50 protein-coding genes (1 of these 50 only partly in view) are annotated in these 57,671 nt (G+C 60.0%); 25 read left to right on the top strand and 25 right to left on the bottom strand.

Features of this window, described 5'->3' with window-relative positions; translation table 11 throughout:
* Positions 1–409 precede the first annotated feature (409 nt).
* The 4 genes from ACDZ94_RS19070 (at position 410) to ACDZ94_RS19085 (ending at position 6,349) form a co-directional block, all read left to right on the top strand.
* Positions 410–709, top strand: coding sequence for a DUF6124 family protein (locus ACDZ94_RS19070; protein ID WP_432750593.1), 300 nt, complete (start codon positions 410–412; stop codon positions 707–709).
* Between the two features lie 173 nt (positions 710–882).
* Entirely contained in the window at positions 883–2,124 is a 1,242-nt protein-coding gene (locus ACDZ94_RS19075; RefSeq protein WP_262664957.1) for an exonuclease SbcCD subunit D C-terminal domain-containing protein, read from the top strand.
* Positions 2,121–5,759, top strand: coding sequence for an AAA family ATPase (locus ACDZ94_RS19080; protein WP_432750594.1), 3,639 nt, complete (start codon positions 2,121–2,123; stop codon positions 5,757–5,759). The genes ACDZ94_RS19075 and ACDZ94_RS19080 overlap by 4 nt, the downstream gene beginning before the upstream one ends.
* A complete protein-coding gene (locus tag ACDZ94_RS19085; RefSeq protein WP_064452698.1) occupies positions 5,756–6,349 on the top strand; it encodes a glutathione S-transferase in 594 nt (197 codons plus the stop codon). Before ACDZ94_RS19080 ends, ACDZ94_RS19085 begins: the two co-directional genes overlap by 4 nt.
* Positions 6,350–6,475: 126 nt before the next feature.
* Here ACDZ94_RS19085 and ACDZ94_RS19090 read toward each other — a convergent pair whose 3' ends face one another.
* The 5 genes from ACDZ94_RS19090 to ACDZ94_RS19110 all read right to left on the bottom strand — a co-directional run bounded on the left by ACDZ94_RS19090 (position 6,476) and on the right by ACDZ94_RS19110 (position 11,902).
* Entirely contained in the window at positions 6,476–6,655 is a 180-nt protein-coding gene (locus ACDZ94_RS19090) for a hypothetical protein (protein WP_064452699.1), read from the bottom strand.
* A 156-nt stretch (positions 6,656–6,811) separates the two neighbouring features.
* The gene (locus ACDZ94_RS19095; RefSeq protein ID WP_064452700.1) at positions 6,812–7,987 is read right to left on the bottom strand and encodes a lactonase family protein; all 1,176 of its coding nucleotides are present in this window, start codon (positions 7,985–7,987) and stop codon (positions 6,812–6,814) included.
* Positions 7,974–8,264 carry a DUF5629 family protein gene (locus ACDZ94_RS19100; protein WP_432750595.1) on the bottom strand — a complete coding sequence of 97 codons (291 nt, stop codon included), beginning with the start codon at positions 8,262–8,264 and terminating at the stop codon, positions 7,974–7,976. Before ACDZ94_RS19100 ends, ACDZ94_RS19095 begins: the two co-directional genes overlap by 14 nt.
* A gap of 212 nt (positions 8,265–8,476) precedes the next feature.
* Complete coding sequence (locus ACDZ94_RS19105; protein WP_221294947.1) at positions 8,477–10,852, bottom strand: efflux RND transporter permease subunit; 2,376 nt, start codon at positions 10,850–10,852, stop codon at positions 8,477–8,479.
* A 15-nt stretch (positions 10,853–10,867) separates the two neighbouring features.
* A complete protein-coding gene (locus ACDZ94_RS19110; RefSeq protein WP_432751522.1) occupies positions 10,868–11,902 on the bottom strand; it encodes a WD40/YVTN/BNR-like repeat-containing protein in 1,035 nt (344 codons plus the stop codon).
* A gap of 299 nt (positions 11,903–12,201) precedes the next feature.
* On the opposite strand from ACDZ94_RS19110, the gene ACDZ94_RS19115 reads away from it, so the two are divergent.
* Positions 12,202–13,317, top strand: a complete 1,116-nt coding sequence (locus ACDZ94_RS19115; RefSeq protein WP_262664964.1) for a Gfo/Idh/MocA family protein — start codon at positions 12,202–12,204, stop codon at positions 13,315–13,317.
* A gap of 35 nt (positions 13,318–13,352) precedes the next feature.
* Here the strand turns inward: ACDZ94_RS19115 and ACDZ94_RS19120 are convergent, their stop codons facing one another.
* Positions 13,353–14,978, bottom strand: a complete 1,626-nt coding sequence (locus tag ACDZ94_RS19120) for a methyl-accepting chemotaxis protein (RefSeq protein WP_432750596.1) — start codon at positions 14,976–14,978, stop codon at positions 13,353–13,355.
* Positions 14,979–15,214: 236 nt separating this feature from the next.
* Between ACDZ94_RS19120 and ACDZ94_RS19125 the strand changes: the two genes are divergently transcribed.
* From ACDZ94_RS19125 to ACDZ94_RS19135, 3 genes are read left to right on the top strand one after another with little or no spacing between them, the layout of a single operon-like run.
* On the top strand, positions 15,215–16,642 hold the full coding sequence (locus ACDZ94_RS19125) for a nucleobase:cation symporter-2 family protein (RefSeq protein ID WP_064452706.1): 1,428 nt from the start codon (positions 15,215–15,217) through the stop codon (positions 16,640–16,642).
* Positions 16,643–16,653: 11 nt separating this feature from the next.
* Positions 16,654–17,115, top strand: a complete 462-nt coding sequence (locus tag ACDZ94_RS19130; RefSeq protein WP_064452707.1) for an LEA type 2 family protein — start codon at positions 16,654–16,656, stop codon at positions 17,113–17,115.
* Positions 17,116–17,120: 5 nt separating this feature from the next.
* Positions 17,121–17,672, top strand: coding sequence for a GNAT family N-acetyltransferase (locus ACDZ94_RS19135; RefSeq protein WP_064452708.1), 552 nt, complete (start codon positions 17,121–17,123; stop codon positions 17,670–17,672).
* 110 nt (positions 17,673–17,782) lie between these two features.
* Here the strand turns inward: ACDZ94_RS19135 and ACDZ94_RS19140 are convergent, their stop codons facing one another.
* Positions 17,783–18,709 carry a carbon-nitrogen hydrolase family protein gene (locus ACDZ94_RS19140; protein WP_064452709.1) on the bottom strand — a complete coding sequence of 309 codons (927 nt, stop codon included), beginning with the start codon at positions 18,707–18,709 and terminating at the stop codon, positions 17,783–17,785.
* Positions 18,710–18,801: 92 nt separating this feature from the next.
* On the opposite strand from ACDZ94_RS19140, the gene ACDZ94_RS19145 reads away from it, so the two are divergent.
* On the top strand, positions 18,802–19,701 hold the full coding sequence (locus ACDZ94_RS19145; protein ID WP_432750597.1) for a LysR family transcriptional regulator: 900 nt from the start codon (positions 18,802–18,804) through the stop codon (positions 19,699–19,701).
* On the opposite strand, the gene ACDZ94_RS19150 is transcribed toward ACDZ94_RS19145, so the two are convergent.
* Positions 19,694–19,948 (bottom strand): hypothetical protein, encoded by a 255-nt coding sequence (locus ACDZ94_RS19150; RefSeq protein WP_003190904.1) that lies wholly within the window; start codon positions 19,946–19,948, stop codon positions 19,694–19,696. The two genes, ACDZ94_RS19145 and ACDZ94_RS19150, sit on opposite strands and share 8 nt — an antisense overlap.
* Before the next feature lie 164 nt (positions 19,949–20,112).
* Here ACDZ94_RS19150 and ACDZ94_RS19155 point away from each other — a divergent pair, with 164 nt between their 5' ends.
* The gene (locus ACDZ94_RS19155; RefSeq protein WP_064452711.1) at positions 20,113–20,433 is read left to right on the top strand and encodes a DUF883 family protein; all 321 of its coding nucleotides are present in this window, start codon (positions 20,113–20,115) and stop codon (positions 20,431–20,433) included.
* 35 nt (positions 20,434–20,468) lie between these two features.
* On the opposite strand, the gene ACDZ94_RS19160 is transcribed toward ACDZ94_RS19155, so the two are convergent.
* Complete coding sequence (locus tag ACDZ94_RS19160; protein WP_262664972.1) at positions 20,469–21,506, bottom strand: Ldh family oxidoreductase; 1,038 nt, start codon at positions 21,504–21,506, stop codon at positions 20,469–20,471.
* A gap of 170 nt (positions 21,507–21,676) precedes the next feature.
* Between ACDZ94_RS19160 and ACDZ94_RS19165 the strand changes: the two genes are divergently transcribed.
* Positions 21,677–26,821: a dermonecrotic toxin domain-containing protein gene (locus tag ACDZ94_RS19165; protein WP_432750598.1), complete on the top strand. Its 5,145-nt coding sequence runs from the start codon at positions 21,677–21,679 to the stop codon at positions 26,819–26,821.
* A 19-nt stretch (positions 26,822–26,840) separates the two neighbouring features.
* Here the strand turns inward: ACDZ94_RS19165 and ACDZ94_RS19170 are convergent, their stop codons facing one another.
* On the bottom strand, positions 26,841–27,110 hold the full coding sequence (locus tag ACDZ94_RS19170) for a PepSY domain-containing protein (RefSeq protein ID WP_064452714.1): 270 nt from the start codon (positions 27,108–27,110) through the stop codon (positions 26,841–26,843).
* Between the two features lie 152 nt (positions 27,111–27,262).
* Between ACDZ94_RS19170 and ACDZ94_RS19175 the strand changes: the two genes are divergently transcribed.
* The 7 genes from ACDZ94_RS19175 (at position 27,263) to ACDZ94_RS19205 (ending at position 33,241) form a co-directional block, all read left to right on the top strand.
* On the top strand, positions 27,263–28,258 hold the full coding sequence (locus tag ACDZ94_RS19175; protein ID WP_064452715.1) for a FecR family protein: 996 nt from the start codon (positions 27,263–27,265) through the stop codon (positions 28,256–28,258).
* A gap of 318 nt (positions 28,259–28,576) precedes the next feature.
* Positions 28,577–29,032: a hypothetical protein gene (locus ACDZ94_RS19180; protein WP_432750599.1), complete on the top strand. Its 456-nt coding sequence runs from the start codon at positions 28,577–28,579 to the stop codon at positions 29,030–29,032.
* Positions 29,029–29,592 carry an adhesin gene (locus ACDZ94_RS19185; RefSeq protein WP_432750600.1) on the top strand — a complete coding sequence of 188 codons (564 nt, stop codon included), beginning with the start codon at positions 29,029–29,031 and terminating at the stop codon, positions 29,590–29,592. Before ACDZ94_RS19180 ends, ACDZ94_RS19185 begins: the two co-directional genes overlap by 4 nt.
* 67 nt (positions 29,593–29,659) lie before the next feature.
* A complete protein-coding gene (locus ACDZ94_RS19190) occupies positions 29,660–30,355 on the top strand; it encodes a heme utilization protein (RefSeq protein WP_432750601.1) in 696 nt (231 codons plus the stop codon).
* A gap of 61 nt (positions 30,356–30,416) precedes the next feature.
* On the top strand, positions 30,417–31,094 hold the full coding sequence (locus ACDZ94_RS19195; protein WP_221294951.1) for a C39 family peptidase: 678 nt from the start codon (positions 30,417–30,419) through the stop codon (positions 31,092–31,094).
* 37 nt (positions 31,095–31,131) lie between these two features.
* Complete coding sequence (locus tag ACDZ94_RS19200) at positions 31,132–31,881, top strand: hypothetical protein (RefSeq protein WP_064452720.1); 750 nt, start codon at positions 31,132–31,134, stop codon at positions 31,879–31,881.
* A 49-nt stretch (positions 31,882–31,930) separates the two neighbouring features.
* A complete protein-coding gene (locus ACDZ94_RS19205) occupies positions 31,931–33,241 on the top strand; it encodes a transporter (protein WP_064452721.1) in 1,311 nt (436 codons plus the stop codon).
* Between the two features lie 62 nt (positions 33,242–33,303).
* Here ACDZ94_RS19205 and ACDZ94_RS19210 read toward each other — a convergent pair whose 3' ends face one another.
* The gene (locus ACDZ94_RS19210) at positions 33,304–34,629 is read right to left on the bottom strand and encodes a sigma 54-interacting transcriptional regulator (RefSeq protein WP_432750602.1); all 1,326 of its coding nucleotides are present in this window, start codon (positions 34,627–34,629) and stop codon (positions 33,304–33,306) included.
* A 344-nt stretch (positions 34,630–34,973) separates the two neighbouring features.
* On the opposite strand from ACDZ94_RS19210, the gene ACDZ94_RS19215 reads away from it, so the two are divergent.
* Positions 34,974–35,234 (top strand): hypothetical protein, encoded by a 261-nt coding sequence (locus tag ACDZ94_RS19215; RefSeq protein ID WP_064452723.1) that lies wholly within the window; start codon positions 34,974–34,976, stop codon positions 35,232–35,234.
* A 75-nt stretch (positions 35,235–35,309) separates the two neighbouring features.
* Here the strand turns inward: ACDZ94_RS19215 and ACDZ94_RS19220 are convergent, their stop codons facing one another.
* From ACDZ94_RS19220 to gnd, 3 genes are read right to left on the bottom strand one after another with little or no spacing between them, the layout of a single operon-like run.
* Positions 35,310–36,134 carry an HAD family hydrolase gene (locus ACDZ94_RS19220; protein WP_259762408.1) on the bottom strand — a complete coding sequence of 275 codons (825 nt, stop codon included), beginning with the start codon at positions 36,132–36,134 and terminating at the stop codon, positions 35,310–35,312.
* Positions 36,131–37,654, bottom strand: a complete 1,524-nt coding sequence (gene zwf, locus ACDZ94_RS19225; RefSeq protein ID WP_221294953.1) for a glucose-6-phosphate dehydrogenase — start codon at positions 37,652–37,654, stop codon at positions 36,131–36,133. Before zwf ends, ACDZ94_RS19220 begins: the two co-directional genes overlap by 4 nt.
* Complete coding sequence (gene gnd / locus ACDZ94_RS19230) at positions 37,651–38,634, bottom strand: phosphogluconate dehydrogenase (NAD(+)-dependent, decarboxylating) (RefSeq protein ID WP_262664981.1); 984 nt, start codon at positions 38,632–38,634, stop codon at positions 37,651–37,653. Before gnd ends, zwf begins: the two co-directional genes overlap by 4 nt.
* Before the next feature lie 284 nt (positions 38,635–38,918).
* On the opposite strand from gnd, the gene ACDZ94_RS19235 reads away from it, so the two are divergent.
* The 4 genes from ACDZ94_RS19235 to ACDZ94_RS19250 all read left to right on the top strand — a co-directional run bounded on the left by ACDZ94_RS19235 (position 38,919) and on the right by ACDZ94_RS19250 (position 43,706).
* Positions 38,919–39,080 carry a DUF6026 family protein gene (locus ACDZ94_RS19235; RefSeq protein ID WP_432751523.1) on the top strand — a complete coding sequence of 54 codons (162 nt, stop codon included), beginning with the start codon at positions 38,919–38,921 and terminating at the stop codon, positions 39,078–39,080.
* 164 nt (positions 39,081–39,244) lie between these two features.
* On the top strand, positions 39,245–40,987 hold the full coding sequence (locus ACDZ94_RS19240; RefSeq protein ID WP_432750603.1) for a phosphoethanolamine transferase CptA: 1,743 nt from the start codon (positions 39,245–39,247) through the stop codon (positions 40,985–40,987).
* A 126-nt stretch (positions 40,988–41,113) separates the two neighbouring features.
* Positions 41,114–43,342 (top strand): TonB-dependent siderophore receptor, encoded by a 2,229-nt coding sequence (locus ACDZ94_RS19245; RefSeq protein WP_432750604.1) that lies wholly within the window; start codon positions 41,114–41,116, stop codon positions 43,340–43,342.
* A gap of 142 nt (positions 43,343–43,484) precedes the next feature.
* Entirely contained in the window at positions 43,485–43,706 is a 222-nt protein-coding gene (locus ACDZ94_RS19250) for a hypothetical protein (protein ID WP_064452729.1), read from the top strand.
* A gap of 101 nt (positions 43,707–43,807) precedes the next feature.
* Here ACDZ94_RS19250 and ACDZ94_RS19255 read toward each other — a convergent pair whose 3' ends face one another.
* The 10 genes from ACDZ94_RS19255 to ACDZ94_RS19300 all read right to left on the bottom strand — a co-directional run bounded on the left by ACDZ94_RS19255 (position 43,808) and on the right by ACDZ94_RS19300 (position 53,590).
* The gene (locus ACDZ94_RS19255) at positions 43,808–44,299 is read right to left on the bottom strand and encodes a GNAT family N-acetyltransferase (RefSeq protein WP_432750605.1); all 492 of its coding nucleotides are present in this window, start codon (positions 44,297–44,299) and stop codon (positions 43,808–43,810) included.
* A gap of 162 nt (positions 44,300–44,461) precedes the next feature.
* Complete coding sequence (gene zapE / locus ACDZ94_RS19260) at positions 44,462–45,568, bottom strand: cell division protein ZapE (protein ID WP_064452731.1); 1,107 nt, start codon at positions 45,566–45,568, stop codon at positions 44,462–44,464.
* 15 nt (positions 45,569–45,583) lie between these two features.
* Positions 45,584–45,919: a nuclear transport factor 2 family protein gene (locus tag ACDZ94_RS19265; RefSeq protein ID WP_221294959.1), complete on the bottom strand. Its 336-nt coding sequence runs from the start codon at positions 45,917–45,919 to the stop codon at positions 45,584–45,586.
* Positions 45,920–45,971: 52 nt separating this feature from the next.
* Entirely contained in the window at positions 45,972–46,688 is a 717-nt protein-coding gene (locus ACDZ94_RS19270; RefSeq protein WP_432750606.1) for a helix-turn-helix transcriptional regulator, read from the bottom strand.
* 401 nt (positions 46,689–47,089) lie between these two features.
* The gene (gene pepN / locus ACDZ94_RS19275; protein ID WP_432750607.1) at positions 47,090–49,747 is read right to left on the bottom strand and encodes an aminopeptidase N; all 2,658 of its coding nucleotides are present in this window, start codon (positions 49,745–49,747) and stop codon (positions 47,090–47,092) included.
* A gap of 13 nt (positions 49,748–49,760) precedes the next feature.
* Positions 49,761–50,591, bottom strand: a complete 831-nt coding sequence (locus ACDZ94_RS19280) for a DUF2797 domain-containing protein (protein WP_064452735.1) — start codon at positions 50,589–50,591, stop codon at positions 49,761–49,763.
* Positions 50,588–50,848 carry a YeaC family protein gene (locus ACDZ94_RS19285; RefSeq protein WP_017138108.1) on the bottom strand — a complete coding sequence of 87 codons (261 nt, stop codon included), beginning with the start codon at positions 50,846–50,848 and terminating at the stop codon, positions 50,588–50,590. The genes ACDZ94_RS19280 and ACDZ94_RS19285 overlap by 4 nt, the downstream gene beginning before the upstream one ends.
* 14 nt (positions 50,849–50,862) lie before the next feature.
* Positions 50,863–51,732: a rhomboid family intramembrane serine protease gene (locus tag ACDZ94_RS19290; RefSeq protein ID WP_064452736.1), complete on the bottom strand. Its 870-nt coding sequence runs from the start codon at positions 51,730–51,732 to the stop codon at positions 50,863–50,865.
* Positions 51,729–52,703: a metallophosphoesterase gene (locus ACDZ94_RS19295; protein WP_432751524.1), complete on the bottom strand. Its 975-nt coding sequence runs from the start codon at positions 52,701–52,703 to the stop codon at positions 51,729–51,731. The genes ACDZ94_RS19290 and ACDZ94_RS19295 overlap by 4 nt, the downstream gene beginning before the upstream one ends.
* Positions 52,700–53,590, bottom strand: coding sequence for an NAD(+) kinase (locus ACDZ94_RS19300; protein ID WP_010210870.1), 891 nt, complete (start codon positions 53,588–53,590; stop codon positions 52,700–52,702). Before ACDZ94_RS19300 ends, ACDZ94_RS19295 begins: the two co-directional genes overlap by 4 nt.
* A 143-nt stretch (positions 53,591–53,733) precedes the next feature.
* Here ACDZ94_RS19300 and ACDZ94_RS19305 point away from each other — a divergent pair, with 143 nt between their 5' ends.
* Complete coding sequence (locus tag ACDZ94_RS19305; protein WP_432750608.1) at positions 53,734–54,681, top strand: DUF1853 family protein; 948 nt, start codon at positions 53,734–53,736, stop codon at positions 54,679–54,681.
* Here ACDZ94_RS19305 and ACDZ94_RS19310 read toward each other — a convergent pair.
* Entirely contained in the window at positions 54,674–56,293 is a 1,620-nt protein-coding gene (locus ACDZ94_RS19310) for a PvdJ/PvdD/PvdP-like protein (protein WP_432750609.1), read from the bottom strand. The genes ACDZ94_RS19305 and ACDZ94_RS19310 overlap by 8 nt on opposite strands.
* Before the next feature lie 142 nt (positions 56,294–56,435).
* Here ACDZ94_RS19310 and pvdM point away from each other — a divergent pair, with 142 nt between their 5' ends.
* Positions 56,436–57,671: the 5' portion of a pyoverdine-tailoring dipeptidase-like protein PvdM gene (gene pvdM / locus ACDZ94_RS19315; protein WP_432750610.1), read on the top strand. It continues 114 nt past the right edge of the window; 1,236 of the gene's 1,350 nt are visible here — the first part of the coding sequence; it begins with the start codon at positions 56,436–56,438; its stop codon lies off the right edge, out of view.

The following is a 57,671-nucleotide window of genomic DNA, read 5'->3' on the forward strand; positions in this document are numbered from 1 at the left end:
AAGTGACCCGCCGTAAGGGCGGAACCCTAAGCAGCCGTTACCGCAGCAACGGATATGTACTCATATCTACCTAAACGCCTGATCGACATGCATTGTTAAAGGCCAGCAATCCATATCCCTTTAATTTGCGGGAAGTTTCCTAGACAATCCTTCGGCCTTGCGCCTGCTCACTCCACTGGCTAGCCTTTGCTCCGTCGCTGCATATCAGCGATCAGGGGTGAGATCCTGTGATGTGATTAGGTACCAAGTGCCACAACCGCGAGCAACATGCTCTATGGCGGCTGTGTGCGGGCAGACTTCGGTCTGACCGGGTGTACCTGACCGGCAATCTCACCCCGCACATAGCTGCCACCTTTTGACGAGTGAGATCGGCAAGAGAATGGCTCCAGATCTTTCAGGAGATTCATTCATGCATAAAATCGTCCCAGACCCACCCCGCTTCACCCTCGACCGCGAAATCTTCGAGCGCGCCCTGAGCCACTACCTACAACCCGACTCACCGCCGTCCTTCACCGTGCACCACGACCTCAGCTTCGAAGACGCCCTCGCCCAAATCTGCGACTTGCTGCGCTGTGCAGCCGCCACCGCAGCCGTTTCCAGCCAAGGGTTGAGCGGCGATCAACGCCACATCGCCGGTGCCACCGAGCACCTGATCGACAGCGCCAGAGCCCTCGCCGACCGCGCGCTGGACTGCCTGCACGCCGCATGACCCCTGTTGGAGCTGGCTTGCCTGCGATACAGACACCTCGGTCTTTCTGTCACACCGAGGTGATGCCATCGCAGGCAAGCCAGCTCCCACAGTTGATCTGGGTCAGCCGCGGGCACGGTGTGGGCTTTTACAGGTAAACTCCCCTCCTTTTCATCTTCTCCACGGAGTTCGCCTTGCGTCTGTTCCACACCTCCGACTGGCACCTTGGCCAAAACCTGCATGGCCAGGAACGCGACTTCGAACACGCCTGTTTTCTCGAGTGGCTGCTGGGTCAATTAAAAGCCGAGCAGCCGGATGTGTTGCTGATCGCCGGGGACATCTTCGACACGGTCAACCCGCCGCTCAAGGCCCAGGAGCGTCTGTATGACTTCATCATCAGCGCCCACGAACAAAACCCGACACTGACGATTGTGATGATCGCCGGCAACCACGACTCCGGCTCGCGTATCGAGTTGCCGGCGCCGTTGATGCGCCGTTTGCGCACCCATGCCCTAGGGCGGGTGCTGTGGCTGGATGACGGCCAACTGGATGCCGACCGGTTGCTGATCCCGCTGCCTGACGCCAAAGGCAAGATCGCCGCCTGGTGCCTGGCGCTGCCATTTTTGCGCCCGGCGGAAGTCACCGGCGCGCACTTGGGCGACGACTACCTGCGCGGCATCGGCCAGGTACATGAATGGCTGATCGCCGCCGCCAATGCCAAACGCAAAAAAGGCCAGGCGCTGATTGCCATCAGCCACGCGCACATGGCGGGTGGTTCGGTGTCGGAAGACTCCGAGCGCAGCCTGATCATCGGCAATGCCGAGGCGCTGCCCGCCAGCCTGTTCGATGCCAGCGTGAGTTATGTGGCTCTCGGCCATTTGCACAAGCCGCAGCGGGTGAATGGCGAGGAGCGGATTCGCTACAGTGGCTCGCCGATCCCCTTGTCGTTTTCCGAAATCGGCTACAAGCACCAAATTCTCGATGTGACCTTTCAGGGCCAGTGCCTGGTGAGTGTCGAGCCGCGCCTGATTCCGCGTTCGGTCAACCTGCAACGCCTGGAAGCCGCGCCGCTGGCAGATATCCTCAAGCAGTTGGCGGATTTGCCCGACATCGACCTGCTCGCCGAAACCCAGCGCCACCCATGGCTGGAAGTGCGCGTGCGCCTCGATGAGCCGCAACCGGACCTGCGCCAGCAAATCGAAACCGCCCTGCAAGGCAAGGCCGTGCGCCTGGTGCGCATTGCCGCCGAATATGCCGGCAAACGCGGCAGTGACGAGACTGACGACGAACGCCTGATCGAACTCGACCAGCTCACGCCCCAGGAGCTGTTCAGCCGCGCGTGGCAGGACAGCTATGGCAGTGAAGTGGATGAGCAGACCTTGAAGGACTTCGCCGTGCTGCTCCAGGAAGTGCAACAGGAGGGCGAACAGCCATGAAGATCCTCGCCATCCGCCTGAAAAACCTCGCCTCACTGGCAGGCCCGTTTGAAATCGACTTTACCGCCGAGCCCTTGGCCAGCGCCGGGTTGTTCGCCATCACCGGGCCGACCGGCGCGGGCAAAAGTACCTTGCTGGATGCCTTGTGCCTGGCGCTGTTTGGCGCGGTGCCGCGCCTGGGCGATACCGGCCAGGCGAAAATGCCGGATGCCGACAGCGATATTTCCATCGGCGACCCGCGCACCCTGCTGCGTCGCGGCACCGGCGGTGGCTATGCCGAGGTGGATTTTGTCGGCGTCAGCGGCCGTCGCTACCGCGCGCGCTGGGAAGCCAACCGCGCCCGTGACAAGGCCAGCGGCAAGTTGCAGAACAGCCGACAAAGCCTGATCGACCTGGACAGCGACCAACTGCTGGCCAGCCAGAAGACTGAATACAAAACCCAGCTGGAACTGGCCCTGGGCCTGAATTTCGAACAGTTCACCCGCGCGGTGTTGCTGGCGCAAAGCGAATTCAGTGCCTTCCTCAAGGCCAACGACAACGAGCGCAGCGAGCTGCTGGAAAAGCTCACCGACACCGCGCTCTACACCCAGTTGGGCCGCCGCGCCTTCGACAAGGCCAAAGACGCCAAGGACGCGCATAAACAGCTGCAAGACCAGGCCACCGGCGTGGTGCCGTTGCCCGCCGAAGCCCGCGCCGAACTCGATCAACAGTTGACCGAGGCTCAGCAACAGCTCAAGACCCAACAGGCCCAGCTCAAGCAGTTGGAGCTGCAGCACACCTGGCTCAAGGAGCTGCGTGAGTGGCAGGAGCGCCAGCACCATGCAACAGAGCAACTGCAACGGGCGCAGGCGGATTGGGCAGGCCAGGGCCAGCAGCGCCAGGACCTGAGCCGCCTGGAACAATTGGCACCGCAACGCCATCAGTTTGCGCGCCAGGCTGAACTCGCTACGTTACTTGCACCGCTCGCCGCGCAGATTCAGCAGCACCTCGCGCAGCAAACCACGCTGCAGGCGCGTCAGGAGCAGGCGCAACAGCAGCAGTCTGCCGCCCAGGCAGCCTTGGCTGACGCCCTGAAACAGCAGGCCGACGCCGTGCCCTTGTTGCGTCAGGCGTTCGAAGCACAGAGCACCCTCGCCCACCTGACCCAAGACCTGGCCAAGCGCAGCGACGACAAACAGCAACAGGAAAGCGCCTGCCAAGAAGGCCAGGCCTTGCTCACCGGGTTGCTGGAGAAGCAAACCCAAGTCACCGAACGCCTGCAACGCCTGGCGGCCGAGCTGGAACGCAGTGCCACTCTGGCACCGCTGAGCGACGCCTGGAGCGCCTACCGCGACCGTCTGCAACAGCTGATGCTGATCGGCAACCGCCTCAACAAGGGCCAGAGTGAGCTGCCGCAACTCGAACAGCGCGCCACCGCCGCAGCCGACAAGTTCGCCCAACAACGCGACGCGCTGGACCTGCTGTATCAGGAAGCCGGTGCCGAGCCGCACGCGGTCGCCGAGCAGATTCAATTACTCGCCAGCCTGCTGCAAGACAACCGCAAGCAACAGCGCGCGTTCGAAGACCTCACGCGCCTGTGGGACAGCCAGCAACAGCTGGACCAACAGGCTGCTGCATTGACGCAAAAGCTCGCGGACGCCCAGCAGCAACGCGAACAACTGAACCAGACCGGCCTGCAGACCAAAGCCGAACTGACGGTGGCCGAACAAACCCTGACGGTGACCAAGCAACTGCTGGAACGCCAGCGCCTGGCCCGCAGTGCCAGCGTCGAGGAATTGCGCGAGCAGTTGCAGGACGACCAACCGTGCCCGGTGTGCGGCAGCCATGAGCATCCGTACCACCAGCCCGAAGCGTTGCTGCAAAGCCTTGGCCGTCATGATGAAAACGAAGAAGCGACGGCGCAGAAAGCGGTCGACACGCTCAAGGAAAAACTCACCGAGCTGCGTGGCGAAGTCGGCGGTTTGATCGCCCAGCAAAAGGAGTTCCTGCAGCAGCAGGAGCAACTGGCGACCCAGCAACAAGGCCTGACACCCAGCCTGCAAGCGCACCCATTGGCCGCCTCGTTGTTCAATCAGGACGCCGCCAAACGCAGCACTTGGCTGGCCCAGCAACTGGCGCAACTGACGCAAAGTATCAGCCAGGACGAACAACGCCAGGGCGCCCTGCTCAACCTTCAGCAAAATGCCGGGCGCTTGCAGCAACAACTGCAAGCCGCCCAGGACGCAAGCCAGCAAGCCCGCCAGTTGCTGGTGGACCAGCAGCGCGAGCTGTCCAACGACCGCGAGCGCCTCGACGAAGAACTCCATGCCTTCGCCAGCCTGTTGCCCGCCGAAACCCTCGAAGGTCTGCGCCGTGAACCGGCGGCGACGTTTATGCAGTTGGACCAGCACGTCAGCCAACGCCTTGAGCAACTGGGCCACCAGCGCGATGAACTGGCCGAGCAACACGAGCGCCAGCAGGCCATCGAGAAAGAGCACACCCATCAGCAGCATCGCCAGCAGCAACTGGACGCCTTGCTCCAGCAGGTCACCGAGCTGTCTGCACGGCAACAGGCCGCGCAGGCAACACTCAGCGCACTGCTCGGCGAGCACAGCAGTGCCGAACAGTGGCAACAGCAACTGGACCAGGCGGTGGCCCAGTCACGCCAAAGCGAGACCGATGCCAACCAACAGCTGCAAGAGATCCGCAACGCGCTGATTCAATTGGCCGCCGACCTCAAGGCGCAGCAGGATCGCCAACAGGCTTTGGCCGCCGAGCAGCACACCCTGGGCGAACGCCTGAGCGAATGGCGTGCCTTGCACCCCGACCTGCATGACGAAGGGCTCACGCGCTTGCTGGCCTTTGATGACAGCCACGTCAGCGCATTGCGCCAGCAGTTGCAGCACAGCGAAAAAGCCGTCGAACAAGCCAAGGTGCTGCTGCAGGAACGCGAACAACGCCTGGCTGAACACCAAGCGTTGCACAACGGCAACCTGGCAGCCGAACAACTGGACGCCGCCCTGGTTGCGCTCAATCAGCAATTGGCCGAAGGTGAAAAAACCTGCGCGGAACTGCGTGCGCGCCAGTCCGAAGACCAGCGCCGCCAGGACGCCAACCACGTGTTGGCCGAGCATATCGCCAAGGCGTATGACGAGTGGCAGCGCTGGGCACGCCTGAATGCGCTGATCGGCTCGGCCACCGGCGACACCTTCCGCAAGATCGCCCAGGCCTACAACCTCGACCTGTTGGTGCACCACGCCAACGTGCAACTGCGCCAGCTGGTGCGCCGCTACCGCCTCAAGCGTGGCGGCAGCATGCTCGGCTTGCTGGTGATGGATACGGAGATGGGCGACGAATTGCGCTCGGTGCATTCGTTGTCCGGTGGCGAAACATTCCTGGTGTCGCTGGCGCTGGCGTTGGGCCTGGCGTCGATGGCGTCGAGTACGTTGAAAATCGAGTCGCTGTTTATCGACGAAGGCTTTGGCAGCCTCGACCCGGAATCGCTGCAATTGGCGATGGACGCCTTGGACGGCCTGCAGGCACAAGGCCGCAAGGTGGCGGTGATCTCTCACGTGCAGGAAATGCACGAGCGCATCCCGGTGCAGATCCAGGTCAAGCGCCAGGGCAATGGCTTGAGCACCCTGGAGGTCAAGTGAGCGAAGCGCTGCTGTATTCGTTTCGGCGCTGCCCGTATGCGATGCGGGCGCGCCTCGCGTTGCGCTACTCGGGCGTGCCTGTGCAGATCATCGAGGTAAGCCTCAAGGCCAAGCCGGCCGAGATGCTCGCGCTGTCACCCAAGGGCACGGTGCCGGTGCTCAGCGTGGGTGGCCGGGTGATCGAGGAAAGCCTGGAAATCATGCAATGGGCGTTGGCGCAGCATGATCCGGATGACTGGTTGCTCCAAGGCGACCCGAGGGTGCTGGACCTGATTACCGAGAACGATCAGGTCTTCAAACATCACTTGAATCGATACAAGTACGCCGAACGCTACCCGGAGCAGCCGATGGAACATTACCGGGCCGAGGGCGAGGTGTTTTTGCAGACGCTGGAAGGTTTGTTGGCGGGAAATGACTATTTGCTGGCCGAGCATTTGAGCCTGGCCGATGTGGCACTGGCGCCGTTTGTGCGCCAGTTTGCCCATGTGGATCGCGAGTGGTTTGCCGGGACGCCATATCGCCAGTTACAAGCCTGGCTACAACGCTTTGTGGAATCGCCGCTGTTTATTGCGGTGATGGCAAAACCCTGAGCCCAACACAATCAAATGTGGGAGCTGGCTTGCCTGCGATGCCGACAACTCGGTCCAACTGATACACCGAGTTGATTTCATCGCAGGCAAGCCAGCTCCCACATTTGACCGTCGCTCAGCTCAAGCTCAGTGTTGAATCTTGTGATCCAGTGCGGCATAGAAGTTGGCGCTCTGTTGCAGGTATTTCTGGGTGTAGGCGCTGGTGCTGGATTTTTTGCCGGAGACTTCCACGCTGGCAGCGGCAGGCAATGCCACGGTGGCGGAAACAGCGGAAGCGGCGATAATCGAGAAGAGATTGAAGTTCATGTCGGTAACCCTTGTGTTCGTTTGATTGAGTGGCCGGGGAAGGCCTTGGAACCAAACTTACGCCCGAGGGCTAAACCTTAGAAATGCTTTGAAACAGTAGCCGCTATTAATAGAATTAATACACAGAGTCAGGCCCCGCACTGCGGGGCCTGTGGCTTATTGACGCACCAGGAACTTGAGGTCGCTGGGTGCATCGATCGGCAATTTCTGCACGGTTTTACCCAGCAGGCCGGTCTTGGGGTCACGTTCGACCACCACGATTTCATTGCTTTTCTGGTTGGCGATCAGCAGGAACTTGCCGCTCGGGTCCAGGCTGAACTCGCGAGGGTGATCACCTTCGACGGGACGGCGCTGCAGTTCCTTGAGGTGCGCGGTAGCCGGGTCGATGCTGAATACCAGCATCTGGTTGGCTGTGCCGCGGTTGCTGACGTAAAGGAATTTGCCGTCACTTGAGGCGTGCAGTGCTGCGCCCGCCTTGTCGGACACCGGCTGCCCGGCAGCGAAATCCACCAGTTGGGTTTGGCTGAGCGTGCCGTCCTTGTAATCGAACACCGCCACCTGAGCGCTCATCTCGGTGGTCAGCCAGGCATGCTTGCCATCGGCGCTGAACAGCAAGTGGCGTGGGCCGCTGCCCGGTGGCAATGGCACGGAGGCCGGGTTAGCCGCAGTGAGTGGCAGTTCATGGTTGGCCTTTGGGTCATAGTGGTAAACAAAAATCTTGTCTGCCCCCAAGTCCTGGACATACACGTACTTGCCATCCGGCGACGACACCACCGAATGCACATGGTTGGAGGCCTGGCGCTCAGGGTTGACGCGGCTCGCCGGGTGCGCGCTCAACTGCACCGGCGCCGACAGCTTGCCATTGGCATCGACCGGCAGCACCGCCAGGCTACCGCCCGGGTCTTCCAGCACTGAATAGTTGGCGACGAACAGGTAGCGCCCGTCAGCAGCCAGGCTGGAATGGGTCGGCTCGTTGCCCAGGCTCTGCACCTGGTTGATCAGGGTGAGCTGATGGCTCTGCGGGTCAATGCTGTAGCTGCTGACGCGCCCGACCGGGTCTTTCTGGCCCGGGCCGTTCTCGTTGACCACAAACAGGTGCTTCTGGTCTTTGGAAACCGTCAGCCACGAGGGGTTGGCCGCCTTGGCCGCCAGCACCGGCTTGCCACTGAACTGCCCGGTACGGCTATCAAACTGCAGGCGGTAGATGCCTTCGCTGGTGCCGGCCGTGTAGCTGCCCACCAGCAGTTCATACGTGTCGACCGGCGCGGCTTGCACCGACATCGCACCCACACTGCCCGCCATCAGCAGGGGCCAGAATTTACGCATCATCATCCGCTTCATCCTCGTCGTTATTGTTGCCGGTGACGCCGCTCATGCAGACCAGGCGATGCTCGCCCGAGTCACCGGTAAGGGTCCAGCTTTGCAGGGTTTGATCAAAAACCGCCGCCTTGACTTGCTCCAGGCTGAAACTCCAGCGTTTCTCGGCACGACCGTCCATGCAAATGATCAGCAATTTTTGGTCGTCCAGGCTGAAATCAAAGGCGTGCAGGCCATCGATTTCCAGCATGTCGCTGGTGGCGAGGATGGTAGTCAGGTTGTCAGCAGTCATGGCAGTCAATCATTTTGCGGGAAAGTGCCAATGATAGCCCACGCTGTAATCTATAGGTTGGACATAGAATCAAAGTGGCAGCGGCGGTGCGACTTGCTCGCGAATGCGGAGTATCAGTCACCCAATGCATAGACTGAACCACCGCATTCGCGAGCAAGTCGAATCGTCGCACCGCCGCTCCCACAGGTTGACCGAGCAAGGCCGTTAAACCATCAGTGGGCAAACAACGAATTGCCCTTCTGCCCCGCCAGTTTCTCGGGCTTGATCAGGAACCGCGCGAGCGCCGGCAACAGCCACAGCGCGCCGAACATGTTCCACAGCAGCATGAAGGTGAGCATCAAGCCCATGTCGGCCTGGAACTTGATGGCCGAGAAGATCCAGGTGCACACGCCGATTGCCAGGCACAGGCCGGTGAACAGCACGGCTTTGCCGGTGGACTTGAGCGTTTGGTAGTAAGCCTCTTGCAACGGCAAGCCGGCACGCAGGAAGCTTTCCAGACGGCTGTAGATGTAGATGCCGTAATCCACGCCAATCCCCACGCCCAGCGCCACCACCGGCAAGGTCGCGACCTTGACGCCGATGCCCATGAACGCCATCAGCGCGTTGCCCAGCACCGAGGTCAGTACCAGCGGCAACACGATGCACAGGGTGGCGGCCCACGAGCGGAAGGTGATCATGCACATGGTGGCCACGCACAGGTAGACCAGGATCAGAATGGTCAGCTCCGACTCCTTGATGACCTCGTTGGTGGCGGCTTCGATCCCGGCGTTACCGGCGGCGAGGATAAATTCCAGGCCGTCCTTGTTGTTCTCCTTGGCGAAGTCCTGCACGGCATGTACCGCACGGTCGAGGGTTTCGGCCTTGTGGTCGTTGAGGAACACCAGCACCGGCGCCAGCGAGCAATTGTTGTTGTACAGGCCATCGGCACGGGCAATCGAGTTGTTCAGTACGTCAGGGTTGCGCGACAAGGTTTCCCATTTGAGGTTGCCCTCGTTCATCCCCTTGATCATTTGCTTGGACACGGTCACCAGTGAGATCGCCGACTGCACGCCCTCGGTGTTCTGCATCTTCCACATCAGTTGGTCGATGGGCGCCATGGCTTCATAGCGCGAACAGCCTTCAGCACGGGTCTTGACCATCACCACCAGCACGTCGGAACTGGTGGAGTAGTTGCTGATGATGAAATTGTTGTCCTTGTTGTAGCGCGAGTCCGGGCGCAGTTCCGGTGCGCCCTGGTCCAGATCGCCAATCTTGAGGTTCTGGCTGTACCAGAGGCCGCCACCGAAGGCGATCAGCGCGAGCAAAACAGACACCGGCGCGACCTTGGGGCTGGCGAATTTGGACAGCAGGCGCCAGAACGGGTGTTCGCGGTGCGCGTCCTTTTTGCTCTTGGCGATGGCGCGCTGGCTGATGCCGACGTAGGAGATCGCCACTGGCAGCAGGATCAGGTTGGTGAACACGATCACCGCCACGCCGATGGAGGCGCCGATGGCCAGCTCGCGGATTACGCCGATATCGATGATCAGCAGCGTGATAAAGCCCACGGCGTCGGCGAGAATCGCGATCATCCCCGGCAGGAACAGTTGCCGGAACGTGCGTCGCGCCGCGGTCAGCGCGTTGTCAGCCTCACTGGATTGCAGCGCAATACCGTTGATCTTCTGCACGCCATGGGAAATACCGATGGCGAAAATCAGGAACGGCACCAGCATCGAATACGGATCGAGGCCGAAACCGAAAAAGTGCATCAGCCCGAGTTGCCAGACCACCGCCACCAATGTCGTGCTCAATACCGCGACGGTGCTACGCAGGCAGTTGGTGAACCACAGCAGCAGAATCAGGGTGATGACGAATGCGATGCCAAAGAACATCACCACCATGACCAGGCCATCAATCAGGTCGCCGACCTTCTTGGCAAAGCCGACGATGTGGATTTTGACGTTGGGGTTTTGCGCTTCAAACTTGTCGCGGATCTTGTCTTCGAGTTCATGGGAGAACGTGCGGTAGTCCAGGGCCAGCAATTTGCCCTGATCCTGCGGGTCCGGGTAGGACTCCAGTAGCGGGATGTCGACGATGCTTGACTTGAAGTCGTTGGCCACCAGGCGCCCGACCTGGCCGGACTTGAGCACGTTATTGCGCAACTGGTCGAGGCTTTGTGGCGAGCCGTTGTAGCTTTGCGGGATCACTTCACCGCCGGCAAAGCCTTCTTCGGTGACTTCGGTCCAGCGTACGCTGGGGCTCCACAGCGACTTGAGGCCCGAGCGGTCGACGCCCGAGATGTAGAACACCTCGTCGTTGATCTGGCGCAGGGTCTCCATGTACTCCTTGGTGAAAATGTCGCCATCCTTGGCCTCCACCGAGATGCGCACGGTGTTGCCCAGGTTGGCCAGGTCATTGCGGTGTTCCATCATCTTTTCGATGAAGGGATGCTTTAGAGGGATCATCTTTTCAAAGCTGGTGGACGGACGAATCAGCGTCGCCTGCCAGAACAGGAAAATACTCACCAGCAGGCAGATGACGATGACTGCCGGGCGATTGTTGAAGATCAGGCGCTCAAGCAAGGTCGCTTTATCGTTGTGATGACTGCTCATTCTTTACCCGCCTTCTTATTGTTTTTCGAGTTCAGCGCCGGCCGGCGTCGCAACGCGTACACCGCCCTGCCCGACCAGAATCAAGTTGCCATTGCCTGCCGCAGTGACCGCCGACAATGAAATGCGGTCCGGGCGGTTGAATACGCTGAAGGTCTGGCCGTCGTCGTGACTGACCACCACACTGCCGCCGTTGCCGACCACGACCAGCGAGCCGTCATCGAGCAAACTCGCCCCCGACAAACCGAACTCCAGGGCGCCACGCGCCGCATTCAATTGGACCTGCTCCCAGGTGGTGCCGAAATCCGTGGAGCGATACAGGTTGCCGCGCAGGCCATAGACCAACAGGGTTTGCGGTTGGGCGGTGCTGATCACACCGAACAGCGACCCCGCGTAGGGGCCTTCGAGCTTCTCCCATGTCTGGCCGTCGTCGCTGGAGCGGAACATGCTGCCCTGCTCGCCGACAATAAACAGCCCGGCGTCCTTGATGTAGGCGATGGCGTTGAGGTGGAACTGGTCTTCGTTGTCGAGACGGTCGCTGACGTCTTCCCAGCGTTTGCCACCATCGGTGGTTTCAATCAACGCACCGTAGGCGCCCACGGCGATACCGTGTTCGGCATCCTTGAACCACACGTCGAGCAACGGGGCTTCGCGCTTGAGGTCCTGGTATTGCTGGGCCCAGGTGGCGCCGCCGTCGGCGCTCGCCAGAATCTGCGCATCATGGCCGACCGCCCAACCGTGTTTATCGTCGACGAAATACACCGCCGTGAGCAGTTGCCGGGTAGGGACTTTGGCTTGGGTCCAGGTGCTGCCCTGGTCATCGGAATAGAGGATGTGCCCGCGATCACCGACCGCCACCAGACGCTTGCCGGCGTGGACCACATCGATCATCAGGCCTTTGGCGGCCTTGGGGGATTCAATCGCAAATACCGGCTGTGCACTGGTATCGCCGGCGGCGAACACGGGTGTCGATAACACCCCAAACAGCGAGAGCGCTGTGGCCAGCATCGCAACCTTGCGTGCGGCGCGCGGGCAGCAAACAGCCCAACCCATGACAGGCTCACTCATAGACCTTTCTCCCCATTTATTATTGTTAGGTGGTCTCGCCTTCCCGGGCTCTGAAACCTGCACTCTAGAGCGCCTGGAGGAAGCAGGGCCATCCTATCGGGCTTTCGAATCGTCTGACAATCGGCGCTACGTTATCTTTTGTTAACTGGCGGCGTTTGGCCGCGGCCTGAATATGACTGCATTACCCAGGCTGATTAATGAATATTTATTCCACCTATTGAATTTAGAGAATTTTTATTCCATTAATGGCGCTCTTGAAAACAATAATTCAAAGGACCACGGCTATGCGTGAACTCGGAATCGGCCTGATCGGCACGGGCTTCATGGGGCGCGCCCATGCGTTAGCGTTCAACAATGCGCGGGCGGTATTCGAACTGCCGGTACGCCTCAAGCTGGCCGCCCTGGCCGATGCCGACACCGAGCGCGCTCGGCGTTGCGCCACGGCGTGGGGGTTTGCCCAGGCCCACGGCGATTGGCAGGCGCTGATCGACGACCCCACGGTTGAAGTGGTGGCCATCACCACCCCCAATCATCTGCACTACCCCATGGCCATGGCCGCCATTGCGGCGGGCAAGGCGGTGTATTGCGAAAAGCCGCTGGCCGTCAGCCTGGAACAGGCCGACGCCATGCGCCGCGCTGCGCGTGCCGCCGGCGTGGTCACGCGTGTCGGCTACAACTATCAGCACAACCCGATGATCAGCCTGGCACGGCAGATGATCGCCAATGGCGAGCTGGGCGAGATCATCAGCTTCCAGGGCGAGTTCAGCGAAGACTTCATGGCCGACCCGGCTTCGCCCTGGTCGTGGCGTTGTGAAGTGGAACATGCCGGTGGTGCGCTGGCGGACCTCGGTAGCCATCTGCTGTCGATGGCGCGCTACCTGGTGGGCGATGTGCTCAGCGTGTGCGCCGACACCCAGACCGTCCATGCCCAGCGCCCCGCCACCGCCGGTAGCCAGACGCACCGCGCGATTGCCGTGGATGACCAGGTGCATGCGCTGCTGCGCTTTGCCAACGGCGCCCGTGGCACCGTGAGCAGCAGTTGGCTCAAGCATGGCTACAAGAACCACCTGAGCTTCGAAATCAGCGGTACGAAAGGCACCCTTGCGTTCGATCAGGAACGCTTGAATGAGCTGCGTGTATGCCGTGTCGGCCAGGACGGTTTCCAGCGTTTGCTGGCAGGTCCTGCCCTGCCCGGCTATGCCGCGTTCAGCCCGGCGGCCGGGCATCAGTTGGGCTACAACGAGTTGAAGACGCTGGAAGTACACGAATTGATCATGGCGCTGGCAGGCCAGGGCGTCGATGGTACCGACTTTGACCACGCGTGGGAGGTCGAACGGCTGGCAACGGCGATTCGCCTGGCCGCGCGGGAAGCGCGTTGGGTCAACGTGAACGAGGTGTAAATGCGGGGAGCGGCGCGCTCCCCCACGCTTTCGGATCAGATGACGAAACGCGCGACCATCCCGTTCAAATCCACCGCCAGGCGCGACAGCTCATGGCTGGCCGCGCTGGTCTGGTTGGCGCCCGCCGCCGACTGAGTCGCCAGGTCGCGGATGTTCACCAGGTTGCGGTCCACTTCACGGGACACCTGCGCCTGCTCTTCCGACGCGCTGGCGATCACCAGGTTGCGCTCATTGATCAGGCTGATGGATTGGGTGATCTGCTCCAGGGCCACACCGGCGGCGCGGGCCATTTCCAGGGTGGCCTGGGTGCGCTGGTTGCTCTGCTGCATTGACTGCACCGCTTCACCGGTGCCGCTCTGGATACCGGCGACCATTTTTTCGATTTCCTGGGTCGACTGCGCGGTGCGATGAGCCAAGGCGCGGACTTCATCGGCCACCACCGCGAACCCACGGCCGGCTTCACCGGCGCGGGCCGCTTCAATCGCTGCGTTGAGCGCGAGCAGGTTGGTCTGTTCGGCAATTGCGCGTATCACGTCGAGGACCTTGCCAATGTCGCGGCCCTGAGTGGCCAGGCCTTCGATCATGACCGACGTGTTTTGTACATCCTGAGTCATGGTTTGAATCGCGCCGACGGTTTCCACCACACGGTCACGCCCTTCACGCGCCGCCTGGTTGGATTGGCTGGAGGCTTCGGAGGTGGACACCGCGTTGCGCGCCACCTCTTCCACGGCAGCGGTCATTTCGTTGACGGCGGTGGCGGCCTGGTCGATTTCGTTGTTCTGCTGTTGCAGGCCTTTGGAGGCTTCCTCGGTGACCGCGCTCAGTTCTTCCGCTGCTGACGCAAGCTGGGTGGCGGAACCGGCAATGTGCTGGATGGTTTGGCGCAGGTTGGTTTGCATCGCGGCCAAGGCACCGAGCAAACGTGCCGGTTCGTCCTTACCGTCGTCTTCGATGGCTTTGCTGAGGTTGCCGGCCGCAATGGTCTCTGCCACTTCCACGGCTTTGCGCAGCGGCGTAACGATGCTGCGAGTCAGCAGCCAGGCCAGCAACACCGTCATCAACGCCGCCACCACCGACACGCCGATAATGCCGGCGACCGCTTGCTGATAGCTGCCTTCAGCATCACGGCCGGCCTGTTCGGCATCCGCACTATTGATAGCAATCAGTTTGTTCAACTGCTCGCCCATCAGGTCAGTACCGTCCTTGATACGTGTATTGATGAGGGTGCGCATCTCCTCGACTTTGTTCTGCTGGGACAGCGACATCATCTCGGCCTGGGCGGTGAAGTAACTGTCGAGCGTGACGGCGAAAGTCTTGTACAACGCCGCCTCTTGAGCGCCCGCCGGCATCGCCGCATAAGCGCTCTGCGCCTGCTTGACCTTGTCGACCAAAAAAGCCACGCGAGTTTTGGCTTCTTCCAGGGAGGCGGGCTCGCGATTGATCAATATGCGGAACGAGAGAATTCGCAGGCGCAGCACGTTCTCGGTCATGTTGCCGAGAAACTTCACGCTGGGTAATTGGTTGGTCCCCATATCCAGCGATGCTTGACGGATCGTCGTCATGCGGTTGACGGCAAACACGCCAAGGATTACTACCAGCAACGCAATGAACGCAAAACCGAGAAAAGCGCGAGGGGCAATATTCAGATTACGAAGGGACATAGGGCTGCTCTCGAGAAGTAGTGTTTGCACGCATCCCTGCCGCGACACGATCAGTCAGCGTCAACGCGGCGACCTGATCTTTGGGCACCACTGTTGTAATTAGGATAGGTGGGCTTACCTACGCTATCGGCAGACGTGTGAAATTTATGCAGAATATTTCGAAATTTTTTTACACACTTCTGACAACACGTACTTTCTGGCATCCTGCGCGCCCCTTTCCCTACCGGGCCTGTATTTTGTCTGACGCTCAAACCCCTCGCCCCCGCTATAAATCCGACCTGATCTACGGCCTGGAAGACCGCCCGCACTTCACCGCAGCGATTTTTGCAGCACTGCAACATGTGCTCGCGAGTTTCGTCGGCATCATCACCCCCACGTTGATCGTCGGCGGCGTTCTTGGCCTGGAAAGCGAAGTGCCGTACCTGGTGAGCATGGCGCTGTTCGTGTCCGGGCTCGGGACCTTTGTGCAAGCGCGCACGTTCGGTCCGATCGGTTCCGGCCTGCTGTGCCTGCAGGGCACCAGTTTTTCGTTTATCAGCGTTATTTTAAGTGCCGGGTTCATGGTCAAGGCCCGAGGCGGCGGCACGGATGAGATCCTCTCGACGATCTTCGGCATCTGCTTTTTCGCAGCCTTTATCGAAGTGGTGCTCAGCCAGTTCATCGGCAAGCTGCGCAAGCTGATAACCCCGGTAGTGACAGGCACCATTATCACCTTGATGGGCTTGTCACTGATCAAGGTGGCGGTCACCGACATGGCGGGGGGCTTCGGTTCCAGTGATCTGGGCGCGGCGAGCAACATGGGGCTGGCGGCGCTGGTGCTGCTGACCATTGTGGTGCTCAACCGCTTCAGTAACCCGTTCCTGCGCCTGGGCTCGATCGTAATCGGCCTGACCCTGGGCTTCGTGGTGGCCTGGTGGATGGGCCGCGTCGACATGGCGGCGCTGCCGCAGGTGCCGTTGATCAGCGTGCCGGTGCCGTTCAAGTACGGGTTCTCGTTCGACTGGGTGGCGTTTATACCGGTGGCGGTGATCTTCCTGATTTCGCCATTGGAAGCCGCCGGTGACTTGACGGCCAACTCGATGATTTCCCAGCAACCGGTCAAAGGCCCGCTGTACATCAAGCGTATCAAGTCGGGCCTGCTGGCCGACGGCCTCAATTCAGCGATGGCCGCGACGTTCAACAGCCTGCCGATGGTGACCTTCGCCCAAAACAATGGCGTGATTCAGCTGACCGGCGTGGCCAGTCGCTACGTGGCGTACTTTATCGCCGGCCTGCTGGTGCTGCTGGGGCTGTTCCCGATGATCGGTGCCGTGCTGCAACTGATGCCCAAACCGGTACTCGGCGGCGCCACCCTGATCATGTTCGGCACCGTGGCCGTGGCGGGGATCAAGATTCTTGCCGAAGCCGGGCTGCATCGGCGCAATGTGCTGATTGTGGCGATTTCCCTGGGCATGGGCCTGGGTGTCGCGGCCGTGCCGGAAGTCTTGCGCGACTTGCCCAAGGCGCTGCACAACATCTTCGAGTCGCCCATCACCGTGGGTGCGTTCTGTGCAATTGTGCTGAACATTTTCCTGCCGGAAGAGTTCTTAGAGCTGGAAGAGGATGAATTTGATCCGGAGTCCTCTACCCTCAAGGTCATGCAGGATCCGGACGTCACGAAATAGGAGCATCTTTAATGCGCAAGCTCATGGTTCTATCGCTGCTGCTGCTTACCTTGAGCGCCTGTGCGCTGTTCCCCAACCGCGACCCGGTCAACATTACGGTGGTCGGCATCGAGCCGCTGCAAAGCCAGGACCTGGAGGTACGCTTCGCCGTGAAGCTGCGGGTGCAAAACCCCAATGAAACGGCGATCGACTACAGCGGCGTAGCCCTGGACCTAGACGTGAATGGTCGGCCGCTGGCGTCGGGGGTGAGTGATCAAGCCGGTACCATTGCACGCTTTTCCGAGACCGTGCTGATGGTGCCGGTCAGCGTTTCGGCGTTTTCGGTGTTGCGTCAAACGCTGGGGCTGAGCCAGACCCAGAGCTTGAACAACTTGCCGTACGTACTGCGTGGCAAACTGGCCGGTGGGCTATTCGGCACCATGCGCTTCGTGGAGCGCGGTACGTTGGACCTGCCGAACACGGCGACCTGGTAACTGCCATGCAACCGATATTGCTCACTGAACGACTGATCCTGCGCCCGCTCACCCTGGACGACGCGGACGGTATCCAGCAGCAATTCCCGCATTGGGAAGTGGTGCGCTACCTCAATGCCCTGGTGCCCTGGCCCTACCCGGCTGACGGCGCACGCACTTATCTGCAACAGAACGCCCTGCCCGCCATGGCCCGTGGCGAGGAGTGGCACTGGTCGATCCGCCTCAACAGCGCGCCCGAGCAACTGATCGGCAATATCAGCCTGATGGACGAACAGGACAACAACCGAGGTTTCTGGCTGGGCCCGCAGTGGCAAGGCCAGGGCTTGATGAGCGAAGCCAGTGCGGCGGTGACCGAATACTGGTTCGGCACGCTCAAACGCCCGCTGCTGCGCGTGCCCAAGGCTGCGCCTAACCTGGGGTCACGGCGGATTTCCGAGCGCACGGGGATGCGGTTGATCCGCACGGATAACGGGGAGTTTGTAGAAGGGACTTTCCCACGCGAGCTGTGGGAAATGACCCGCGAGGAATGGCTTGAATCACAATTGCACAAGCGCTGAAAATTAATGTGGGCGCTGGCTTGCCTGCGATGGCGCCGGGTCAGCAGCAGAGGTGTTGACTGACACACCGCTATCGCAGGCAAGCCAGCGCCCACATTGTTCCAGCGGGTTTAGTCAGTGATGTAGCGCACACCCGGTTTGGCACGTTCATCGACCACCAGCTCAAAAACATCCGGCCGCGCGTAATGCCCCACTACGTCATAGTCATACCGCGCCCGCACCAGGTCATCGGTGTCGATCTGCGCGATCAATAACCCCGCCTCGCCCACCAGCGGCCCGGCCAGGATGTCGCCCATCGGCCCGACAATCACGCTGCCGCCGGCGATCAACGCGCGGTCTGATGGCCAGTTGGCAACCTTCACCCCCAGCGCCTCGGGAGAAGCCTGCACCTGACAGGCGCTCACCACAAAGCAGCGACCCTCATGGGCAATATGGCGCATGCTCACCTGCCACATCTCGCGCTCATCCACGGTCGGCGCGCACCACACCTCCACGCCCTTGGCGTACATCGCTGTGCGCAGTAACGGCATCATGTTTTCCCAGCACACTGCGCCGCCGATGCGGCCTACCGCTGCGTCGATCACCGGCAAGGTCGAGCCATCGCCCTTGCCCCAGATCAGCCGTTCGGTGCCGGTGGGCATCAACTTGCGGTGCTTGGCGACCAGGCCGCCCGACGGCTCGAAATACAGCACGGTGCAATACAGCGTACTGCCACTGCGCTCAATCACACCGAGTACCAGGCTCGCGCCGGTACGTGCCGACAACCCGGCCAGGGCCTCGGTCTCGATGCCCGGCACGTCGATGGCATTGGCAAAATACCGCGCAAAGGCTTCGCGGCCTTCCGGCAGGCGATAACCCAACTGCGTGCCAAAGCTTTCGCCCTTGGGATAGCCGCCGAGCAAGGCCTCCGGCATCACCACCAATTGCGCGCCACTGCGCAGTATTTCGTCCTCATAGGTCAGGATTTGTGCCAGGGTTTGCGCCTTGCCACCCGGCAGGGCGCCGATTTGCAATGCGGCCACGGTAGAAATAGGCATGACGAACACTCCGAACAAGGGGGGGTTGCCCATTCTCCGGCCAGCCAGGATCATGAATAAAGCCCACTTCAGTGCTGAATGATATGAGCCAAATGAATATCGCGCAGGTTGACCTTAACCTGCTGAAAACCTTCGAAGCCCTGCACGACGAGTCCAGCGCCAGCCGCGCGGCATTGCGCCTGGGCGTCACCCAGTCGGCAATCAGTGCCGGTTTGCGGCGCTTACGCGAAATGTATGGCGACCAGCTGTTCGTGCGCACTGGCCGTGGCTTGGCGCCGACCCTGCGGGCCAATCAGTTGAAGCCGGTCATCAGCGAGGCACTGGACCGCTGTCGGCAGAGCCTGGCGATGACCCATCCGACTCATCCCGACTACCAGGGACGGTCGGTGGTGCTGGGTTTGTCCGATGACTTCGAAATCGCCCACGGCTGCCGGCTAATGGAGGAAATAGCGCAACGCGCGCCCAAACTGCGGGTGATTTTCCGCCAGACCCATAGCCAAATCGTCGCCGCCGCCCTGCTCGACCGCACCCTGGACCTGGCGATTACCGCCGGCGGCTTTGCCGAGCGCCGGCTGAGCCGGCACGTGCTGGGAGACGGTGATTACCGCTGCCTGATAGACCCGCAAAGCCTGACGCCAGGCCAACACGGCATCAGCCTGGAAGAATTCGTCACGCGCGAGCATGTGCTGGTGTCGTCGGGAGGGTTTATCGGGATTACCGACGAAGGTTTGGCGGCGCAAGGGCTGAGCCGCCAGGTGTGCGCATCCACCAGCCATTTTGCCGCGCTGCCGTACTTGCTCAAGGGCAGCCAGGCGCTGGCGACGATTCCCGGGCATGCCGCCGAGGCCATTGCGCAGATGACCGGCTTGCGCGTGTTGCCCTGCCCGCTGGCGCTACCGCGCTACCCTGTGGAACTGGGCTGGCGCACCCAGGCCCAGCTTGATCCGGTGTTGCTTAAAGTACGTGAGGCGATTGTGGCGTGCTTTACTTAGCCGCAGCCATCAGCTTGTTGACTTCGCTGCGTACCATGTTGGAAAACTCCGGCGGTGACATCCCGTCCAGTTCCGCACGTACCCACTCAGCCCACTTGCCCTTGCGCTTGGCGCGCTCGCCGAACAAGCGTGCCGCTTCACCTTTGGCCTTGCCCAGGTTGGTTTGCCACAGGTCGTAGAGGCGGGACTTTTCATCTTCCAGCTCGGCGCGTTCGGCGAGGGTTTTGTTGGCCAGATTGAAGCTCATGTTGAATTACCTGCTGCACAAATAGGTGACATCTTACACTGTAGGTCGAAACTTCCAGATTCGGATTTTGCTCGAGCACACGCTATGGGCAAAAAAACTGCAACTTTTGCCGCAACCCGATACTCCATTGTTCACTGTCACATTTACCTGCAAGGAGTCACACAATGGCCCGCAAAACTGCCGCCCAAGCTGTCGAAGACCAAATCAAGGATCAAGCTTTCAGTGAACTGACGGCGCTGATCGAAGAATCGGACAAACTGCTCAAAAGCAGCGCGTCCCTGATAGGCGAAGAAGGCGAAACCTTGCGCGAGCAGGTTGCCATCAAGCTCAAGCAAGCGCTGGACTCGGTGTCCAACGTGCGCGAGCGCAGCAAGCCTGTCGTCGATGCCACCGAAACCTACATCGGTGGTCATCCATGGCAGACCGTGGCGATTTCCGCAGGCTTTGGCCTGGTGGTCGGCCTGCTGCTCGGTCGCCGCAACTGAGCAACGGGGGCTGCTGCCTGAGGCAGCGGCCCCTTTTAACCCTCGGCCAATTCCTGCAATTGCCGAAGGTCCTTCGCCTCAATCACAATACCTGTCTCCTGCGACTTCGCCCGTGTGCGATGACGCCGATCCCCCGGCAACCGCCGCAACCCCGCCGCATGCATCTGCCGCACCAACTCCTGGCTGCGCTCGGCGAAGTGTTGCCCGGCGGTTTTGCTTGGGTCGATCAGAATCAGTAGCTGTCCGGTCCACGGCGTGCGCGCGCCCGGGTGATCCGACCAATTGAATTCAAATGAGAAGTTGCCCCCGGTGAGCGCCGCTGCCAACAACTCGACCATCATCGACAGCGCCGAGCCTTTGTGGCCGCCAAACGGCAACAACGCCCCGCCCTCAAGAATCGCCTTGGGGTCCTGGGTCGGCTGGCCCAGGCTGTCGACGCCCATACCGGGCTCAAGGCGCTCGCCCTTGCGTGCGGCAATCTGCACGTCACCGTGGGCGATGGCGCTGGTGGCCAGGTCAAACACAATGGGCGCGCCGTCTGCCCGGGGTGCGGCAAACGCAATGGGATTGGTGCCGAACAGGGGCCGATCGGCGCCATGCGGCACTACGCAGGTCATGCTGTTGACCACGCTCAGCGCCACCAGCCCTTCTTCGGCGAAGGGTTCGACATCCGGCCACAACGCGGCGAAATGATGGGAGTTGTGAATAGCCAGCAACGCAATGCCGGCGCTGCGGGCCTTGGCTACCAGCTGTGAACGGGCCGCCGCCAGCGCCGGTTGGGCGAAGCCGTTGCAGGCGTCTACCCGCACGCAACCGGACGCGACGTCCGTGACCACCGGCACGGCTTTGCCGTCAACCCAGCCGCTGGCCAGCGTGCTGAGATACCCCGGAATCCGGAAGATGCCATGACTGTGGGCACCATCGCGTTCGGCGCTGGCGCAGTTGTGCGCCAGGATGGCAGCCACCTGCGGGGATGTGCCATGCCTGATAAAAATCTGTTGTAGCAATGCCACCAGCTCAGAGAAGCCGATTGAGGTTGATGCCGTGGCAACTGTCGGAGACTGCGCAGACATTTGAAGCTCCGTTTTTATGATTGGAAGGGGCAACGAATGAACATTCAGGCCGTTGATTAAACACCACGCACGCGGCCTGCTGTCAACTTGCACCGGGGCTGATTATTTACCCCTGCTCGCCGCCTGCGCCTATTTACGCTGCCAACTCCTATGCACATTGGAGGCAGACCATGATCCGCGCGACCCCTGCGTATTTTTTCGACGAGTTCCTGCTGCCCGTCAGCAGAAAAACACCCAGCGAGCGCGAGCGTGCGCTGGGGCTGACAGTCAAAGACCTGGATTGGCTGCATACGCTGTACTACGCCACCGATGCCGCCCGGCAGGATGCGCAACTGCGCGACCATCCCATGCGCGTCGAAAAGCTGATGATCCACGTTAGCGGCCAGCCTGCGATTCCAATGGCTGGGGCTTTCGTGATGAGCCCCAGCCCGGACGGTGGCAAGGCCCTGCTTTACACACCTTATGCGGGCATTCAGGTCTCAGACGATCATGCCTCGCTACTCGCCGCGGTCAGCGCGCAGTTGGCGGATGCGCAGCAGCGCGTGGACTTGATCAGGTTCCTGTCGATCGCCCAGCGCAACGCATTGCCCGTTGGCACGCCCATCACGTTGACCACCCTGATCGTCGAAGGCGCTGTCATGGAAGACCAGGAGCAAACCCTGCAGGTTTGCCAACAGGCGAACGTGCAAGCCATGCTTGGGCAACTGCAAAACATTCCCACGTTGCCCAGCATGCTCGACACACTGCTCGGCATCATGGCGCGGTCTTATTTCCCGGGCCTGGATCAACGTGATACGCGGGTGAACTGTTTTATACAAAACCTCGGGGACGCCAATCGACGCAGGGTGGATTCCCTGCCATTAAGCGAAGCACTCCTGCAGTTTTATGTAGGACATGCCTGGCCAAAAGAGCAAAGCCGCGAGTTCTTGAACCCGAAACATGTCACAACCGCCTTCAACCAGCGCCAGTTGGAACAAGATCGCCAACAGTGGGAGACCTTGATCGAACAGACCTCCAGCATGCTGTCAAAGCTGCTGGACAGCCTGCTGCAGACCTTCTGGAACGAAGACACAGACAACGGCACCTCACGCCTGGATTTTTTCGCACAGGTCATGGCGGATAAGTTTCGCGTCGATACCCTGCTCAAGCGCCAAAACAACCTCATCAGCGCCGACGAAAGTCACATGCTCCAGGCAATGTTCCTGAGTGATCAGGCCGCTCGCAGCGCCTACGCCACTCGCCTGAGTGTTGAAAAAGTACGTGTGTACGCGCCTTACCAGCACTACGTGGAGCTGGCCAGCACCCTGATGATCCACGAGAACAACGCTTACCTTTACACGCAGTCTCGTGGATTACAGGTGGTCAAAGACCTGGATGACCTGAAAGAGACGTTATTGAGCATGCTCAAGGCCGCGGGGCACGAAGACGAGCTACTCAATTTCCTGTCACTGGATGAGCGCAACGTGTTTATCGGCCTGGACCAGATAAACATCGCGACCCGGCCGGTGATGGGCAGCATTTTTCCCGGAATGATCGAAGACATCGCGCAAAAGCAAATCAGCAATATGAACCACGCACTGGAACTCTACCGGCGCAGCGATGGCCAGGTAGACCTGAGCGCCCTGCTCGATTACGCGCTGGATGTACGCACCATGCTGGATGATCGCCTCGCGCCGCTGGACACCGGTGGACGCTGGACCGTCCACCCCGCCACCAGCGGTAATGGCCGCCCCTCTACGGTAAAGGCCGAGCGCGCCAAGCTGCACCTTCAGCGCCTGAGGGCCGCCGAGAACACATTGGCCATCGAGCGCAAAAGTCATCCGACATTACGCAGCATGGTCGCCCACGCCCTGGACGCGCAACTGCAGTCACAGCGTCTGGATCTCAAGGCAGATGAAGTCTTTATCAACACCTACGACACGCAGGCCAAAGAACGTGAAGAGCGCCCGCCAGTCGCCTCCCTGAGCATGGTTGAGCACTTTATCGAGCGTCTGAGCATTAAAACCGGGCCCGTTCCCAACGTCGCCGGGATCGGTCTTTACGAGAAGCTCGACCCGCGTGTCGCCCTGCGGTTGCCCAGCATCACCGTAAGCAGGTTCAACAAGGTGATTGATGAAGGCTTGAAGGTGTTCGCCAGCCACGAGATGCGCGAACTCCCACGCCTGTTTCTCAGCAGCCTCAGCAACAAACACGCCCACTCGCTGCTGCTAGGGTTACGCAGCGAGGCCGAACTGAGGCTATTGGGTAAAACCCTGCCCTCTCGCAGCCAGGAAATACTCGACACCGTACTCAGGGCCGACAGCCTTGTGCGCTTGACGCGACATGGCCTCAACGGTTTTTTGCCGGATGCCTACGCTTTGACGCTGGATGTCGGCTCGCCGGTTAAATCCGTGCCGCTTGCCAATACGTTTTTACTGACTGAACGCGGCGGTATTGATCCGGATTTCTCCGGCCAGGTGGTGCTCTGGACGCCACGGCGCGGGCATGAGGCCTTTCCCTCGATTCAAGCCTTTCGCGAGGCGACAACAGAGCGTCTTGAGCACCCGATCGGGCGCTTGAGCCTGCTGGAAAACCTGCCCATTTCCCAGCGAGTGCTCCATCAGGTTTATCGATTGGGTCCCCTGCAACGCGTTGACGATAACGTGCTGGATAATCGCCTGAAAACCTACAGCGACTATGTCATGGACGGGGTTGACCACCTGCTCACCCTGAAATTGCCCGCCCGCGCGTTCCAGGACGGCCTGGACAGGGTCCTGGAGGAGGCGCCGCCCACCAACCTTGCACGGGCAATCGCGGTGGCCGACGGTATGATCAACCAGCAGGCCCTGCCGGTCTGGCTGGGAATGGCGCCGACACGAGACCAAATCCATCAGGCGGAGCTTCTCGAGCAGTACCACAACAGCGCCCCCGAAGAAGAAGACTACTTGCACGGGATCACGCCCTTGCGTGCGTACACCCTCACAGAACTGCAGAAGCTGCTCACGGCACGCTTTCCCGGCCAGCCCCTCAACCCCGACAACATTCTGATCCCCCTTCACCAGGCCCTCGACATCCATACCTACAGCCTGACCGACTTTGCCCTGCGGCACTGGCCTGACCTGGATGCCCAAAGCATTCGCCCACGCTCACGCACCGCCGCGCCGTTGCCGGACACGTTGGACGCAACTGCGGTGATTCAGATGGTCCGGCAGCTGGATCTGAAAACCGCCTACCAGACGCTGCTGCAAAGCCGGTTGAACAGTCAAACCGAGGAAGGCCGCAAACGCCGACGTTTGTTTTGCCGGCAATTACCTTGGCAATCGTTGCAATACGCCCACGAGCAAAAGCTGCAAGAGCGACTTTCCACGCAAGCCCTGAGCAGCGTTCAACAAATTTTCGACATGCCAGACGCCCTGGCGCGTGCGTCGCTCCCAGGTGCATCGGCCATGATTCGGCCGCTGGAGTTGATGGCGACCGAAGGCGCTACCCCCGTCAAGGTACTGGGCATGTACCTGATAGGTGATGAAACGGCAGGCGCGGCCCCCCTGGTACTTTATGCGCCCTACAGCGAAAACCATGTGTTCAAGGAATATGCGAACGAGCGAGCGTTGCTGGATGAACTGGAGAGGCCGGGGGAACTTCAGGACGGGGTCATCATGTATCTGGCGCACCCACATCAGGCCACTTACCGCAACTTGCTGCAAAACAACCATCATCGCCCCTCCGACCTTCGCCTCGCCTCGACCGCGATAAGCTCGAACGCCCTTCACTCCCTTTTCGCTGACAACACGCAGATCCTGCTCAAGATGCTTGCCTGCCAGTTCGAGAAAGGCGCCAAGGGGCTATGGGACAGAGTGACCGGCCTGTTGGGCAAAGAAATCCCCCCGGCTGTGCAATTCATGGCGGGCAAACTCGCGTACCCACTGGTGGTCTGGCGCAGCTATACGCTGTTCAAGCGTTCAGCCGAAGCCCTGCAATTGCACCAATGGAGGGCCGCATTAAAGGACTTTGTCAGAGGCGTGGCGCAAATGGCCTCTCTGCGCAGTGAGCTTGAGGGCACCGCACAACTGCCCCCCACGGGAAAGGAGGTGCCCGAGGCCGACCTGACAGACGAAACCCTGCCGACCGCCACCCGCCTGGCGACGCTGGACATCACCGCCCCCTCACGCACTCGGCTGCAGCCTTTCGAGGATCACGATATCGCCTTGAAGGACCTTGAAAAAAGCAGCGTCACCCATGTTTATAGCGACAAGAAGACGTTGAAAAACTATGTCCCGCTGGACGGCAAAGTGTATTCAGTCAAGAAAACCACCCAACGCTGGCGCCTGGCAAACACTGATCAGCGCGGCCCCTATGTTGGCCGCAATGCCAAGGGGCAGTGGGTGCTGGACCTCAGCCACCATAACCCACGCTTCGGCAAGGTCCTGTCGCGCATAAGAACACGCGGCGGCGAACGGGAGGCCATCAATATCCAGGCGACCGGCATCCGGGACATTGCGGCGCTGTCCAGCTGGAAAGCTCAAGTCATCAATGAGGCGTTGAACGTGGCGACTTACTACGCCGTCACGTGCAAGCGCAACATCACCCAGTTTTCCAGATCGCTCGACCCCAATAGCCGGGTAGGTCTCTTTTTGGGTGAAATGTTCGGTGTCATCAGCCTGACCCCTGATCAGTTGCAGAGGATCGAGAAGATAGTCGACGGGATGCTGGAGGAGTTGAGCGACCCGAGCTTGACCGGCCCCGATTCCAAGCGTTTTGTCAGCGGGACCAGCCGCTTGAACCCGACCGTGAGTTACGCCTTTGTGCTCGACGGGGACAAGGACCGTAAGCTGTATCTGCTCGATCGGTTCTTTGATCCGCATTTGGATGCTTACCAGAATCGCCTGAACTCACCCTTCGATATCTCGGCCCACGCCAGAGCCAGCGTACTGATACACGAGTTGACACACTTGAAGGCCAAGACTGCCGACATCGCCTACCTTGACAGTATGCGACCGTTCCCTGACCTGATGAATACGGCCAGACCCGGTGCTCGAGAGTTGAAGACCGACCTGGAGGATATACGCCGGACTGCACTGTCCACGTTGACGCCGGCAACCATGCTGTTCAAGACCTGGGATGATGTCACGGCTTCATGGGAAGACTATGGGGATGAAACGGATACCCGTCACGTCAAACGCATAGTCCTTAACGCCACGGGTGCGAAGAACCTCGACGACGCTCGGCAGGTGTTCATGAGTAACCCCGACAAACGCATTGACACCATCCTGGCCAACGCCGACTCAGTCACCTACCTGATGACTCATCTGGGCCGCCTTCTGGATCCGGGGGCCTGAGCAGCCCCCGCAGGTCACGTCAGTCTTTCTGGTCACGCAGGATGTTGCCCGACATGCCGTCGATGCGTGCTTCATAGACGGTGCCATCGGATTTGCGCCCTTTGACTTCCCAGTAGCCCTTGTCATCGGCTTCGGCGCTATAGACCTCGACATATGCCGCCTTGGTCTTGGCGGTCTCAATGGCTTTTTCGATGGTAATCCAGCCGGCACCAGGCTTATCGGCAAGGGCTGCGCCAGCACTCAGCAGCGCGGTGGTTGCACACAGGGCGACTACGGTTTTCTTGAGCATTTTCGATCTCCATTGGGGGGATGACGGACTCGTGTCCTGTATTTTCTGATATTTACAAACGAGAATAAGTTCCAATTGATATGCAATCGCCATGACGGCGGTTCTCGCCGTCTGCCTCCAGAGGTTAGAATGGGCGAAATCAGGATGAGCCCATGAGCGACAAGCCCCTTTCAGAAGCCGAATATGACGCCATCACCGACGCCGCCGCGCATTGGTGCATGCGACTGCATGCCAGTGATTGCACGGCGGGCGAGCGTCAGGCTTTTGCGCAATGGCACGATGCGCATCCACTGCACGCCTTCGAATACGCGGCCATGCTGGAAATCTGGGAGGTCGCCGATCACCTGCCGCGTCACGAACCGGCGCCGGTTGTGCTGCCGCTCACGCCGCGCCGCCGCTTGCGCACTTACGCGGTGGCCGCCGCTGTCTGCCTTGGCGCCTTGCCGCTTGCCGCCTTCACCGGCTGGGAAGCGGGTTGGTTGCCCAGCGCCTATGAACATTTCGAAGCCACCAATGACCAACGCAAGGTTACGCTCGGCGATGGCAGCCAGGTCGAGTTGAACCTGGGCACCGAGCTGGTGTTCAGCAACTACAAGGACCAACGCCGGGTCACCTTGAAAAAGGGCGAGGCATTTTTCAACGTTGCCCATGACAGCAAGCACCCGTTTATCGTGCGGGCGGGCGAGGGACAGGTGCGGGTCACAGGCACCCAATTCAACGTCTGGAAGTATGAGGACCAGGTGCGGGTGATGTTGCTTGAAGGCTCGGTGCAGATTTCCAGCGACCAGGCCCACGCCAGCGTCGCACTGAGCCCAGGCATGCAAGCCAGCTATCACCACGGTGACGCCGCCCCGCAGGTCGCCACCATCAACCCCAATGACGCAGGCCTGGCATGGCGCCAGGGCAAGCTGGTGCTCGACAACCTGGCGTTGACCGACGCGTTGCCGCTGATCAACCGCTACCTGAACAAACCGGTGATGCTGGCAGACGCCAGTACCGGAGCCATTCGCATCGGCGGCATCTACAACATCAATGAAGTCAACAACCTCGTCCCCTCCCTGCCCAAGGTTTTGCCGGTTTATCTGACGCAGAACCAGGATGGCAACCCCGTACTCAATGCCATCCCGCGTAAAGCACCCAAGGGCTAAGCCTTGTGCCTGCACCTGCGAGCCTGCTCGCGGCGACAGTGTCCATTTTTGAAACACCTCCCTCCCCTGAATCGCCCGCCCCGAGCGGATTCATCGTTTTGTCATGCCGACTGTTACACCGCTGAGACAGCCTTGACGTGGGGCTGCGCATAGAGGGCCGCGCGGGCACTGTCTCAACGGTGAAACACCACAGCGATCACAGGGGCTCGGTTTAATTACAACTCGCTGAATATCAACAACAAATAAAAAACGGCACGCGTTCTGCTCTTTCCCTTACAGCGCTGTTTAGGGTCAGCGCGAAGAATAAGGAACACTGCCGTGGACACACATAATCCGAGCTCACTGAGCCTCCTGCTGATCAGCTGTGTACTGAGTGCCAGCGCAAGCCTTCCGGCTTTGGCGGACGGTGACGGTGTGATTGTGATCCAGCGTCAGGTTCGACCTTATGCAATCGGTCGCTCACGCGGTAAAGACCCCTACCCCAACACCGTAAATGCCAACCCATCAGCCCAAGTCCTGCACGCTGCCAGCAATGAACTCAGCGACAACGACATCGCGGGTATCAGCACTGGCTCAAGCCTGACGCGCAGCATCATGCCCAATGGCGACATTACTGGCCTGAACACATTCGGTAGCAGTACAGGCCTGGGTGCCGGCAGCGCGGCCGGCCACACCAGTGGCGGCGGCATCTCCGGCACGGTCAATGGTGCGATATCCAGCGGTCTCGCCCCCTTGAACAACATCAGTGGCATGGTCGGGGGGGCAATGAAATGAACGGCTCCTGGATGCTCCTTGCGGCGCTCAGTTGCACAGCGGCGATGGCCGACAGCAACAACAACGCAACCATCACGAACTCCGGCAAGCAATACGACGGTGTGGTCTCGACCAACCAGGCAGCCGGCGACCAGCAACAGTTGAGCAACAACCTCGCCATTGCAGTGGGCCACAACGCCCTGGCAAACATTTCCGTCACACAAAAAATCAGCGGCGCTGCGGCCGACCGCTCCCTGAACGCTAACGCTGCGATCCAGGGCAACTCTTTCAGCAATGGCAACGGTGCACTGAGTGTCAACCAGTCCGCCGGGGCCCAGAACCAGATGATCAATGCCGTGCGAATCAGCGTGAATGCTGGCCCGCAGAGCATCGACGACAGCGTCATGTCGCAACAGACCGTTGCGCTTGCAACCGACTCAGGGTTGACCCCTACCACTGGCAGCCGCCTGGTCGTTACCAGCGACCAGGCCTTCACCGGCAGCCGTGGAGTGGTTCAGGTCAACCAGAGCGCCGGGGTGGGGAACCGAGTGGCTAACACCCTGAACTTACGACTCAACTGATGGAGCTGAGTCGATCGCTGGACCGCACCAACACTTAACCAACTAATTAGAAGCAAGGAGATACACCATGAAAACTACAATGGCTCTCAAACCACTGGCTTTCGCTCTCGCTGCGCTCATGGCTGTTGCTGCTCAAGCGGGTCAACCCAACCATCATCCACAGCCAGCGCCTACCACCGCTTCCGCGACCACGCTGGATGGTCAAACCAACCACGGCAACGTGGTCACCAATGAAAAAACCAAAAACAACGCGTCAGCCAATGATTCCTACAACAACATCAGTGGCGTGGCCAACGGCAACGTGCTGAGCGGCGACAACAACCAAGGCAAAAACGATGTGGCCATCGTTTCCGGCGATGCAGACTTCGTGTTCGCCAGTGCCGGCGCCGCACAGTCGAACACCGGCAACAAGGTGCTCAACAGTGCCACTAAAAACAATGCTTCTCTGAACGACAGCGGCAACCACGCTTCGGGCATCATTCAACTGAACTCCGAAGCAGGCACCTCCAACCAAGGCAGCAGCAGCGTTGCAATTGCTTCCGGCAACGGCACCAGTGGCGCCGCAACCGTCACCGGCGTGCAGGACGTGTCGGGCAACCTGACCCTCAACCTGAGCAGCGGCCACGGCTGGAGCACCAAACCCGTGGTCAACAATGCCAGCGTGAACAACTCGATGAACTTCAGTTCTGGGATATCGAACTCCAACGTTCTGTCGGGCAGCGGCAACCAAGGTCAGAACAACGTAGCAGTCACTCGCTTCTGATCCAGATCGGGCCCTGGCAACAGGGCCCTTTTTATTCCAGCGTCCAACAGGTCATACGATCATGCGCCTCGGAGCCCTCCTTCTGCTGCTAGCACTCACCGGCCCGACCTGGGCAGCGCAAATGGCAGTGGTCATGCCCAATGGCGCGGTGGTCTACAAGAAAGTCGAGAGCATCCGTGAACGCAAGTTCGCCAACCTGGTGGAACAGAAAACCGATTTCAGCTGTGGCGCCGCCGCACTGGCGACCATCCTGCGCCAAGCCTATTGGATGGATGTGGATGAAGACCACGTCATCAAGGGCATGCTGGTCAACGCCGACCAGAATCTGGTGCGCACCCAGGGTTTCTCCATGCTCGACATGAAGCGCTACCTGGAAAGCATCCATATGCGCGCCAAGGGCTACCGGATTACACCTGAGGTACTCATCACCGTAAAAGTGCCGGTCGTGGTGTTGTTGGACATTCGCGGCTACAAGCACTTCGTGGTGTTGCAGCGAGCCGACAAAGACTGGGCCTATATCGGCGACCCCGTGCTGGGCAACAAGCGCTACGCCAAGGACGATTTCGTCAAGGGTTGGAATGGCATCGTATTCGCCGTCATCGGCGAGGGCTATGACAAGACCAACGCCCTGCTGACCCCGCCCACCCCGCTGACCGCCAAGAGCCAACTGAACGGGTTCAGCCCGGTACGCGACAGTGAACTGATGGACTTCGGTTTTATCCAGAGCGACTTCTTTTAGAGGCGCAATAAGGAGCAGGACGCTCCAGGAGCAAACGATGAACACTCTCCGTTGGCTGACGGTCATGTGCCTGGCAGCCACTGCACCTGCTTATGCTTCCTCGGCGTTCAAGCCGATCGAACTCAAGGACTCGGAAATGGCCGAGCTGCGCGGACGCTATGTGATGCCGGGACGGATTATCAGTTTTGGTATCGTCATGAGCAGCACCTGGACCAACGCCGCCGGTGCAACCGTTACTGGCAGCGCCAATATGCAAGTCAATGCGTCCACCGTCACCCCTCAGTTTTATGTGCAAGTCACCGGCAATGATGGCAACGGCATCGTCAAGCAACCTCAAGGCACCGGCACGGTAATCGGAGGCTCCGGCCTCGGGACGGGACAGGGCGTGACGCAAAGCGTACGCGCAGCAGGCGACGGCAACACCGCCAGCAACGGCGTGGACATCAACGTCACCCAAAACGGTTTGGCCCCCGCCAACTACGTACAGTCAGGCCAAGCGCTGATGGCAGGCCAGCCCATCAGCGGTGGCACCGCTGCAGGGCAAGTAACGGTAACGGCGAATAACGGCGGGCTGCAAATGGCACTTCAGGCCAATAACAACCAGGGCAATGTGGTGCAGCAAATTGGCGGTGGCAACGTCCTGCAAGGCACGGTTATTCAGGGCAACAGCAACTTTGTGAACAATATGACCCAACTCAACGTGGTGCTGGGCAACAACGGTTTAAACAACATCAACCAGAACCTTAACCTCGATCAACTCAAAGGCCTCCGCCCTTCCGGTTATTGAACTACGCTGAGCCACGGCACTTACGCATTAGAAAGGGACGGCTTATTTCATGCATCGATCGATATCGTTACGTACCGTGATTTGTTTGAGTACGCTATTGCCGGCATCCATGCTGTATGCCGCGCCGGACGCCGACATCGAAACCTTGAAGCAGCAACTTTTAGAGCTCAAGCAACGCTATGAAGTGCAGCAAAAAGCACTGGCCGTGCTGGAGCAACGTGTACGACAAGTAGAAGACCAACCTGCAACGCCCGCCCCTAAACGCTTGGCAAAATCTCCGGCCGACTTTCAGAAAGGCGGCACTACCGTGGCAGGTCATACGCCTGGAGTGGGCGCAGCTGCGGCGTCGGGTGGCGCGGGCGGCGGCAGTTCCTACGGGCAAAGCCTCAAGGACGATTCGGCCCCGGCACAAAGTGTCAGCAACCTCTATAACGAGGCCAGCGGCTTTTTCGGCAACGGCAAATTCAGCTTTGAAACCGGCGTCACCTATGCCCGCTACGACGCCCGGCAGTTATCCCTCAACGGCTTTTTGGCGCTGGACTCGATCTTCCTCGGGAATATCAACCTGGACCGAATCAAATCCGACAGTTGGACGCTGGACCTGACCGGGCGCTACAACCTGGACAACCGCTGGCAGTTCGACCTGAACGTGCCGGTGGTTTACCGCGAATCGACGTATCAGTCGGGAGGTGTCAACGGCGACGCCAACGCAATGTCGGAAGCCTCCGTCACTCGAAACCCAACCATCGGTGACGTCAACTTTGGTGTCGCCTACAAATTCCTTGATGAGACTGCCAACCTGCCGGACGCCGTGGTATCGGTGCGCGTCAAGGCCCCCACTGGCGAGGAGCCCTATGGCATCAAGCTGATCGAGCAAGCCAATAACAATAACCTTGCCGTGCCGGAAAGCCTGCCGACGGGTAACGGTGTGTGGTCGGTGACGCCAGGCATCTCCCTGGTGAAAACCTTCGATCCGGCGGTGCTGTTCGGTTCGCTGTCGTATACCCATAACTTCGAGGAGTCGTTCGGCGATATCAGCCCCAACGTCAATCAGAAAGTCCCCGGTAAAATCAGCTTGGGCGACAGCTTTCAACTGGGCGTAGGGGTAGCCTTCGCGCTTAACGAGAAAATGAGCATGTCGTTTTCCGTGTCGGACCTGGTGCAGCGCAAAAGCAAGATCAAGCAGACCGGTCAAGACTGGCAATCGGTGGTTTCCAGCGACGCCAACGCTGGTTATTTCAACGTGGGCATGACCATTGCCGCTTCGGAAAACCTCACCATCGTACCGAACCTGTCAATCGGCATGACGGATGATGCACCGGACTTCACGTTCAGCTTGAAATTCCCGTACTACTTTTAAAGCACGCAAGGAAAAGCCCCGCAACGATAAGGGTCGTTGCGGGGCTTTTCGGTTTACCCGCCCTAGCGGATCTGGTGTTTGTGCAGCAACCGGTAGAACGTCGGCCGGGACACGCCCAGCATGCGGGCCGCGACGCTCAGGTTGTCGCTGTACCGGTTGAGCACATCACACAACGCCTGACGTTCGGCGCGGTGCTTATAATCTTCCAGTGTAGCCATCGGCGGCACGATTGCTTGTTCGTCCTGGAGTCCCAGATCAACGGCTTCGATCTGGCGCCCTTCGGCCAGCACCAGGCCACGGCGCACACGGTTGGCCAGCTCGCGCACATTGCCCGGCCAAGGGTGTTGCCCCATCGCGACGAGGGCCTCCTCGCTGAAACTGCGGGCTCGACGCCCGGTTTCCTGACTGTAGAAGCGCGAGAAGTGATTGGCCAGCATGGCCACGTCGCCATGCCGCTCACGCAGGGGCGCAGTCACCACCTGCAGAACGTTGAGCCGGTAATACAAGTCTTCTCGAAACGTGCCCTTCTCGACCGCCGCTTCCAGATCAACGTGAGTGGCTGCCAACACCCGCACATCCACCGCAATGGGCTGGCTGCCGCCAACGCGCTCGATCTGTTTCTCCTGGAGAAAGCGCAGCAGATTGGCTTGCAACTCCATCGGCAAATCACCGATTTCATCGAGAAACAGCGTGCCGCCGTGGGCCGCCTCAATGCGCCCGACCTTACGCTGGTGAGCACCGGTGAACGCACCCTTTTCATGGCCGAACAGTTCGGACTGGATAAGGTGCTCGGGAATCGCGCCGCAGTTGATTGCGACAAACGGCTTGGCATGGCGCTGGGATTGACGATGCAGGGTCTTGGCCACCAACTCTTTGCCGGTGCCGCTGTCCCCCCGAATCAACACGGGAGACTCCGTTGGCGCAAGTTTGGCCAGTAATTTGCGCAACTCGCGGATGGGTCGGCTGTCACCCAGCAACTCGTGTTCCTGCGCCTCAATCAGCGCGTGGCCTTTGCCCCGCAGGCGCGCCATGCCGAACGCGCGCCCGAGGGTGACCTGCACGCGTGCAACATCAAACGGCAAGGTGTGGAAGTCGAAAAACCACTCACAGACGAAATCACCGACATTTTGCAGGCGCAAAACATCCTGGCTGAGTACCGCAATCCACTCGGTGCCGCTGCGGCTGATCAGCTCCTTGACCGCTTCGGGGCGCTCGAGGTGAAAGGGCTGTAATCGCAACAGCCCCACATCGCACGACCGATCGCCGACGGCGCCCAATGCACAGTTGTCCACCTCCCACCCGGCAGTGCGCAGGCCGGGCAATAGCCCGTGACAGTCATCGCAGGGGTCAACCACCAGCAGGCGTCGCTGAACAGGTGTAACAACCATGACTATTCCTTGGCGCCAATATTGTTAAAGTTATTTAGAAACAAAGGTTTGTGAGGCCTGTCGCTAACACTAGCAAGGTATTGACGCTGTTCTTGTACCGTTTCGCTATAAGTGTTGGCAGAAAGCCACTGCGCGGCTGTTGCGGGTAAAAAGTTGCAGCGCTGGAAAGCGTTCATTGGGCTGTTAAAACAGTCGCTTACATGACGTCAATCACGAAAGGTTGAAAATTCTTGTTCTAAGATGTGACCCGTACCCCGCCATCGTGCATCAGTACAAGTAACTCGCCGCCTGGCTCGCCCAACCGACGGCATTCACTTGATTGGGCATTTAGAGAGAAGACCCACATGAACGCCCCGCTCCGCATCAACGAAGCTCTTTTGATCGCAGACCGTGCTTTCCAGCCCTTTCAGTGCGTGGCCTGGCACGATGGCAATGGCGCTCTCAGCCTGAGCGTCATCGACCGTACCAATACCCGTATCGGCAGCAAACAACTGACGTCGAGCACGTATAGCGACCCGGCGCAATTGGAAGATTTGTTGTTGCAGGCCCGAGCCGAACTCGACAAAAACGGCCATCAGTTAAAGTCGTGGGCAATGCCGAAGTAAATCGATACTGCAACGTGCGCTCATTGCATGACTGCAACACAATGAGCGCACGTTCAGTAGAAGTGCAGTGGACGCTTACTGTGCTGCAAGAATAAATCGTTCGATCGCTTCCGCTGCACCATTGTCTACATTGCTGCCGGTCACCACGTTGGCCTGTCGCTTGACGGTCTCTTCCGCCTGCCCCATGGCAATCGACAAGCCGGCAACCTGAAACATTGCCGGGTCATTGCCGCCGTCGCCGATAGCCGCCGTCTGTTCCATGGGCACGCCAAGGTGCGCAGCCAGGGTCTTCAAGGCTTCGCCCTTGTTGGCCAGCATCGCCGTTACGTCCAGGTACACCGGCTGCGAGCGTGACACCTGAGCCAGCCCTTGCACCCTGGGCTGCAACTGCGCTTCCAGTGTCACCAGCAACTGTGTGTTGTTGCTGGCGGCGACAATCTTGTCGACCCGGTCCAGGTACGGCTCAAAACTTTCCACGACCACCGGCCCGTAGCCCAGGCCATCGGCTTCACGCTGCTCCATTGGCCCGGAAGGGTCACGGCGCAGCCAGTCACCGTCGGCGAATACCCACACCTCTACGTCCGGCTCCGCTGAAAACAGCGCCAGGGTCACCAGCGCCGCTTCCGTCGGCAAATGATGAGCAACCAGGATGCTGCCATCCGGGTTGATCAGCGTACCGCCATTAAAGCCAGCGACCGGAACATCAATGCCAAAGGTCTCGATCAGGTGCAGCATGGCCTTGGGCGGCCGCCCACTGGCCAGGCTGAAAAACACCCCGGCGTCGCGCAAGGCGCGAATCGCGTCGGCCGTGCGCTGGCTCAGGCTGTGGTCCGGATGCAGCAACGTGCCGTCCACATCACTGAGGATAAAACGGATGGGATGAATCGTTGCATCACTCATCCGAGGCTATGCCAGGTGCGGCCATCGCGGGCCAGTAAGGCATCGGCAGCCTCCGGGCCATCTTCACCGGCCTTGTAGGTCTGGATACCACCGTCTTCCTTCCAGGCATCAAGGAACGGCTGCACCGCACGCCAGCCATTTTCGATGTTGTCGGCGCGCTGGAACAAGGTCTGGTCACCGGTCATGCAGTCATAGATGAGGGTTTCATACCCGGTCGACGGCTGCATTTCGAAGAAGTCCTTGTAGTCGAAACCCAACTCGATATTAGCCATTTCCAGGGTCGGCCCAGGCTTTTTCGCCAACAGGTCGAACCACATGCCTTCGTTAGGCTGGATCTGGATTTTCAGGTAGGTGGGCTTGAGCTCATCCACTTCGGTATCGCGGAACTGCGCATACGGTGCGTGCTTGAAACAGATCACGATTTCCGTGTCGCGAATGCTCATGCGCTTGCCAGTTCGCAGGTAAAACGGCACGCCGACCCAGCGCCAGTTGTCGATCATCACCTTGAGCGCAACGAACGTCTCGGTACTGCTGTCGGGCGCGACATTGGCCTCTTCGCGGTAACCGGGGAGCGGCTTGCCAGCCATTTCACCGGCGGTGTACTGGCCGCGTACCGAGTTGGCTCGGGCATCTTCCAGGGACCAGGGGCGAATGGCGCCGACGACCTTGGCCTTTTCACCACGCACTGCATCGGCGCCGAACGCCGCTGGCGGCTCCATGGCCACCATCGCCAGCAACTGGAACAGGTGGTTGGGTACCATGTCGCGCAGGGTGCCGGTTTTTTCGAAGAAATTACCCCGGGTTTCCACACCGACGGTTTCCGCCGCAGTGATTTGCACGTGGTCGATGTAATGGTTGTTCCAGAACGCTTCGAACAGCACGTTGGAGAAACGGCTGATCAAAATGTTCTGAACCGTTTCCTTGCCCAGGTAATGGTCGATGCGATAGATCTGCTTCTCGCTCATCACCTTGAGCAGGCTGGCGTTCAGCGCTTCGGCGGTCGCCAGGTCGGAGCCGAAAGGCTTTTCGATCACGACGCGACGGAAGGCGTCATCGGTTTCCTGGAGCAGACCGGCGCTGCCCAGGCGCTGCACCACTTCACTGAAGAAGCGCGGTGCAGTGGCCAGGTAAAACACCGCGTTGCCAGTGCCGCTGTCGGCGATCTTCTTGCCGATGTCGGCATAGGTGCTGTCGTCGAGGAAATCGCCCTCGACGTAGCTGATGCCTTTGGCCAACTGGGCCCACAGCTCGGGGTCAAGGGCATTTTCACCCTTGCCCTTGACTTTGCTCGCGGCCTCGGTACGAATGAAATCCTCGAGCTTCTTGGCAAAGTCGGCGTCGCTGATCGCGTTGTGGTCAACGCCGACAATGCGCAGGCCGTCACCGAGCAGCCCGTCGCGACTCAGGTTGTACAGCGCCGGCATGAGCAGGCGCTTCACCAGGTCGCCATGGGCGCCAAACAGGAACAGTGTGGTTGGAGGTGCAGGTTCGGCCTTGAGTTTCTTGCCGTTAGCCGTCATTTTTTGGAAGTCTCCACATGGCCGCCAAAGCCGAAGCGCATGGCAGACAGCATTTTGTCACCGTAGGTGCTCTGCTGGCGGGAACGGAAGCGTGCGAACAGCGAGGTAGACAGCACCGGTACCGGCACCGCTTGCTCCATGGCCGCTTCGATGGTCCAGCGGCCTTCGCCACTGTCGGCCACGGAGCCGGAGTAACCGTCGAGTTTCGGGTCGGTGGCCAGCGCGTCAGCGGTCAGGTCCAGCAGCCAGGACGACACCACGCTGCCACGGCGCCAGACTTCGGCGATATCGGCAACGTTGAGGTCGAAGCGCTCGTGCTCCGGCAGGTTGTCCGAGTTTTTAGTCTTGAGGATGTCAAAACCTTCGGCAAAAGCCTGCATCATCCCGTACTCAATGCCGTTGTGAATCATCTTCACAAAGTGCCCGGAACCGGCTGGGCCGGCATGAATGTAGCCATGCTCGGCGCGGCTGTCGGCAGAGGCTGAACGGTCCTTGGTGCGAGGGATGTTGCCCAGGCCCGGTGCCAGGCTGGCGAAGATCGGGTCGAGGCGCTGCACGGTTTCGGCGTCACCACCGATCATCATGCAATAGCCGCGCTCCAGCCCCCAGACGCCACCGGAGGTGCCAACGTCGACGTAATGCAGACCTTTTTCCGACAAGGCTCTAGCGCGACGGATGTCGTCTTTGTACATGGTATTGCCGCCGTCGATGATCACATCACCGTCTTCAAGCAGCTCGCTCAATTGATTAATAGTGTCTTCGGTGGGGGCGCCTGCCGGCAACATCACCCACACGGCGCGCGGCTTTTGCAGCCCGGCTACCAACGCCTTCAAGTCGGCAACGCCAGTGGCGCCCTCCTCGCTCAAGCCTTTGACGAATGCTTCGTTACGGTCGTATACAACGGTGGTATGCCCATTGAGCATCAGGCGCCGCGCAATGTTACCGCCCATGCGGCCTAGTCCGATAATCCCCAGTTGCATGTGCTGATGCTCCTAACTACTAAATAAATGTGTGACATAGTTTATAGCGCAATGAGGCTATTGAGGGTTAGTCCAGAGCGGATCCGTGTAGTTTCATGACAAAAAAATGCCATCGTTTCAGCATCACCGTCCTAAAAGTCACAGCGACCACCAAAAATAAAAAAGTTCCATTGACTCAAAAAAGAATTCAGAATTGCTGCGACTGTTGCCGAGAACCTCGACTCATGCGTTCCGGCACCGCGATCTACCGGCTATTTGCGAGGTAAGCAATGAGCACAGCACAGATGACCCGCCCGCCACAGACCCTTTACGTCAGCGTCCGTCGCGATGAATTGCGCCAATTGAAAGATGAGCGCGATCAACTGCAGCAGGAAGTCCTGCGCCTGCGCTCGCACCTTCAAGCCCAGCTGGATCAGACTCAAACTGCACGATCAGCCCTTTGCTGAACCGCCGCTGAACGGAATGTAAGATAACGCCCACAAAAATCTCACAAAGTTTTCACATACCCCTCTCGATACTCCCGCGGAGAAGGGCCACCCCATGCATGGGTGGCCTCTGTTGCGTGCGTCCTTGCGCGTCAACTGCAAAAATTATCGGGTTGGATTACTGGATGGCGATGTTCAAACGCAGCACCACGTCTGCGAAAGGCTTTGATTGGGCCGGTTTCGGTTGGCTGTTTCTGTTTTTCTGGTATTTCTCGGGTATTACCCAACTCCTGATCCAGCTGACCGGCACCTCCGGTTTCAGCGGTTTTCGTCAAGCCTTCTTCCTGAGTGCGTTCTGGCTCGCGCCAATGCTGCTGTTCCCGCGCCGTACGCGCCTGCTCGCGGCCTTGATCGGCGTCGTGCTGTGGGCCTGCTCCATGGCCAGCCTGGGTTATTTCTTCATCTACCAGCAGGAATTTTCCCAAAGCGTCATCTTCATCATGTTCGAGTCGAACATCTCTGAAGCGGGTGAATACGCGACCCAATACTTCGCCTGGTGGATTGTGCTGGCGTTTCTCGCCCATACCGCCATGGCGGTTTTCCTGTGGACGCGCCTGCGCCCGGTTTACCTGCCGCGAGGCCAATCGATTCTGGCGGCGACCGCCATTGTGCTGGCGGTTGTCGGTTACCCGTTGGTGAAACAGATTGCGACCAACCCGACCATGGAACTGGCCATCGACGGCTTCGAATCCCGTGTCGAGCCCGCCGTGCCATGGCAGATGATCGTCGCCTACCGCCGCTACACCGAACAGCTCAATAGCATGCAAGGCATGCTGACCAGCGCCAGCAAGATCCCCCCCTTGAAGAACCTCAAGGACACCATGGCCGGCCAACCGTCAACGCTGGTGCTGGTGATCGGTGAATCCACCAACCGCCAGCGCATGAGCCTTTATGGCTACCCGCGCAACACCACACCGGAACTGGACAAGCTGCGCGACCAACTGGCGGTGTTCAACAACGTCATCACCCCACGCCCCTACACCATTGAAGCGCTTCAACAAGTGCTGACGTTCGCTGATGAAGAGAACCCGGACCTGTACCTCAAGACGCCGTCGATTGTCAGCGTGATGAAACAGGCCGGCTACAAGACCTACTGGATCACCAACCAGCAGACCATGACCAAGCGCAACACCATGCTCACGACCTTTTCCGAACAGGCCGACGAGCAGGTGTACCTCAATAACAACCGCAACCAGAACGCCCGCCAGTACGACGGCGACGTACTGGCGCCGTTCGCCAAGGCCATGGCCGACCCCGCCGAGCGCAAATTCATCGTGGTGCATTTGCTGGGCACTCACATGAGCTATCAGTACCGTTACCCGCCGACTTTTGAAAAATTCACCGATCGCCAGGGCGTACCGGCCGGCATCAGCGACGCCCAACTGCCGATCTACAACAGCTACGACAACGCGGTGCTGTACAACGACTTTGTGGTGTCGAGCCTGATCAAGGATTACGCCAAGACCGACCCCAACGGCTTCCTGCTGTACCTCTCGGACCATGGCGAAGACGTCTACGACTCGGCGGGCCATAGCACCCTGGGCCGTAACGAGGGCAAACCCACTGCGCCGATGTACACCATCCCGTTCATGGCCTACGCCTCACCGAAATGGCGCGAAACCCATGATTGGAGCTTCGCCGGCGACTTGCAGCGCGCCTCCAGTAGCTCACAGCTGATTCACACCTGGGCTGACTTGGCGGGGTTGAGTTTTGATGAGTGGGACCGCAGCAAAAGCCTGGTCAGCGACAGCTTCAAGGCGCGTCCGCTGATGATTGGCGATCCCTACATCGGCCAGAAAAAGGGCCTGATTGATTTCAGCCTGCTCAAGCCGAAAAAAGCTGATGCCGCCGAGGTGGTGGTTAAGTGATGACTGGCTCTGCAATCAAAAGATAACAATCATTCTCGTTAAAGCCTAAAGTTCCACGCCTCCTTTCGTCTTTGAGCCAAGGCCTTTTCTTATTGAGAAGGCCACAAAGACAAGGAGTCTGCCGCGATGTTCGTGCCTTTTACCCGCTCCATGACCTTCACCATTGGCCTGTTCAGCGTCGTGCTGAGCCCGGAGCTGCTAGCCGAAACCGACCCCGAGCACACCGTGCTGGAGCTGGGTAGCACCCGCGTCACTGCCGAAGGCCTGGGTGCCACTACCGAGCACAGCCAGGCCTATACCACCGGTTCGATGAGCACCGCCACGCGCCTGAACCTGTCCATCAAGGAAACCCCGCAATCCATTTCGGTGATCACCCGCCAGCAGATGGATGACTTCAACCTCAACACGCTGACCGACGCCCTGCGCCAGACCACAGGGGTAACGGTGCAGCACCTGGACTCGGATCGGGCGGGTTACTCGTCCCGCGGCTATTCGATCAACAACTTCCAGGTTGACGGGATGCTCAGCACCTTCGGGCGTATGAAGTCGGATGCCGACACCATCATTTACGACCGCATCGAGGTCGTGCGCGGCGCCACTGGCCTGACCACCGGCGCAGGCGACCCTTCGGCCACGGTCAACATGATCCGCAAGCGCCCTACCGCAGACTGGCAGGCCAGGACCGGCGTCAGCGCTGCCAGCCATGACAATTACTACAGCTACGTCGATGTGGGCGGCCCCCTGGCGTTTGATGGACGACTGCGCGGGCGTACCGTACTGGCTTACCGTGACAGCCAGTCCTATCGCGACAACTACGCGCTGCAACGGGAAGTGGGCTACGGGATTCTCGAAGGCGACCTGACGGACGACACGGTGGTCGCCGTAGGTTTCGACTATCAGAACAAACATGTGCAAGGCACCTCCTGGGGCACCCTGCCCTATTGGAACAGCGACGGCAGCAAGGCCCGGCTGTCGCGCTCGGCGAACATGGCCGCCGACTGGAGCTCCTGGCCGCTGAAAGACAAGACCACCTTCGCCTCCATCGATCACAAACTGTCCCCCGACTGGCGCTTGAAAGCAGCGTACACCCATCGACAGAGCGACACTGATGGCAAGGTGTATTACGGCGGCGCCGGCTTCCCCAATCCGGATGGCAGCGGCATGAACGCCTGGACCAACCAGATGGTCGGCACGTCGAAAATGGACGTGGTGGATTTCAATCTCACCGGCGCCTACCCATTGTTCGGGCGCGAGCATGAGCTGATGGTGGGGTATGGCGAGTCCGAACAGCGGGACACTTCGCCGTTCCAGCGCTACACAACGCCCGAGGGCTACGAACACATCAAACAGTGGCAACACATGGGCGGTATCGTAAAATTTCCAGACCGCACCACCGGCCTGAAGGGTCAACACGACAGCAAAAAACAGACGGCGGGTTACCTGGCCACGCGCCTGAGCCTCACCGACCGACTGCACGCTGTGCTGGGAAGCCGTTACGGCAGTTGGGAAAGCGAAACGATCTCCCCCGACTACAACAGCAATAATCAGTTGATCAACGCCAGCAAAACCAGCCAGACCCACAACGACATGTGGACGCCGTATGCCGGTTTGCTCTACGACATAACGCCCGAATACACCGTGTATGCCAGCTACACCGATATTTTCAACCCGCAGGACGAACGCGATGCCAGCAAGAAGTACCTGGAACCCGTGGTGGGCAGCAACTACGAGGTCGGCCTCAAGGGCAGCCTGCTCAACGAGCGCCTGAACCTGGCCAGCGCTTACTTCTGGAGTACCCAGGATAACGTCGCCGAGCTGGATAACAGTGCGCCGCCGGACCCGATCACGCGCGAGCAATTCTACAAATCAGGCGGTAAAGGCAATAAGGTTCAAGGCTTTGAGGTGGAGATATCGGGCGAGGTCATGCCCGACTGGAACCTTACCGCAGGCTACACCTACACCCACTCGCGCAATGGCGAGAAGCAGCGCGCCAACCGCAACCAGCCACTCAATCTGTTGAAAGTCTCAACGGCCTATCGCCTGCCGGGACAGTGGCGTGGGTTGACGGTGGGTGGCGCGGTGAACTGGCAAAGCGATGCCTACGACTTTGCCCAGCGCCCGACAGGTGCGCGAGGCGATAACGGTGACCTGATTACCGAAAGCACCAAAATCACACAACAGGCCTACACCGTGGTCAACCTGATGTCGCGCTACCAGTTCGACGAACATGTTTCGGCCTCGATCAACGTCAATAATCTATTTGATAAAAAATATTACGAACGCGTCGGCTTTTATAACGGCGTGTATTGGGGAGAACCGCGCTCCCTCACGCTGGCTGTGGACTGGAGGCTTTAAACCCCCGAACCCGAAGTTAACAAAAACGTTAACTTCGGGCCGCGCCACGTTAATTCCCACTTAATAAGATAGCGCCATAGTCGCTTCACGAATCGGATCACGGAGCGATCAGACACCTCTCACTCTTAATGGGAATACTGCCATGAAACTCTCCACCTTGATGCTTGCCAGCCTGATGACCCTGACCTCCGCAGCCGCCTTTGCAGAAGGCGGCGCAGAGCGCTCGAAGGAGTTCTACAACAACTTCACCTTTATGCAGCAGAAGACGCACGGCACCACTGATCAAACTGCGCTGGCCGACGGCAAGAATGTAAAGACCGGCACTGCCGATCAAACCAGCGCAGAGCAACATCCCAACAGCTGATTTAATCGTTAGTTAATCCGCATTACCCTGTGCCATTCCGCTCCTTTGGCAAAGGTTAACTTGGCGCCATTTAATGGCGCCTTTTTTTTGCATCTTATTTATTAAAGCGGCTTGCTCCAGAACAGCATGCGCCCATGAGCGGGATCAAAAATCGAATCATCAAGACCGAACTTGCGGTACGCCGATTGCGCGACATCATTGCCTTCAAGCACTTCCAGGGTGATCTTGCAGCAACCACGCTGACGCGCGATCTCCTCGACCTTGTTCAACATCTTCTGGCTCAACCCCAAGCCACGAAACTGCTTCATCACCATCACGTCGTGCACGTTGATCAATGGGCGGCAGGCGAACGTCGAGAACCCTTCGAAACAATTGACCAGCCCCGCCGGTTCACCACCGACAAACGCCAATACGCTGAACGCGTGGGGGCGCTTGGCCAGCTCGGCGGGCAATTGCAGCAACAGATCAGCAGGCAACGTATGACCGCCGCCCATAGGGTCTTCAGCGTAATGGTTGAGCACCAGGCCGATGGCCTCGGCGTGCACGGGGTTGGTGTAGCTGGCTTGCAGTACCAGGATGTCTGGGGTGTCCATTTCCTTCCTCAATAACGACAACAAGGGAATCGGTTCCCTTTGAGGCGACGATTGTAAGCATGGACTCAGCCGCAGATGAAGGAGATTAACTACAAATGCCTGACAGAAAGTACGCAGTTTGTGCACATAAAACGCTGTTATCCGTTTTTTTAAGGCGTTGTCCTATACACCAAAGCGCTGCAGCTGCATCTCCTGCAAGCGGCTGAGGGTGCGGCGGAACGGAAACTCCAGGTAACCTTCGGTGTAGAGACTTTCCAGCGGGACGCTGGCCTCGATGAACAACGGCACCTTGCGGTCGTAGCATTCGTCGACGAGTGCGATAAAGCGCCGCACACTGTCATCGTGCACCGACAGTTCAGGCAAATCGCGATCACCTGCCACCACGCGCTGCGCAGCATCTTCAGTGCCACGGGCAATCCGGCCCGGGCGTTTTTGCGCGCTCAGGTTGGGAACTTCACCCAGCAGGATCGCCTTGAAGCGATCGCACAGCAACATGAAATCCATCGCGGCCAGCGGCTGCTCGCACAGCTCCAAATAGCGACACCAGAGCACCGTATCACTGTACTGCACCGTCACAATCGAGCGAAACCCAACACTGACCGGCCCACTGCTCAGCGCCTGCCCTTCGGTCAATTGTTTGAACACCGTGGCGAGCGCATGCGGCTGGTCCACCCAATAGCGCTGCAGCCCTACACCGGGATGCAATCGGTGGTCTTCACCGCCGTCTACCGCTACCACCTGCATGTGCTGCTTGATCGCCTCGATACCCGGCAGGAAACGCTCGCGATTGAAGCCGCCGGCGTACAGCTGATCGGGAGGTTGATTCGAGGTGCAGACCATCACCACACCTTCTTCGAACATCACCTGGAACAGCCGGCCAAGAATGATCGCGTCACCGATGTCATTGACGAACAACTCGTCAAAACACAGCACGCGCACTTCCCGGCTGAGCTCCCGCGCCAAGGCCTGCAAGGGATCGTGGATGCCGCTGAGCTGGAACAGGCGCTGATGCACCCACCCCATGAAGTGGTGAAAGTGCTGGCGCCGCGCAGGCACTCGCAGGCTTTGATAGAACTGGTCCATCAACCAGGTTTTGCCCCGACCGACCGGCCCCCACAGGTAAACCCCGGGAATCGGCGAGCGCCCTTCGTGCAAGGCTTCGTGGCAGGTTTGCAAGGCTTGCACCGCCCGGCGCTGGGCGTCGTCAGGCACGAAACCTTGCTGGGCGATGGCGTGTTGGTAAGCCGTGAGCGGCGATTCAAAAGTCATGCGTGCCAGTATGACTTACACAGAGATATCCAGCCGTGAAATCTTGCCCTGCTCGTTCAGGCGAAAGGTGTAGCGCAACTCCAGCGGGCTTCCCGGAAAATTCCCGGACACCACGTTGCTGACTAACACCTTACCGGTGCGATGCTGCACCTTGATCACTTCGACCCTGGGCTGATAACGACGCCCGGTGTCTTCCATCCAACGGGCGATGGCGGCCGTACCGACTTGATGCTCGCCTTCATCGAAGACGTTGGCATCGTCGGCAAAACATTCGGTAATCACCGAGGTATCACGGCTATTGGCCGCAGTGATATAGGCCACGATGGCGGGGGCCAATTCAGGCAGGGACATGGCACAGCTCCTTTTTTAGCGATTTATGGCGTCATGCTAAGCCAGAGCTGTGTCAGTTTTTGTCAGGAGTAAAGGGCCCGGACTCATTCTGTTCCATCAACTTGCGCCACGTCCGTAAAAGGTCGCTGCGCCGCCCGGGATAACGCGCCTGCTGGACTTCAGCTGCGGCCACCCGGTCGGTGCGAAAGGTGCGATAAGCACCACGCAACTCGCACCACGCTACGATGACCCGCACCTCATTGAGAAAGCCCAGGGCCAGGGGCCAGATCAGTCGATGGCTCTGGGTCTGGCTGGCATCCGCATAATCAATGTGCAGCGTGGCTTGATTGCGAATCGCCTCGCGAAACACGTTAAGCGGCACGCGGTTTTCCGGGTAGCCAAACCCGGGCGGCCCAGGCAGCAGCGTCGGGTTACGCAGGGCTTCCTGCGCGGCGGGATCGAGCACGTCGGCAATCTTCGCCAAGGCATTGGCGGCCGCACGGCTCAGCACGTCATCGCCACGCTGGTCCACATAGCGTAAACCCAGCACGATGGCTTCGGTTTCCTCGGCGTTGAGCATCAATGGCGGCAGAAACAGACCGCTGCGCAACACATACCCAACCCCCGCTTCGCCGAAAATCGGCGCCCCCAGCGCAGTCAATTCAGCAATATCGCGGTACAGCGTACGCTCGGACACCTCTAACTGAGCGGCCAATACAGCAGCGGTCACAGGGCGTTTTTTGCCCCGCAGGGCCTGCAACAAGGTCAGTAAACGAGTGGTACGCGACACGTCGATCCCGCCGTAAAGGAAAAAGTGCCGCAGCTTAGCAGAGCACCCTGCCAGAAAATGTCAGCAGCAAAAACGTCCTGATTATGAAATCAATCACCGCGACCATACAGCTGCGCCAAGCCACATAGCGTGAGCGCCACGACGGCTGCCGGTTGTTCGAGGCGAAAAAAAACGGCCTGAACAGGCTAATGCCAGTCAATTAAGCGCAGATCCCCTGTGGGAGCGGCGGTGCGACGATTCGACTTGCTCGCGAAAGAGGTGGGTCAGTCAACATCAATGTTTGCTGGGCCGACGTCTTCGCGGGCAAGCCCGCTCCCACATTTGATCTTCGCTGCTTTGAGCATTTCGTTCGCTTAACTGACTGGCATTACCTGAACAGGCCGTTTTTTTATTTGCAGAACTTACGCAAGGCTCTTGCTGACCACCTCGAACACATCACTCGACAGCTCACCGGACGCACGAATGCGCTCCAGTTCCGCCTTCATCAACGCTTGGCGCGCGCTGTCGTATTTACGCCAGCGGGTCAGCGGCGCCAATTGGCGCGAAGCGATCTGCGGGTTAAAGGCGTTCAATTGAATCACCAGGTCCGCCAGGAACCGATACCCCGAGCCATCTGCCGCGTGGAAATTGATCAGGTTCAGCCCGGCAAACGCGCCGACCAGCGCCCGTACCTTGTTCGGGTTCTTGATGTTGAACGCCGGATGTTCCATCAGCGCGTTGACCCGAGCCAGCCCGCCCGGCAAGGTGCTGCCGGCCTGTACGCTGAACCACTGGTCCATGACCAAGGGGTTGTCTTTGAAGTTCTCGGCAAACACCGACAAGGCATGGGCTTTTTCTGCCTCGAACGGTGAGTTCACCAGCACCGCCAGCGCCGTCAAGCGTTCGGTCATGTTGTCGCAGGCGTCGAACTGTTCCAGGGTCGCGGCCAATACTTCAGGCTTGCCGCTGAGCATCAGGTAGGACAGCGCAATGTTCTGCAACGCGCGACGCGCAAAATGCTCGGCCGCCGCGACATAAGGCGTCTGTTTGGACAGCTCGCGATTGGCCTGGTAGCGCAGCCACAGGCCTTCGAACAGGTTATCAGCCAACTGCTTACGGGCAAACTCACGGGCGGCGTGGATGGCATCGACATCCGCCACTTCGCTGATTTCCGTCAAGTAGGCTTCGCTTGGCAACGACAGCATTTCGGCGACCATCGCCTGGTCCAGGCGTTCATCGCTGAGCACTGTGCGCAAGGCATCGATCAGGCGTTGATCCAGCTTCAGCGGCTGGCCCGCCTGATGCTGGGCGATCAGTTCCTGCAACACCTGCACCGACAGTTGCTGGCCGGCATCCCAGCGGTTGAAGCCGTCGCTGTCGTGCTGCATCAGGAACATCAGTTGATCGCGGTTGTACGGGAAGCTCAGTTTCACCGGCGCCGAGAAGCCACGCAGCAGCGAAGGCAGCGGCTGTTCGGCGATATCAACGAAGGTGAAGGTCTGCTCGGCTTCGGTCACCGAAATGACCCGGGACGTACCGCCGGCAGCCGCTTCACCGGCCAGGCGCAAGGCGATACCGGCGCCCTTAGCATCCAGCAAGCCCAACTCAACCGGAATCACGAACGGCAGTTTCTGCACCTTGTCCGGGGTTTCCGGGCAGCTCTGGCGGAAGGTCAGGCTGTAGGTTTTGGCGGCGGCATCGTAAGACTCGCTCACTGCCAGACGCGGCGTACCGGCCTGGCTGTACCAGCGCTTGAACTGAGTCAGGTCAGCACCGTTCGCGTCTTCCATGGCCTTGATGAAATCATCGCAGGTCACCGCCTGGCCGTCGTGGCGTTCGAAGTACAGGTCGCTGCCTTTACGGAAGCCTTCTGCACCGAGCAAGGTGTGGATCATGCCGACCACTTCCGAGCCCTTTTCGTACACAGTCAGGGTGTAGAAGTTGGAGATTTCGATAAAACTGTCCGGGCGCACGGCGTGGGCCATGGGGCCGGCGTCTTCGGCGAACTGGTGCGTACGCAGGTACGCCACGTCCTGGATGCGCTTGACCGTGGCCGAGTTCATGTCGGCGGAGAAGCCCGAATCACGGAACACGGTGAAGCCTTCTTTCAGCGACAGCTGGAACCAGTCGCGGCAGGTCACCCGGTTGCCCGACCAGTTGTGGAAGTATTCGTGGGCGACGATCGCCTCGACCCGCTGGTGCGCGGCATCGGTGGCGGTTTCGGCGCGGGCCAGCACGGCGCTGGAGTTGAAGATATTAAGGCCCTTGTTCTCCATGGCGCCCATGTTGAAGTCGTTGACCGCCACGATCATGAAGATATCGAGGTCGTACTCGCGGCCGTAGGTTTCTTCGTCCCAGCGCATGGATTTTTTCAGGCTGGTCATGGCGTGCTGGCATTTGTCGATATTTTCCGGCTCGACGTAGATGCGCAGCGCCACTTCACGGTTGGTCATGGTGGTGAACGTGTCTTCAACACACCACAGGTCACCGGCCACCAGCGCAAACAGGTACGCCGGTTTCTTGAACGGGTCTTCCCAGGTCGCCCAGTGACGACCGTCTTCACCCGGGCCGCTGGCAATCGGGTTGCCATTGGACAGCAGTACCGGGTAGCGGTGTTGCTCGGCGATTACCGTGGTGGTGAAGGTGCTCATCACGTCCGGGCGGTCGAGGTAATAGGTAATCTTGCGAAAGCCCTCGGCCTCGCACTGGGTGCAGAACATGCCGCCGGATTTGTACAGGCCTTCCAGGGCGGTGTTGGTTTCCGGGTGAATGCGCACGCTGGTGTCGACCGTGAAGGTTTCGCGGGTCGGGTGCAGGGTCAGGTGGCTGTCGGTCAACTGGTAGTCAGCCTCGGTCAGTTCCTGATCGCCCAGGTTCACGGTCAGCAGCTCCAGCTGTTGGCCATCGAGCACCAGCGGCGGCAGGCCGGCACCGCGTTCAGGGTTGCGGCGCATCACCAACTGCGCGTGGACCAGGCTGTGGTCCTCGAACAACTCGAAGGTCAGGTGCGTCTCTTCGATCAGGTAGTCCGGCGCCTGATAGTCCTTCAGGTAAATCATCTTCGGTTGTTCGGTGCGCATGGGTTGCATCCTTTTACTGATGCACGGCGAGCTGGTAGGCCGTGTACTTACGAATGTTGATAACGCCGGTATCGAAGATCAGGTATTGGCCCTTGATCCCCAACAGCGTGCCTTCGGCAATCGGGTTCTTGTCCAGGTTGAAGCTGACAATCTTGGCCGGGTATTGCTCGACCGGGTAACGGATCTCGATGGGTTCGATGTCGGTCACCGGTTGGATGGCCTGCAGGCCAAAGCGTTCCTGCAAACTCAGCAGGCCTTCAGCACAAGAGGCAAACAGCTGGTCGCGCACCTGCTTGAGGTCCACCGATTGCGCATCGCCCTTGAGCAAGGCGCGCCAGTTGGTCTTGTCGGCCACTTGGCTGCGGAACAGGTCTTCGACAAAACCGGACTGCTGGCGGGTCGCGACGCGCATGATCGGCAGCGCCTGGCTGGCGCCCTGGTCGAGCCAACGCGTCGGCAGTTGGGTGGCACGGGTGATGCCGACCTTGATCCCCGACGAATTGGCCAGGTACACCACATGGTCGGTCATGCAGAATTTTTCGCCCCAGCCGGGATCACGGCAAGTACCGGCGTCGTAATGGCAACGCTCGGGGCTCATGATGCACAGGTCACACTGGGCCAGTTTGGTCATGCACGGGTAGCAGTACCCCTGGCTGAAACTGGTTTTGGTTTTGCGGCCGCAATGGCTGCAATGAATGGCACCCAGGTATTCCAGGCGCACGTGAGTGCCGATCAACGGGTTGACCGGCACCTCGGAGTCGCCCAGACGAAACGCGTATTGAACGGTCGGCTCACCGAGTTGCGCCGACATTTTGCTGACTGCACCGCGACCGATTTCAATCAATGGATCGCATCCGACTTGAACAGAATGTTCGGCACCGGCGCCGATTTGGACGCGCATTCCTGCGGGCCCATGTAGCCGGTGCGCTGCTCTTCCGGCAGGTTCTGGATTTCCCAGGCGATTACCGCTTGCAGGGACAACTCGCGTTGCTCGGCGGTGAGCTTGCGGCCGTCGGACCATTTGCCGATTTCCACGGCCAGCTTGAGGCTCTCGTAAATATCCGGGGTGATGTTTTCGATCATTTCAGCAAAAGAGGACATGAGGCTCTTCCTTATCAAATAGAAGCTTTGCGGCGGCTGTAAAGCCCGCCCAGCAAACCTGTCAGGCAACCGATAACCAGGCCGCCGACGTGGGCAGCGTTGGCGATTTCGCCGAAACCGATCATCGAGACCAGCCCCGACAGGCACAGTACCAGCCATACCAACATCATCACCAACACCCCACGGGGCAGGCGATAGGCCGGGTTAGGCGACAATAATTGAAAAATCCAGCAATGCCCGAGCAAGCCATACAACACACCGGACAGGCCGCCAAACAGGCCGGGGCCGCCATAGGCGTATTGAGCGTAGTTGGAGACCAGGCTGAACAACAACGTCAGGCCCAGCAGGTTGATACTGCCCTGGCGCACTTCGATGCGGCGGCCCAGTTCCCAGTACCACATGCCATTCATCGCCAGGTGCAGGATGCCGAAGTGGATCAGCATCGGGGTGACCAGCCGCCACCACTGCCCCGAGGCCATGGTTTCGGCAAACGGCGTGAACTGGATGTACTCACCCGTCACGTGAAACGGCAGGAACGTCAGCCAGCTCATGGCTTGCAGGTTTTCGCCCAGCAGCGTTACCGCGCCGACGATAAGGCTCGCCAGCAGCACCAGCGCCGTGACCGGGCTCATGCGCAATTGCTGGACGAAGCCTGGACGCGTAACGGGTGCTTGCTCGGGAATATCCAGTTGCTGGTCCGGGTCACCGGCGGGAAAGCGCTGGTACAGCACGCGCACGTCGTCGCTGATGGTCTCGGGCACCCACAACACCTGTTCCCCGGCTTCCTCGCTGACGCGATGCGGCACTTGCATACGTTGCAGCAGTTTGACGAAACCGCCCAGGTCGACGCTCAGTGGCAAGCGCAATACAGCCACGGTACTCATGACATCACCTCGGGCCGCTCAACGTCGACCCATACGAATTTACGCGGATCCAGTTGGGTTTCCTGGTCCAGTCGATAGGCCACCAACTTGCCGTACAGCACCGCGCTGTAGTCCAGGCAGGCCAGGTTCGGGCGGATCGGCGCCGGTTTGCCGCTGCGCCAGTAGTGGCCGACGAACAACAACGGTTCGTCGACGCCGTAGCGCAACAGGGAATTTTTCTGCGAGGACGACAGTGGCGTACGCGCCACCGGCTCCGGCAGCGCATCGGGCTGGAACACGATGTCGCCGTAGGTTTTCGGGTCGTCTTCCCAGAACTTGGTGCGAAAGAACGAACGCGTCAGGCCATCACCACCGGTCAGCGTCAGGCCATCCGGCAGGCGCATGTCTGTGCCGCGCAACAGGCGGTCGAACGCATTGCAGGAAAAACTGCCCGGCACCGCAGCGGCCTGCAGGAAGTGCTGGTCGATGCAGCCATCCGGGAAGGTACCGCGCAGCGGCTGGATAAAGCCGTCATCCCAGCACGCATGCACCACACGGAAACGCCCGGCGTCGACAAACAGCGGCATGTCATAGAACCAGCCGAGGAAGTCATGCCAGTCGGCCGGGTGGTGCTCGAACTGGGTCAGGGTCTCGTGGATCAAGCGGGCGTGGCGCGGGTTGTGCTCACGCACGAACTGCTTGCCACTGCCCGGCGGCGCCGGTGTGCTCCAGCCCAGTGCGTTGAACTCATGGTTGCCCATGATGCACAGCGCCTGTCCGGCCTCGGCCATGTCATGGACGATATGCAGCGCCTCGCGAATGCGTGGGCCACGGTCGATGATATCGCCGAGGAACACCGCCATTCGCGACGGATGGCGCCAGGTGCCGCCCTGCTTGTGGTAACCCAATTGGTCGAGCAAGTGCTCAAGGGTATGAGCGCAACCGTGCACGTCACCAATCAGGTCGTAGCTACGCGCGGGATCGAGCATCAGTCGCCTCCACCCCCCAAGCGGCTGCCCCAGCCCAACTTGGTCCGGCACACTTCGTAGTAATTGTGGTCCAGCGGGTGGATCAACCGCAGCTTCTGCGCCTTTTTGCTCACGGTGATGGTGTCACCGGGGGCGCAGGTAAAATGGTTCTGCCCGTCACAGGAGACTTGCGGGTAGATCTGCATGTCTTTGGACACCACGATTTTCAGCTCACTGTTGCCATCGACCACAATCGGCCTGCTGGACAACATATGGGGGTACATCGGCACGATCACAATGGCATCCAGCTTGGGATGCATGATCGGGCCACCGGCCGACAACGCGTAGGCGGTGGAGCCGGTCGGCGTGGCGACGATCAGGCCGTCGGCCTTCTGGCTGCAGACGAACTGGCCGTCGATGTACAGCTCGAACTCGATCATCCGCGTGGATTTGCCCGGGTGCAGCACCACGTCATTGAGGGCATCGCCCTGGCCGATGGCTTCACCGTGGCGGCGCACTTCGGCCTGCAACAGGAAGCGGTTTTCCACCAGGTAATGGCCGTCGAGCACCTTGGCGACTTCGACTTCCAGGTCATCCGGGCGGATATCCGTGAGAAACCCCAGGCTGCCACGGTTGATCCCCAGCACCGGCACGTTATGCCGCGCCAGGGCCCGGGCCGCGCCGAGCAGGCTGCCGTCGCCGCCCACCACAATCACCATGTCACACACTTCGCCGAGCATCTTGCGCGACGAGGTTTGCAGGCCATGGCCCGGGAGGATTTCAGCGATGGTGTCTTCGAGGATCACATGCAGGTGGCGTTCCAACAGGAACTTTTTCAGCCGGCGGACGGTGTCCAGCACCTGGGTACTGCCCAGGCGACCGATAATGCCGATATTGCGAAATTGCTCCATGGGGCTCCTGCGGGATTTGGGGTGTGGCAAAAAGAACGATTATGGGCGAAAGGCTGCGTCAGGCAAAATCCTTTGTCGCCGCCCGCCTGGATGACAATGGTTCTCAGCCACCCGTACAGCGCTTAAAAGGCTATGCTCGGACCATGACTGTGTTCCCAGACTTGCTCAACCTGCCCCGCCAGTTGCGGCACCCCGAGGTGCGCGATTTGGCGTGGGTGATGCTCGCGCCCCCCATGCTCGCCCAAACGCCTTGGCCGCAACGCCATCCGCTGGCCGGCAGCGACTGGGTGCAGGCGCCCCATCTTCTCGAACACTGGTTAAGTACACTCGATCAGGACAGCAGCGCCCTGCAGCATTGGCTGAGCTTGGCACGCACCCGCCGTCTGGGCCTGTACTACGAGCGCCTGTGGCAATTCGCCGTGCAGCATGCACCGGGTGTGGAGTTGATGGCTGCCAACCTGCCGATCCGCCGCGCCGGGCATACCTTGGGTGAGCTGGATATGCTGCTGCGCGACCGCGACGGCGTGCACCACCTGGAACTGGCGATCAAACTCTATCTGGGCCCGCAAGACGGCAACGGCCATGACACCGCGCAATGGCTCGGCCCCGGCTGCCATGACCGGCTGGACCGCAAGCTGGCGCACCTTGCCCAACATCAACTGCCGATCTCGGCACGTCCGGAAAGCCGCGAAGCGTTGGCGGCACTGGATATTCAGCAGTTCGATGCACATTTGTGGCTGGGCGGGTATTTGCTCTATCCGTGGCCGGGCCAGGCCGAATCGCCCCAAGGCGCCCATCCACAGCATTTGCGCGGGCGCTGGCTGCATCAGCGCGACTGGCGGGACTTCGTCAGCGCGAGCCCGCCGGGGCGTTGGCAACCCCTGCCCCGGCATGCGTGGTTGGCGCCGGCGCACTACCCGGCGAGTGAAGTGTGGCGTGAAGAACAGATGCAAGGGTGGCTGGCCGAACTCGAGCCAATGGCGCCGGCGCAACTGCTGGTAAGGCTGGTTCAGAACGGCGAGGACTGGGAGGAAGCCGAACGTTTGTTCCTTGTGGCGGACCTTTGGCCAAACGTTCCTGGGCTCACTTGACCTTCAAGTGCCGCGCATACCAGGGCCGCTGCGGCACGCGCTTGAACAATGCCTGCAGCCCCTCTTCTTCGGCGGCAAATGTAATCCGTAGCGCCAGCTTCATGGTTTCCGGGTCCATTTCCATCGACCGCCCCATCTGCAAACCCGGCGTGGTACTGCAGCCATGGGTGTCAGGGCCCAGCCACGGGTCACCCACTTCCACCCAGCGCCCCGGCGCAAACCAGGCCACACCGTTGACCTCAAGCCGGCTGACCTCGCCTGGATTAAACCGCTCATGGGCGCGGAACCAGTCCTCGATACGGTCATCGATCCAGCCGTGAAAGTGCCAGAACACCGGGTTTACATGGGATGAAAACGGGTCGCCGAGGAAGTCGTTCTCCGGCGCATACCAACGCGCGGCAAAGTCCGCAGGGTCGCGGGCGAACGGCACCGGTGCGCCGTTGGACGGGTCACGGGGCACCGAGGCCCAGCGCATGTGCAGCCAGTCGTGCAGGCCCAGTTCCATTTCGGAACCTAACTGGCCCAAGGTCAGCTTGGCCAGGTAACGCGGGTCGCGGTAGTGGGACTCCCACACCTGGAAGTTACTGTGGTAGGTCTCGGCCGCCTTGATATCGCTGACCCACTGGGTGTAGTCGCCGTCGTCCGGCGCCGACCAGCTGGGCGCAAGTGCAAAGCCATCATGATTATCGAAGTACCGCACAAAGCCCAGGCGATCGCGCTCCAGGGCGGGCTGCGGCTCGGGGAATTGCGGCCACGACGGCAGGTCTTGCAGGGAACGCGCGGTGCCGAGCATATGGCGGTGCATGAAGAAGAAGTCGATACCTGAACCATTACGGTCTTTGCGTTTGCCGCGGGCGTCGCGCTCCTGGCCGCGCGGCCCGGGTTGCCAGCCGATGCCGCGCAAGGCGTCACGTTTTTCCTCGGACAGCTTGTGCCACTGGTCACGGGAGGCATGCCACAGCTGGTGAAACAGCCGGTGTTCGGGAGAGATCAGCCAAGCCAACAAGCTCGGATTGAGGCCGATTCGCTCGCGAGCCTCGGGAAACAGTTGCTTGTGGGCGATAAAGCGGTTGTCGCGTTCGGTCAGGGCCAAGGGGCGATTGAGGTCGAGGATCTGCCCACTTAAGGTCCCGCTGCCGGCGTTGGCGAAGTCGGCCCAGACTTCGTCGAGGCGCATTTTGAATTCATAGGCGGGCGCGCCATTGGCCGTCTCGCGGTCGATCAGGCGCCAATAGAGCAACGCGCCCTCGCCTGTCAGCAGGTCACCCAATACGCGGTAACGCGGCTCACCGTCGGCACGCAAGTTTTCAGCGGTGTCCAGGTAACCGCGCAAACCATGGCCACGCGGGGCGATATCAAGCAGCAATTGCAGGCCTTGCAGCGGCAAGCCCTTGAGGCCGGCGTCACGACCTTCCAGACGCAGGTCCCAGACGCCGCGCAGGGTGTTCGCCAAGTGCTGGCCTGCAGTGTCGGCCAAGTCCACCGTGGCCTCGCCCGCCGTGATGGGGAACTCTTCTTCACGCGTCAGCTCGCGATGGGCATAAAAGGCCGCCGGCACGGCAGCGCCCGTCAGCGCCAGGCCTGCGATGAACCCACGTCGAGAGATGGTCATTGTCTACCTTAGAAAACGGCTTAATCAGAGCTAGAACGTTGGCGGCCGCGACAAATTTACTGCCGCGTCGCCTGGGCCTAAATTTCCCCCGCCATCGCTCGTTCTTCCCTGATAGCAAAGGCCCCAACTGACTGAGATGGCAATGACAAAACCACGTTCGAAAAAGGCGTTGTATATCGGCCTGCCGCTGGCACTGGCCATCGGCGCCGGAGCCGGCTTTCTGGTTTGGGACCACTGGTTCCGCGGCAATGCCGGCTACCCGCTGGAGGTGATCAAGCAAGCCAATGACATGCAGGACCGCCTGCTGTCGTTTGACAGCCATATCACGGTGCCCCTGGATTTCGGCACGGCCGGCCATGAGGCCGACAAAGATGGCAGTGGCCAGTTCGACCTGGCCAAGGCCGCACGCGGGCGTTTGTCGGGCGCCGCCCTGACGATTTTCGGCTGGCCGGAAATCTGGAACGGCGCCAATGCGCCGCACAAACCCAGCGATGGTTTTGTCGAAGAGGCCCGTCACGAGCAAGAGGTGCGCTACAAGATCATCTCCGGCATGGTGCGCGACTTTCCTAATCAAGTGGGCATCGCCTATACCCCGGACGATTTCCGGCGCCTGCATGGCGAGGGCAAGTTTGCGATCTTTATCAGCATGCTCAACGCCTACCCGCTGGGCAACGACCTGAACCAGCTGGACCTGTGGACGGCGCGCGGCATGCGCATGTTCGGCTTCAGCTACATCGGCAACAACGCCTGGTCCGATTCGTCGCGCCCGCTGCCGTTTTTCAATGACTCGACCGACGCCCTCGAAGGGCTGTCGGATATCGGCCAGCAAGCGGTGCATCGTCTGAATGACTTGGGCGTGATCATCGACGTGTCGCAAATGTCGACCAAGGCCGTGGAGCAAGTGGCGCAGTTGAGCCGCACACCGATGGTGGCGTCCCACTCGGCGCCACGGGCGTCGGTGGATATCCCGCGCAACCTCAGCGACAAGGAGCTGCAACTGATCAAGAACAGTGGCGGCGTGGTGCAAGTGGTGGGCTTCCCGGCCTATTTACGCCCGCTGAGCCAACCGACCCAGGACAAACTCAACGCCCTGCGCGCGCGTTTCGATTTGCCGCCGCTGCCCAACCTGGCCATGGCCTTGATGCCCGGCGACGCAATTATCGCCGCCTGGTCCGAGCAGAAGTTCGGCCAGTACGCCAGCGCGCTTTACGCGGTTCTCGACGAAGAACCCAAGGCCTCCCTCAAGGATTGGGGCGACGCCATCGATTACACCGTGCGCAAGATCGGCATCGATCATGTCGGTATCTCGTCGGACTTCAACGACGGCGGCGGCATCCAGGGCTGGGAGAACGTCGGCGAGGTGCGCAACGTCACCGCC

The sequence above is a fragment of the Pseudomonas sp. UBT genome, from assembly GCF_050915955.1.
Classification (GTDB): Bacteria; Pseudomonadota; Gammaproteobacteria; order Pseudomonadales; family Pseudomonadaceae; genus Aquipseudomonas; species Aquipseudomonas antarctica_A.

Bases quoted from the DNA above. Each gene is read 5' to 3' on its own strand.
- ACDZ94_RS19145 (WP_432750597.1), top strand. From the start codon at position 18,802: ATGAATATCGCGCAGGTTGACCTTAACCTGCTGAAAACCTTCGAAGCC.
- ACDZ94_RS19155 (WP_064452711.1), top strand. From the start codon at position 20,113: ATGGCCCGCAAAACTGCCGCCCAAGCTGTCGAAGACCAAATCAAGGAT.
- ACDZ94_RS19170 (WP_064452714.1), bottom strand. From the start codon at position 27,110: ATGCTCAAGAAAACCGTAGTCGCCCTGTGTGCAACCACCGCGCTGCTG.
- ACDZ94_RS19235 (WP_432751523.1), top strand. From the start codon at position 38,919: ATGACCCGCCCGCCACAGACCCTTTACGTCAGCGTCCGTCGCGATGAA.
- pepN (WP_432750607.1), bottom strand. From the start codon at position 49,747: ATGCGCACCGAACAACCGAAGATGATTTACCTGAAGGACTATCAGGCG.
- ACDZ94_RS19215 (WP_064452723.1), top strand. From the start codon at position 34,974: ATGAACGCCCCGCTCCGCATCAACGAAGCTCTTTTGATCGCAGACCGT.
- ACDZ94_RS19110 (WP_432751522.1), bottom strand. From the start codon at position 11,902: ATGGGTTGGGCTGTTTGCTGCCCGCGCGCCGCACGCAAGGTTGCGATG.
- ACDZ94_RS19070 (WP_432750593.1), top strand. From the start codon at position 410: ATGCATAAAATCGTCCCAGACCCACCCCGCTTCACCCTCGACCGCGAA.
- ACDZ94_RS19095 (WP_064452700.1), bottom strand. From the start codon at position 7,987: ATGATGATGCGTAAATTCTGGCCCCTGCTGATGGCGGGCAGTGTGGGT.
- ACDZ94_RS19175 (WP_064452715.1), top strand. From the start codon at position 27,263: ATGAGCGACAAGCCCCTTTCAGAAGCCGAATATGACGCCATCACCGAC.
- ACDZ94_RS19130 (WP_064452707.1), top strand. From the start codon at position 16,654: ATGCGCAAGCTCATGGTTCTATCGCTGCTGCTGCTTACCTTGAGCGCC.
- zapE (WP_064452731.1), bottom strand. From the start codon at position 45,568: ATGACTTTTGAATCGCCGCTCACGGCTTACCAACACGCCATCGCCCAG.
- ACDZ94_RS19115 (WP_262664964.1), top strand. From the start codon at position 12,202: ATGCGTGAACTCGGAATCGGCCTGATCGGCACGGGCTTCATGGGGCGC.
- ACDZ94_RS19250 (WP_064452729.1), top strand. From the start codon at position 43,485: ATGAAACTCTCCACCTTGATGCTTGCCAGCCTGATGACCCTGACCTCC.
- ACDZ94_RS19150 (WP_003190904.1), bottom strand. From the start codon at position 19,948: ATGAGCTTCAATCTGGCCAACAAAACCCTCGCCGAACGCGCCGAGCTG.
- ACDZ94_RS19285 (WP_017138108.1), bottom strand. From the start codon at position 50,848: ATGTCCTCTTTTGCTGAAATGATCGAAAACATCACCCCGGATATTTAC.
- ACDZ94_RS19120 (WP_432750596.1), bottom strand. From the start codon at position 14,978: ATGTCCCTTCGTAATCTGAATATTGCCCCTCGCGCTTTTCTCGGTTTT.
- ACDZ94_RS19160 (WP_262664972.1), bottom strand. From the start codon at position 21,506: ATGTCTGCGCAGTCTCCGACAGTTGCCACGGCATCAACCTCAATCGGC.
- ACDZ94_RS19090 (WP_064452699.1), bottom strand. From the start codon at position 6,655: ATGAACTTCAATCTCTTCTCGATTATCGCCGCTTCCGCTGTTTCCGCC.
- gnd (WP_262664981.1), bottom strand. From the start codon at position 38,634: ATGCAACTGGGGATTATCGGACTAGGCCGCATGGGCGGTAACATTGCG.
- ACDZ94_RS19165 (WP_432750598.1), top strand. From the start codon at position 21,677: ATGATCCGCGCGACCCCTGCGTATTTTTTCGACGAGTTCCTGCTGCCC.
- ACDZ94_RS19190 (WP_432750601.1), top strand. From the start codon at position 29,660: ATGAAAACTACAATGGCTCTCAAACCACTGGCTTTCGCTCTCGCTGCG.
- ACDZ94_RS19105 (WP_221294947.1), bottom strand. From the start codon at position 10,852: ATGAGCAGTCATCACAACGATAAAGCGACCTTGCTTGAGCGCCTGATC.
- ACDZ94_RS19220 (WP_259762408.1), bottom strand. From the start codon at position 36,134: ATGAGTGATGCAACGATTCATCCCATCCGTTTTATCCTCAGTGATGTG.
- zwf (WP_221294953.1), bottom strand. From the start codon at position 37,654: ATGACGGCTAACGGCAAGAAACTCAAGGCCGAACCTGCACCTCCAACC.
- ACDZ94_RS19100 (WP_432750595.1), bottom strand. From the start codon at position 8,264: ATGACTGCTGACAACCTGACTACCATCCTCGCCACCAGCGACATGCTG.
- ACDZ94_RS19185 (WP_432750600.1), top strand. From the start codon at position 29,029: ATGAACGGCTCCTGGATGCTCCTTGCGGCGCTCAGTTGCACAGCGGCG.
- ACDZ94_RS19140 (WP_064452709.1), bottom strand. From the start codon at position 18,709: ATGCCTATTTCTACCGTGGCCGCATTGCAAATCGGCGCCCTGCCGGGT.
- ACDZ94_RS19200 (WP_064452720.1), top strand. From the start codon at position 31,132: ATGAACACTCTCCGTTGGCTGACGGTCATGTGCCTGGCAGCCACTGCA.
- ACDZ94_RS19305 (WP_432750608.1), top strand. From the start codon at position 53,734: ATGACTGTGTTCCCAGACTTGCTCAACCTGCCCCGCCAGTTGCGGCAC.
- ACDZ94_RS19195 (WP_221294951.1), top strand. From the start codon at position 30,417: ATGCGCCTCGGAGCCCTCCTTCTGCTGCTAGCACTCACCGGCCCGACC.
- ACDZ94_RS19240 (WP_432750603.1), top strand. From the start codon at position 39,245: ATGGCGATGTTCAAACGCAGCACCACGTCTGCGAAAGGCTTTGATTGG.
- ACDZ94_RS19080 (WP_432750594.1), top strand. From the start codon at position 2,121: ATGAAGATCCTCGCCATCCGCCTGAAAAACCTCGCCTCACTGGCAGGC.
- ACDZ94_RS19300 (WP_010210870.1), bottom strand. From the start codon at position 53,590: ATGGAGCAATTTCGCAATATCGGCATTATCGGTCGCCTGGGCAGTACC.
- ACDZ94_RS19290 (WP_064452736.1), bottom strand. From the start codon at position 51,732: ATGAGTACCGTGGCTGTATTGCGCTTGCCACTGAGCGTCGACCTGGGC.
- ACDZ94_RS19205 (WP_064452721.1), top strand. From the start codon at position 31,931: ATGCATCGATCGATATCGTTACGTACCGTGATTTGTTTGAGTACGCTA.
- ACDZ94_RS19210 (WP_432750602.1), bottom strand. From the start codon at position 34,629: ATGGTTGTTACACCTGTTCAGCGACGCCTGCTGGTGGTTGACCCCTGC.
- ACDZ94_RS19245 (WP_432750604.1), top strand. From the start codon at position 41,114: ATGTTCGTGCCTTTTACCCGCTCCATGACCTTCACCATTGGCCTGTTC.
- ACDZ94_RS19255 (WP_432750605.1), bottom strand. From the start codon at position 44,299: ATGGACACCCCAGACATCCTGGTACTGCAAGCCAGCTACACCAACCCC.
- ACDZ94_RS19310 (WP_432750609.1), bottom strand. From the start codon at position 56,293: ATGACCATCTCTCGACGTGGGTTCATCGCAGGCCTGGCGCTGACGGGC.
- ACDZ94_RS19135 (WP_064452708.1), top strand. From the start codon at position 17,121: ATGCAACCGATATTGCTCACTGAACGACTGATCCTGCGCCCGCTCACC.
- ACDZ94_RS19265 (WP_221294959.1), bottom strand. From the start codon at position 45,919: ATGTCCCTGCCTGAATTGGCCCCCGCCATCGTGGCCTATATCACTGCG.